The sequence below is a fragment of the Arthrobacter sp. H-02-3 genome (assembly GCF_003097355.1).
Taxonomy (GTDB): Bacteria; Actinomycetota; Actinomycetes; order Actinomycetales; family Micrococcaceae; genus Arthrobacter; species Arthrobacter humicola.
Genome location: NZ_PYUI01000016.1, coordinates 57,672 through 105,450, shown reverse-complemented (window position 1 = coordinate 105,450; position 47,779 = coordinate 57,672). Strand labels below are relative to the sequence as shown.

At 67.2% G+C, this 47,779-nt stretch carries 41 protein-coding genes and 1 pseudogene; 15 read left to right on the top strand and 27 right to left on the bottom strand.

The window, feature by feature from the left end; translation table 11 throughout:
• Positions 1–233: 233 nt before the first annotated feature.
• Positions 234–1,295 (bottom strand): anthranilate phosphoribosyltransferase, encoded by a 1,062-nt coding sequence (gene trpD / locus C9424_RS15310; protein ID WP_116767724.1) that lies wholly within the window; start codon positions 1,293–1,295, stop codon positions 234–236.
• 148 nt (positions 1,296–1,443) lie between these two features.
• Between trpD and ctaE the strand changes: the two genes are divergently transcribed.
• From ctaE to qcrB, 4 genes are all read left to right on the top strand, one after another.
• Positions 1,444–2,082, top strand: a complete 639-nt coding sequence (gene ctaE, locus C9424_RS15305; RefSeq protein WP_202615894.1) for an aa3-type cytochrome oxidase subunit III — start codon at positions 1,444–1,446, stop codon at positions 2,080–2,082.
• 87 nt (positions 2,083–2,169) lie between these two features.
• Positions 2,170–2,958 carry a cytochrome bc1 complex diheme cytochrome c subunit gene (gene qcrC / locus C9424_RS15300; protein WP_116767720.1) on the top strand — a complete coding sequence of 263 codons (789 nt, stop codon included), beginning with the start codon at positions 2,170–2,172 and terminating at the stop codon, positions 2,956–2,958.
• Between the two features lie 100 nt (positions 2,959–3,058).
• Entirely contained in the window at positions 3,059–4,132 is a 1,074-nt protein-coding gene (qcrA, locus tag C9424_RS15295; RefSeq protein WP_116767718.1) for a cytochrome bc1 complex Rieske iron-sulfur subunit, read from the top strand.
• Positions 4,110–5,789: a cytochrome bc1 complex cytochrome b subunit gene (qcrB, locus tag C9424_RS15290; RefSeq protein WP_116767716.1), complete on the top strand. Its 1,680-nt coding sequence runs from the start codon at positions 4,110–4,112 to the stop codon at positions 5,787–5,789. Before qcrA ends, qcrB begins: the two co-directional genes overlap by 23 nt.
• Positions 5,790–5,867: 78 nt before the next feature.
• On the opposite strand, the gene C9424_RS15285 is transcribed toward qcrB, so the two are convergent.
• Complete coding sequence (locus C9424_RS15285) at positions 5,868–6,659, bottom strand: GntR family transcriptional regulator (RefSeq protein WP_116767714.1); 792 nt, start codon at positions 6,657–6,659, stop codon at positions 5,868–5,870.
• 247 nt (positions 6,660–6,906) lie between these two features.
• Here C9424_RS15285 and C9424_RS15280 point away from each other — a divergent pair, with 247 nt between their 5' ends.
• Complete coding sequence (locus tag C9424_RS15280) at positions 6,907–7,200, top strand: HPr family phosphocarrier protein (protein WP_116767712.1); 294 nt, start codon at positions 6,907–6,909, stop codon at positions 7,198–7,200.
• A gap of 166 nt (positions 7,201–7,366) precedes the next feature.
• On the opposite strand, the gene C9424_RS15275 is transcribed toward C9424_RS15280, so the two are convergent.
• The 5 genes from C9424_RS15275 to C9424_RS15255 all read right to left on the bottom strand — a co-directional run bounded on the left by C9424_RS15275 (position 7,367) and on the right by C9424_RS15255 (position 12,556).
• Positions 7,367–7,768, bottom strand: coding sequence for a cytochrome c oxidase subunit 4 (locus tag C9424_RS15275; RefSeq protein WP_116767710.1), 402 nt, complete (start codon positions 7,766–7,768; stop codon positions 7,367–7,369).
• Complete coding sequence (gene ctaD / locus C9424_RS15270; protein WP_116767708.1) at positions 7,765–9,486, bottom strand: aa3-type cytochrome oxidase subunit I; 1,722 nt, start codon at positions 9,484–9,486, stop codon at positions 7,765–7,767. Before ctaD ends, C9424_RS15275 begins: the two co-directional genes overlap by 4 nt.
• A gap of 10 nt (positions 9,487–9,496) precedes the next feature.
• Positions 9,497–10,369, bottom strand: coding sequence for an aa3-type cytochrome oxidase subunit II (ctaC, locus tag C9424_RS15265; protein WP_116767707.1), 873 nt, complete (start codon positions 10,367–10,369; stop codon positions 9,497–9,499).
• Positions 10,370–10,576: 207 nt separating this feature from the next.
• A complete protein-coding gene (locus tag C9424_RS15260) occupies positions 10,577–10,966 on the bottom strand; it encodes a HesB/IscA family protein (protein WP_091251656.1) in 390 nt (129 codons plus the stop codon).
• 159 nt (positions 10,967–11,125) lie between these two features.
• Positions 11,126–12,556 carry a dipeptidase gene (locus C9424_RS15255; protein WP_202615893.1) on the bottom strand — a complete coding sequence of 477 codons (1,431 nt, stop codon included), beginning with the start codon at positions 12,554–12,556 and terminating at the stop codon, positions 11,126–11,128.
• A 105-nt stretch (positions 12,557–12,661) separates the two neighbouring features.
• Here C9424_RS15255 and C9424_RS15250 point away from each other — a divergent pair, with 105 nt between their 5' ends.
• Positions 12,662–13,261 (top strand): DUF3043 domain-containing protein, encoded by a 600-nt coding sequence (locus tag C9424_RS15250; RefSeq protein WP_116767703.1) that lies wholly within the window; start codon positions 12,662–12,664, stop codon positions 13,259–13,261.
• Between the two features lie 96 nt (positions 13,262–13,357).
• Here C9424_RS15250 and C9424_RS15245 read toward each other — a convergent pair whose 3' ends face one another.
• Positions 13,358–14,431: a quinone-dependent dihydroorotate dehydrogenase gene (locus tag C9424_RS15245; protein ID WP_116767701.1), complete on the bottom strand. Its 1,074-nt coding sequence runs from the start codon at positions 14,429–14,431 to the stop codon at positions 13,358–13,360.
• A gap of 149 nt (positions 14,432–14,580) precedes the next feature.
• Here C9424_RS15245 and C9424_RS15240 point away from each other — a divergent pair, with 149 nt between their 5' ends.
• Together C9424_RS15240 and C9424_RS15235 are read left to right on the top strand one after the other, a co-directional pair.
• Positions 14,581–16,275 carry an FAD-binding dehydrogenase gene (locus C9424_RS15240; protein ID WP_116767699.1) on the top strand — a complete coding sequence of 565 codons (1,695 nt, stop codon included), beginning with the start codon at positions 14,581–14,583 and terminating at the stop codon, positions 16,273–16,275.
• Positions 16,276–16,310: 35 nt separating this feature from the next.
• Complete coding sequence (locus C9424_RS15235) at positions 16,311–17,303, top strand: alpha/beta hydrolase (protein ID WP_116767697.1); 993 nt, start codon at positions 16,311–16,313, stop codon at positions 17,301–17,303.
• 3 nt (positions 17,304–17,306) lie between these two features.
• Here C9424_RS15235 and C9424_RS15230 read toward each other — a convergent pair whose 3' ends face one another.
• The 3 genes from C9424_RS15230 to leuA form a co-directional block, all read right to left on the bottom strand.
• Complete coding sequence (locus C9424_RS15230; RefSeq protein ID WP_116767695.1) at positions 17,307–18,158, bottom strand: isoprenyl transferase; 852 nt, start codon at positions 18,156–18,158, stop codon at positions 17,307–17,309.
• 20 nt (positions 18,159–18,178) lie between these two features.
• On the bottom strand, positions 18,179–18,931 hold the full coding sequence (gene recO, locus C9424_RS15225; protein ID WP_116767693.1) for a DNA repair protein RecO: 753 nt from the start codon (positions 18,929–18,931) through the stop codon (positions 18,179–18,181).
• Between the two features lie 127 nt (positions 18,932–19,058).
• Positions 19,059–20,798 carry a 2-isopropylmalate synthase gene (gene leuA / locus C9424_RS15220; RefSeq protein ID WP_116767691.1) on the bottom strand — a complete coding sequence of 580 codons (1,740 nt, stop codon included), beginning with the start codon at positions 20,796–20,798 and terminating at the stop codon, positions 19,059–19,061.
• 253 nt (positions 20,799–21,051) lie between these two features.
• Here leuA and C9424_RS15215 point away from each other — a divergent pair, with 253 nt between their 5' ends.
• Positions 21,052–23,004 carry a M13 family metallopeptidase gene (locus C9424_RS15215; RefSeq protein ID WP_116767689.1) on the top strand — a complete coding sequence of 651 codons (1,953 nt, stop codon included), beginning with the start codon at positions 21,052–21,054 and terminating at the stop codon, positions 23,002–23,004.
• Positions 23,005–23,077: 73 nt separating this feature from the next.
• Positions 23,078–23,845 carry an SDR family NAD(P)-dependent oxidoreductase gene (locus C9424_RS15210; RefSeq protein WP_116767687.1) on the top strand — a complete coding sequence of 256 codons (768 nt, stop codon included), beginning with the start codon at positions 23,078–23,080 and terminating at the stop codon, positions 23,843–23,845.
• 59 nt (positions 23,846–23,904) lie between these two features.
• Here C9424_RS15210 and C9424_RS15205 read toward each other — a convergent pair whose 3' ends face one another.
• The 7 genes from C9424_RS15205 to C9424_RS15175 form a co-directional block, all read right to left on the bottom strand.
• Positions 23,905–25,467: an LCP family protein gene (locus C9424_RS15205; protein WP_116767685.1), complete on the bottom strand. Its 1,563-nt coding sequence runs from the start codon at positions 25,465–25,467 to the stop codon at positions 23,905–23,907.
• A 156-nt stretch (positions 25,468–25,623) separates the two neighbouring features.
• The gene (gene era, locus C9424_RS15200) at positions 25,624–26,583 is read right to left on the bottom strand and encodes a GTPase Era (protein ID WP_116767683.1); all 960 of its coding nucleotides are present in this window, start codon (positions 26,581–26,583) and stop codon (positions 25,624–25,626) included.
• Positions 26,567–27,898 carry a hemolysin family protein gene (locus C9424_RS15195; RefSeq protein ID WP_116767681.1) on the bottom strand — a complete coding sequence of 444 codons (1,332 nt, stop codon included), beginning with the start codon at positions 27,896–27,898 and terminating at the stop codon, positions 26,567–26,569. The genes era and C9424_RS15195 overlap by 17 nt, the downstream gene beginning before the upstream one ends.
• Complete coding sequence (gene ybeY, locus C9424_RS15190) at positions 27,895–28,368, bottom strand: rRNA maturation RNase YbeY (RefSeq protein WP_091251681.1); 474 nt, start codon at positions 28,366–28,368, stop codon at positions 27,895–27,897. The genes C9424_RS15195 and ybeY overlap by 4 nt, the downstream gene beginning before the upstream one ends.
• On the bottom strand, positions 28,365–29,453 hold the full coding sequence (locus tag C9424_RS15185; RefSeq protein ID WP_116767679.1) for a PhoH family protein: 1,089 nt from the start codon (positions 29,451–29,453) through the stop codon (positions 28,365–28,367). Before C9424_RS15185 ends, ybeY begins: the two co-directional genes overlap by 4 nt.
• Before the next feature lie 198 nt (positions 29,454–29,651).
• Complete coding sequence (locus tag C9424_RS15180; protein WP_116767677.1) at positions 29,652–29,855, bottom strand: hypothetical protein; 204 nt, start codon at positions 29,853–29,855, stop codon at positions 29,652–29,654.
• Positions 29,856–30,040: 185 nt separating this feature from the next.
• Complete coding sequence (locus C9424_RS15175) at positions 30,041–30,556, bottom strand: flavin reductase family protein (RefSeq protein ID WP_116767675.1); 516 nt, start codon at positions 30,554–30,556, stop codon at positions 30,041–30,043.
• Between the two features lie 627 nt (positions 30,557–31,183).
• Here C9424_RS15175 and C9424_RS15170 point away from each other — a divergent pair.
• Positions 31,184–32,077 carry a GerMN domain-containing protein gene (locus C9424_RS15170; RefSeq protein ID WP_237563483.1) on the top strand — a complete coding sequence of 298 codons (894 nt, stop codon included), beginning with the start codon at positions 31,184–31,186 and terminating at the stop codon, positions 32,075–32,077.
• 28 nt (positions 32,078–32,105) lie between these two features.
• On the opposite strand, the gene C9424_RS15165 is transcribed toward C9424_RS15170, so the two are convergent.
• The 3 genes from C9424_RS15165 to hrcA all read right to left on the bottom strand — a co-directional run bounded on the left by C9424_RS15165 (position 32,106) and on the right by hrcA (position 35,131).
• On the bottom strand, positions 32,106–32,906 hold the full coding sequence (locus C9424_RS15165; RefSeq protein ID WP_116767673.1) for a 16S rRNA (uracil(1498)-N(3))-methyltransferase: 801 nt from the start codon (positions 32,904–32,906) through the stop codon (positions 32,106–32,108).
• Between the two features lie 2 nt (positions 32,907–32,908).
• Complete coding sequence (gene dnaJ / locus C9424_RS15160) at positions 32,909–34,039, bottom strand: molecular chaperone DnaJ (protein ID WP_116767672.1); 1,131 nt, start codon at positions 34,037–34,039, stop codon at positions 32,909–32,911.
• A gap of 78 nt (positions 34,040–34,117) precedes the next feature.
• Complete coding sequence (hrcA, locus tag C9424_RS15155) at positions 34,118–35,131, bottom strand: heat-inducible transcriptional repressor HrcA (RefSeq protein WP_116767670.1); 1,014 nt, start codon at positions 35,129–35,131, stop codon at positions 34,118–34,120.
• A 330-nt stretch (positions 35,132–35,461) separates the two neighbouring features.
• On the opposite strand from hrcA, the gene C9424_RS15150 reads away from it, so the two are divergent.
• Positions 35,462–36,310: a DUF3097 domain-containing protein gene (locus C9424_RS15150; RefSeq protein WP_116767668.1), complete on the top strand. Its 849-nt coding sequence runs from the start codon at positions 35,462–35,464 to the stop codon at positions 36,308–36,310.
• Between the two features lie 144 nt (positions 36,311–36,454).
• A complete protein-coding gene (locus C9424_RS15145; RefSeq protein ID WP_091251696.1) occupies positions 36,455–36,874 on the top strand; it encodes a DUF4870 domain-containing protein in 420 nt (139 codons plus the stop codon).
• Between the two features lie 60 nt (positions 36,875–36,934).
• On the opposite strand, the pseudogene hemW reads toward C9424_RS15145, so the two are convergent.
• Together hemW and lepA are read right to left on the bottom strand one after the other, a co-directional pair.
• Positions 36,935–38,137 (bottom strand): annotated as a pseudogene (hemW, locus tag C9424_RS15140) (radical SAM family heme chaperone HemW); the annotation flags it as partial.
• 45 nt (positions 38,138–38,182) lie between these two features.
• Entirely contained in the window at positions 38,183–40,036 is a 1,854-nt protein-coding gene (gene lepA / locus C9424_RS15135) for a translation elongation factor 4 (protein WP_202615892.1), read from the bottom strand.
• Positions 40,037–40,216: 180 nt separating this feature from the next.
• Here lepA and C9424_RS15130 point away from each other — a divergent pair, with 180 nt between their 5' ends.
• Positions 40,217–40,831 (top strand): type II toxin-antitoxin system PemK/MazF family toxin, encoded by a 615-nt coding sequence (locus tag C9424_RS15130; RefSeq protein ID WP_116767665.1) that lies wholly within the window; start codon positions 40,217–40,219, stop codon positions 40,829–40,831.
• Between the two features lie 203 nt (positions 40,832–41,034).
• A complete protein-coding gene (gene rpsT / locus C9424_RS15125; protein WP_091251700.1) occupies positions 41,035–41,295 on the top strand; it encodes a 30S ribosomal protein S20 in 261 nt (86 codons plus the stop codon).
• Positions 41,296–41,359: 64 nt separating this feature from the next.
• On the opposite strand, the gene C9424_RS15120 is transcribed toward rpsT, so the two are convergent.
• From C9424_RS15120 to C9424_RS15105, 4 genes are all read right to left on the bottom strand, one after another.
• Entirely contained in the window at positions 41,360–42,172 is an 813-nt protein-coding gene (locus tag C9424_RS15120) for a hypothetical protein (RefSeq protein ID WP_237563482.1), read from the bottom strand.
• A gap of 1,194 nt (positions 42,173–43,366) precedes the next feature.
• On the bottom strand, positions 43,367–44,383 hold the full coding sequence (gene holA / locus C9424_RS15115; protein WP_116767660.1) for a DNA polymerase III subunit delta: 1,017 nt from the start codon (positions 44,381–44,383) through the stop codon (positions 43,367–43,369).
• Positions 44,317–45,876, bottom strand: coding sequence for a ComEC/Rec2 family competence protein (locus C9424_RS15110; RefSeq protein WP_237563486.1), 1,560 nt, complete (start codon positions 45,874–45,876; stop codon positions 44,317–44,319). The genes holA and C9424_RS15110 overlap by 67 nt, the downstream gene beginning before the upstream one ends.
• Before the next feature lie 559 nt (positions 45,877–46,435).
• A complete protein-coding gene (locus C9424_RS15105) occupies positions 46,436–47,374 on the bottom strand; it encodes a ComEA family DNA-binding protein (RefSeq protein ID WP_202615891.1) in 939 nt (312 codons plus the stop codon).
• Positions 47,375–47,779 lie beyond the last annotated feature (405 nt).

Sequence of the window (47,779 nt, the reverse complement as noted above, 5' to 3'; positions counted from 1 at the left end):
GACTCTAAGCGTCCCACGCCCGGACCGGTGCTCCAAGCCGTACCCCGCGCTCTGCCGGGCAGCCTGCCGGGCGGTCTGCCCGGACCGTCGGACGGACCCCGGGGCCCGCATCGTCGGCGGCCCGCCCGCCAGGACGGCGACGGTCCACGCGTGTGCCGCCCGCGCCGCCCGCCCCCCCGGCGGGGGCGGGGCGCCCCGACTGCGGCCCCCCCCCCGCCCCGGACGTTTGCGGCTCAGGCAGCCTGCGACAACGCGACCCACCGGTCCAGCACCGCGGAGGCCGCCCCGGACTCAATGGATTCCTCGGCCCGCTTCAGCGCAGCCGCCATGCGCTCCGCGAGAGGACCGGCGGCGTCGAGGTCGAATGCCACGAGGCCGGCGGCGGCGTTGAGCAGCGCCGCATCGCGGGCCGGCCCGGGCGCGCCGGCGAGGACAGCACGGACGACGGCGGCATTGGCCGCAGCGTCGCCGCCGCGCAGCTCCTCCAGCGTCGCCTGCCGGATACCCAGTTCCCGCGGGTCAAACGTCTCTTCCCTAACCTCGCCGTTGCGGATCTCCCACACCCGGGACGGGCCGGTGGTGGTCAGTTCATCCAGGCCGTCATTGCCGCGGAACACCAGGCCCCGGCTCCCCCGCTTGGCCAGCACGCCGGCCACGAGGGGGGCCATCCGTTCATTGGCGACCCCCACGGCCGAAGCCTGGACATGTGCCGGGTTGATCATCGGGCCCAGGAAGTTGAACGCGGTCGGGACACCGAGTTCCCGGCGGGCCACGGCGGCATGCCGCATCGAGGGGTGGAACACCTGGGCGAAGCAGAAGGTGATCCCGGCTTCTTCGGCGTTGAGCGCCACGCGGGCAATCGGCAGATCCAGCCGGACGCCGAGCGCCTCCAGGACATCGGCGGATCCCGACGACGACGACGACGCCCGGTTGCCGTGCTTGACCACCTTCGCGCCGGCGCCGGCACAGATCAGCGCGGCCATCGTCGAGATGTTGACGGTGTTCTGCTGATCGCCGCCGGTGCCGACGATGTCCAGCTTCTCGCCGGCAATGTCAATGGGGTTGGCGTTGGCCACCATGGCTTCCACGAGGCCGGCAACCTCATCAACGGTCTCGCCCTTGGACCGCAGGGCCACGAGGAAACCGGCCACCTGGACCGGCGTGGCCTCGCCCGACATGATCGAGTTCATGGCCCATTCGGTGCTCCCGGCGGTGAGGTCCGCGCCGCCGATGAGTGCGTTGATGAGCCGCGGCCAGGTGTTGCCTGCCGCCTGTGCGGATGCCTGAGAAGTCACCTCCCGATGCTATCGAGGTCGGCCCCGCAAAGACCAATGTGAACCCCTCCGGGAACTTTTCCGCGCGAATTCGCGTCTTTGTAGAAAAAGTCCTCCGAAATGGCGGTTTGCGTTGGGCAGGACGGACTTTTATAGACATAATGTCTATGTGACATCTGCGACCCATGCCCCCAGTACCCCGGCGCACCCGACGCTGAACCGCCCGAACATGGTTTCTGTTGGAACCGTTGTATGGCTGTCCAGTGAGTTGATGTTCTTCGCCGGTCTCTTCGCCATGTACTTCACACTCCGTTCGACCTCCGGACTGATGTGGGCTGAAGAGACAGCCAAGCTCAACTTCCCCTTTGCGCTCGTTAACACGATCGTCCTTGTGGCAAGTTCCTTTACTTGCCAGATGGGCGTCTTCGCTGCGGAGCGGCTCCAGCCGCGCCGGACCGGCGGAGTCTTCAGCTTCACCCGCTGGGGGATGAACGGATGGTTCATCCTCACGTTCCTCATGGGTGCCTTCTTCGTTGCCGGTCAGACGACCGAGTACTCCATGCTCGTTTCCGAGCACGTCTCGCTGTCCTCCAACGCCTACGGTTCCGCCTTCTACATAACGACGGGCTTCCACGGCCTGCACGTCATCGGCGGCCTCATTGCCTTCCTGCTCATCTTGGGCCGCTCCTTCGCCGCGAAGAAGTTCGGCCACTTTGAAGCAACCTCGGCGATTGTCACCTCGTACTACTGGCACTTCGTGGACGTCGTCTGGATTGGCCTCTTCCTGGTCATCTACGTCCTCAAGTAGCCCTGACTTGACTCTTTTTCTACAAGAGGCAGAATTTCAAGAAGCGGCTCCAGGAGCCACCGCAGGATCGAATAAAGGAACCACCACGTGAAGGCACTCTCGCAGAAGCGACGTCACCCACTGGCAGCAATTGCCCTGCTGCTGATGGGCCTCTTGGTCACGGGTGGGCTGTACGCCGTTGCCACCACCGTCAACCAGGCCAAGGCCGACACCAATACCTACAGCGCAAGCGACGTAGAGGAAGGCGGCAAGCTCTTCGCCGCCAACTGCGCCACCTGCCACGGCATGGGTGCCAGCGGCTCTCAGTCCGGACCGTCGCTTGTGGGCGTCGGCGCCGCCGCTGTTGACTTTCAGGTCGGCACCGGCCGCATGCCCATGCAGATGAACGGCCCGCAGGCCCAGAAGAAGCCCAACCAGTTCAACGAGGAACAGACCAAGCAGCTCGCTGCTTACGTTGCCTCGCTGGGCCCCGGCCCGGCCATCCCCGAAGCGGGTGTGCTTGATGAGAAGGGCGACGCAGCCAAGGGTGGGGAACTCTTCCGCACCAACTGCGCCATGTGCCACAACGCCGCCGCCGCCGGCGGTGCCCTGACCCGGGGCAAGTTCGCCCCGGCGCTCTCGGGTGTCTCCGGACAGCACATCTACGAAGCCATGGTCACCGGCCCCCAGAACATGCCGGTCTTCAATGACGCGAACATCTCCCCCGAGGGGAAACGCGACATCATCACCTACCTGAAGCAGATTGAATCCAACGGTTCACCCGGCGGCGCAGATCTTGGAGCTTTGGGACCGGTTTCCGAAGGTCTCTTTGTCTGGATTGCCGGGTTGGGCGTCATCATCGCGTTCACGATCTGGCTCACATCCCGCACCTCCTAAGCGGACCTTGCACCTGTAAGAATTTTCTGCTGACCCGTCAGCAGTTTGAATTGAAACCTAACTCGGCATAGGCCGAGACGAGAGAAGGATGAGGCGAATTATGGGCAACCATAGTGACGGCAGTCCGAACCACTCGGGCACCGTAGCTACGGCTGGTCAGAATGAGGTGGAGAAGTTCCAGGATCCTGGAATTCCCCCGCACCGTTTGCGCCTGGCTGACACGGACCCGAGGGCCGCAAAGAAAGCAGAACGGCAGGTAGCCCTTCTGTTCGGCACCTCGGTCGTTGGCACCCTGATATTCCTGGTGTCGTACTTCGCGATCGATCTGGGGAACGATTCCTCGATCGCCACGATCCGACTCCAGAATGCCTTGCTGGGCATCGGCACCGCGTTCGCGATGCTGGGCATCGGCACCGGCATCGTCCACTGGGCCAAGGCCTTGATGCCGGACCACGAGGTCTCGGAAGAGCGCCACGCGATCCGCACCGAGGAAGACCGCCAGGCTGCCGTCCGCATCGTTGATGACATTGTCGAAGAAACCGGCATCAAGCGCCGGCCGTTGATCCGCAATACCCTGCTCGGCGCGGTTGCACTCGCACCCCTGCCGGCATTGGCCATCTTCGGTGACCTCGGCCCCCGGCCGGACTTCGCACTGGCGCACACTCTGTGGGCTCCGGCCCCGGACGGCAAGCTGAAGCGCCTTGCTCGCGACCCCGATGGCACTCCCATCAAGGCCGCGGACGTCACCATCGGCTCTGCCTTCCACGTCATCCCGGAAGGGCTGAACGAACTGAGCGAAGGCAGACTGAACGAAAAGGCCAAGGCCGTCGTTCTGCTCATGCGCCTGGACCCGAACGAGCTCCACCCTTCCCCCGGCCGTGAAAGCTGGGCCTACAACGGGATTGTGGCTTACTCCAAGATCTGCACCCACGTTGGTTGCCCTGTTGCCTTGTACGAGCAGCAGACCCACCACCTGCTGTGCCCGTGCCACCAGTCAACCTTCGACCTGACCCAACAGTGCAAGGTTATCTTCGGCCCGGCCAGCCGTCCTCTCCCCCAACTGCCTATCGCAGTCGACGCCGAGGGCTACCTGGTCGCCACGAGCGACTTCCATGAACCCGTTGGACCGAGCTACTGGGAGCGTGAGCAGCATGTCCTCATCCCTAACTCCTGATGCCCCCGTCTTCGTCGCCAAGACCACAGGCGGCCGCATCACCGACTTCGTCGACCAGCGTGTTGGCGGCTCCGGAATCCTCCGCGAATTCGGCCGGAAGGTCTTCCCTGACCACTGGTCATTCATGTTTGGCGAAGTGGCACTGTACTCCTTCGTCATCCTGCTCCTCTCGGGCACGTTCCTGACGTTCTTCTTCGATCCGTCCATGGCGGAGACGCACTACGCGGGCTCGTACACGCCGCTGAAGAACGTTGAAATGTCCGTGGCGTACAGCTCCTCCCTGAACATCTCCTTCGATGTCCGCGGCGGTCTGTTCATGCGCCAGGTACACCACTGGTCCGCACTGCTGTTCGTCGCCTCCGTGTCTGTGCACATGCTCCGCGTCTTCTTCACCGGCGCTTTCCGCAAGCCCCGCGAGCTGAACTGGGTGGTGGGCGGCGTCCTGCTCATCCTGTCCATGGCTGCAGGCTTCACCGGCTACTCGCTCCCCGATGACCTGCTCTCCGGCAACGGCCTGCGCATCATCGACGGCGTCATCAAGTCCATTCCGGTCATCGGCACCTACACCTCGTTCTTCCTCTTCGGCGGCGAGTTCCCCGGCACCATGATCATTAGCCGCCTGTACATGCTGCACATCCTCCTGGTTCCCGCGCTCATCCTGCTGATGATCGTGATGCACCTCTTCATGGTGGTTGTGCACAAGCACACGCAGTACCCCGGCCCCGGCCGTAACGACGGCAACGTCGTCGGCTACCCCCTGGGCCCGGTTTACGCGGCGAAGGCCGGCGGCTTCTTCTTCATCGTGTTCGGTGTGGTCGCCCTCATGGCGGCGTTCTTCACCATCAACCCGATCTGGAACTACGGCCCGTACGACCCTTCACCGGTGTCGGCAGGCACGCAGCCTGACTGGTACATCGGGTTCGTTGACGGCGCCCTGCGCCTGATGCCGGGCACGATCGGCGACTGGAAGGTCGAGCAGGTGTGGTTTGGCCACGTCTTCACCTTCAACGTCCTTCTGCCGGCGCTCGTCCCGGCCGGCATCCTGTTCACCGTGATGTTCACCTACCCGTGGATCGAACGCTGGATCACGAAGGACAACCGCGAGCACCACGTCCTGGACCGTCCCCGCAATGCTCCTACCCGTACGGCCATCGGCATGGCCGGCTTCGTCTGGTACTGCGTGATGTGGGCCGCCGCAGGCTCGGACCTCATCGCCACGCACTTCAACGTTGCCCTGAACGATGTGACCTACTGGCTGCGCGCACTGTTCTTCGTCGGCCCGGTGATCGCGTTCGTCGTGACTAAGCGCGTCGCCCTGGCGCTCCAGCGCAAGGACCGTGAGATCGCCCTGCACGGCCGTGAAACCGGACGCATCGTGCGCCTGCCGCACGGTGAGTTCATCGAGGTTCACGCCCCGCTGGACGAGTACAAGCGCTACAAGCTGGTCGGCTTCGAGTCACCGGCCCCGCTGCCCGCGGTGCCGAACGAACACGGCGTCGTGGACCGCAAGGAAAACCGTCGCGCCAAGCTCTCCCGCTGGTTCTTCGAGGACCGGGTTGCCCCGGTCACTCCCGCCGAGCTGGAAGCCGCACACGGCCACCACGGCAGCCACGAGGCCGTCGAGGCAGCAGCTTCGCAGAAGACGCTGAGCCACTAGGCAGCACCGAGCAGCACTAGCAGAAAGGCCCGGTCCCCCTTGGGACCGGGCCTTTCTGCATCTGGCTGGCTGCTGTGGCTACGGGCGGTAGCCCGAGGCGTAGTTGCGGGTGGGCCGGACCCCGGGGCGTTGCAGGGGCACCCAAAGCTTGTACCGGTCGGCCCGGTAGTAGGACACGGAGTAGTCCACCATCGCGCGGGCCACAAAAGCATGGCGCTGGATCTTCAGCAGCGGCGTGCCGACCTCCACGTTCAGGAGCCTGGCCGTTGACGGCGAGGCGGCCGTCGCCTCGATCATGTCCTCGCCCCATTCCATGACCAGCCCGTAGCGTTCGCTCAGCACGTTGTAGAGGGACGTGGGCGGTGCCTCATCCAGCAGGCCCGGCACCCGGTGGGCCGGGATGAAGTTCTCGTCCACGCTCATGGGCTCGTTGTCGGCCAGCAGCAGCCGCCGGAACCGGACCAGAGGCGTGCCCTCCTCCAGTTGCAGCTCGCGGGCCAGGAAGGCGCTGGCGCCGATCTGTTCGAAGCTCAGGACCTTGGCCGCCGGGACCATGCCGCGGCGCTGCATCTCCTCACTGTACGAGGTCAGTTTGACCTGGAGGTCGAGTTTGGGCTTGCGCACGAACGTGCCAAGCCCCACGACGCGTTCAATCACTTCCTCGCCCACGAGCGCATCGATGGCCTGGCGGACGGTCATCCGGGCGAGTCCGAACCGCTCGGCGAGGTCGCGCTCAGACGGCAGCGCCGAACCCGGCGGGCAGGCCGCAGCGATGTGCGCACGGAGGATTTCACGCAGCTGGACGTAAATGGGGATGCCGCTCTGCCGATCAATGTCGCCAACCATCGCGGACGCGTTAGAAGACGGCATGATGCAGCCTCGCAGCGGGTCCCGGCGTGGGAAAAACAGTCATGTATCAAGGGTAAACCCGCAGCCCCGCAGGTCTAGACCACCCGGCCGTCGCAGTTCGTCCCGTCCGCTCCCCCGCGACTACCCTTGAAGATGCGGACCGGCACCAGGTGACCTGATCCTGTCGCTCCGGACTGGTTCCCCGTCCGGATGCGCGCGTCCGCCAGACCATCATGAGCAGAACCTGCACCAGCACAAAGGAGTCCCGTTGCCAGTTCGCAAGGCAATCGTCACGGCCGCCATCGGCCTTCACGCCCGCCCGGCGGCGGTATTTGTCCGCGCCGTCACCGCCACCGGGCTTCCGGTGACCATCAGCAAGGACGGCAGACCGGGCGTGGACGCCCGCTCGCTGCTGGAGGTCATGACCGAGGACTTCGCATGTGGCTGTGAAGTGGAGCTTGCCGTCGCGGCGGACGCCCTCCCGGGCCGTTTCACCCTGGCGCAGGCAGAGAACGCACTCGAGGAGCTTAGGATCCTCCTCGAATCGGCGGCCGCCGCCTGAGGCCCCTGGGCGGCGCTCCCGGTTCGCGGTGCGGACTCGGATTACCGCCCCGCCTGCGGACCGCTCTCTGGACTTCCCCAGCCTTAAGCACGCATACGACGGCGGGCCCCACCTTTGTGGTGGGGCCCGCCGTCGTATGCGTTATGGAGATTTGTCTGTGTGGACGCTAGTGAGCGTGGTCACCGCGGCTGTACTCGTAGACCCAGCCGACCAGCGCGACGACCGCGAGGCCGCCCGCGATGAAGACAATCCAGAATCCGACGGCCATGCCGAGGAATCCGGTAGCGCAGGCGATGCCGAGAACCAGCGGCCACCAGCTCCAGGGGCTGAAGTGGCCCTGTTCGCCGGCACCTTCGTGGATTTCGGCGTCGTTGCGGTCCTCGGGTCGCATACCCACGCGCCGGCCGGTGAAGCCGAGGTAGGCACCGATCATGCCGGCAAGGCCACCGACCAACAGGATGGCAAGTGCTCCCACCCATTCGGTCCAGTTCGTCAGGTACCCGTAAATGAACGCCACCGGGACAAAGAAGAAGACGCCGAGGCCAAAGATCCTTGATTCGATTTTCACTTGCCGGAGTCCTTCTGGTCGGCGTTACCGAGCGCTGCTGCTGCCGGAGCAGGAGAATCGACGGTGTAGTTCTGGGAGAGCTCCGGGTGGTGCAGGTCCAGCGCGGGACGTTCGGAGCGGATGCGGGGCAGGGACGTGAAGTTGTGGCGCGGCGGCGGGCAGGACGTGGCCCACTCGAGCGAGGCACCGAAGCCCCACGGGTCATCAACTTCCACGCGGTCGTTGCTGCGCCAGGTGATGTAGATGTTCCAGAAGAACGGGATCAGCGAGGCGCCCAGGACGAAGGAGGAGATGGTGGAGAACTGGTTCATCCACGTGAAGTTGTCCTGCGGCAGGTAGTCGGCGTAGCGGCGCGGCATACCCTCGACACCCAGCCAGTGCTGGATCAGGAAGGTGCCGTGGAAGCCCAGGAACAGCATCCAGAAGTGGATCTTGCCGAGACGCTCGTTGAGCATCTTGCCGGTCCACTTGGGCCACCAGAAGTAGAAGCCCGCGAACATGGCGAACACGACCGTACCGAAGACCACGTAGTGGAAGTGCGCCACGACGAAGTAGGAGTCCGAGACGTGGAAGTCCAGCGGCGGCGAGGCCAGGATGATGCCGGTCAGGCCACCGAAGAGGAAGGTCGCCAGGAAGCCGATGCTCCACAGCATGGGGGTTTCAAAGGTGATGGAACCCCGCCACATGGTGCCGATCCAGTTGAAGAACTTCACACCGGTCGGAACGGCGATCAGCATCGTCATGAAGGAGAAGAACGGCAGCAGGACCGAGCCGGTGACGTACATGTGGTGTGCCCACACGGTCACGGACAGTGCGGCGATGGAGATGGTCGCGTAGACCAGGCCCTTGTAGCCGAAGATCGGCTTGCGGCTGAAGACCGGGAAGATCTCCGAGACGATGCCGAAGAACGGCAGGGCGATGATGTACACCTCAGGGTGGCCGAAGAACCAGAACAGGTGCTGCCAGAGGACGGCACCGCCGTTCGCGGGGTCGAAGATGTGAGCGCCAAAGCGGCGGTCGGCACCGAGCGCAAACAGTGCGGCGGCCAGCGGCGGGAAGGCCATCAGGACCAGGATGGACGTCACGAGTGCGTTCCAGGTGAAGATCGGCATGCGCCACATGGTCATGCCGGGGGCACGCATGCAGATGATCGTGGTGATGAAGTTGACGGCGCCGAGGATGGTGCCGAAGCCGGAGAGCGCCAGGCCGAAGACCCAGAGGTCACCGCCCACGCCGGGGCTGAACGTCGTGTCAGACAGCGGCGCGTAGGCGAACCAGCCGAAGGACGCGGCGCCCTGCGGGGTGATGAAGCCGGACACCGCAATGGTGGAACCGAAGAGGAAGAACCAGAAGGCCAGTGCGTTCAGTCGCGGGAACGCGACGTCGGGTGCACCGATCTGCAGGGGCATGATGACGTTGGTGAAGCCGGCGAAGAGCGGCGTCGCGAACATCAGGAGCATCACTGTGCCGTGCATGGTGAAGAGCTGGTTGTACTGCTCTTTGGTCTGCAGGATCTGCATGCCCGGCTCGAAGAGCTCGGCACGGATCAGCAGCGCCATGATGCCGCCGAAGCAGAAGAAGATGAACGACGCGATCAGGTACATGTACCCGATCGTCTTGTGGTCGGTCGAGGTGATCCAGTTGACGACGATGCGCCCCTTGGATTTGGGTACTACGGGAGCCTCGAGGATCCCGGCGGATTGAGTGTAAGTTGCCACGTCGCTCCCCTTACTTGGTTTCGGTCGGGACCGGGTTGCGGTCGTACTCGTCACCGAGCAGGCCGGTGTTCCCGTCCTGGCGCAACTGGTTCATGTGCGCCTGGAACTCCGAGTCGGAGACAACCTTCACGCGGAACAGCATTTCGGAGTGGTACTCGCCACAAAGTTCGGCACACTTGCCGTCGTAGGTTCCCTCCTTGGTGGGAGTGAACCGGATGTAGTTGGTCTTGCCGGGGATCATGTCGCGCTTCTGCAGGAAGGCAGGCACCCAGAAGGAGTGGATGACGTCGCGGGAATTCAGTTCGAGGTCAACCGACTTGTTGACCGGCAGGTAAAGGGTGGGCAGCTTTTCCTTGTCCACGTCGTTACCGGTCAGGTGGGCCTGGACGCCGGCTTCGTGGACGTCGTCGGTGATGACGTCGCCCTTCTTGTAGTTGAAGTCCCATGCCCACTGCTTGCCGCGGACGTCGACGACGACGTCGGCCGGCTTGGAGCGGTCATCGATCTGCTGCTGGTCGCGGTCGGTGAAGTAGAAGAACACCAGGACCATGAAGAGCGGGATCGTCAGGTAGAACACTTCCAGGGGAAGGTTGAAGCTGTTCTGACGGGGGAAGCCCACCGTGCCCTTGCGGCGGCGGTAAGCAACGATGCACCAGATCATCAGGCCCCAAGTGATGATGCCGACGACCAGCGCGGCAATCCATGAGTTGACCCAGAGGTCCATGATGCGGTCAGTATTACTGGTGGTGCCACGTTCGGTGGGCAACCAGCCCCTCTGTACCTCTGGTGAACATCCAGTCAAAGCCAACGCGCCGGCTAGTGCCAAGCCAGTGATCGTAGTGATCTGTTTGCGTCGGCTGCCGGTTCGGTTCTGCGAACTCACAGACGGCCCTTCCTACTTGTTGCTGTTGCCCCGCGAATTACGGGCAGGGCAAACGAAAAGTTTTACTACTCGGTGTAGAGCTTACCGCTCCCCGGGAGTTTTCGCCCACATGTCCGCGCCGTGCGTCGGGACCTTTTTCCGGGTCCCGCTCGTTGAGGCCGGGGCGGCACTAAGGCCGGGCAATATGCCCGGCCTTAGTGGAAGGAATTAGTGGAAAGAATCCCCGCAGGCGCAGGAGCCGCCGGCATTCGGATTGTCGATCGTGAAGCCCTGCTTCGAGATGGTGTCCTCGAAGTCGATGCTGGCACCGCTGAGATAAGGAACGCTCATCTTGTCGACGACGACTTCCACGCCGTCGTAGTCGCGCACAGCGTCTCCGTCGAGCAGGCGCTCGTCGAAGTAGAGCTGGTAGATCAGGCCGGAGCAACCGCCGGGCTGCACGGCAACGCGCAGGCGCAGATCAGTGCGGCCTTCCTGCTCGAGGAGGCTGCGGACCTTGCCGGCCGCGACGTCAGTCAGCATGACTTCGTGCGTGGCCAGCTCGCCGGCCTCGGGGGCCGTGGCGTCGGCGCTGTTTTCATTGGTTGTAGTGCTCATGGCCTACCTTCTTGCAACGGTGGTGGCGGCCCCGCTTGCGCGGTGCCCGCCCCTACTTAAACGGTATGGGCTATAGCTACATGCTACGTCGATCAGCCCTGTAGCTCTAACTCCTGACGTAACCGTCCCAGCACGCTGGATGTTCCCCGGGAACGGAGGTTAGAGCGCCCCTTCCTCGTTGAGGCGCGCCAGCAGCAGCGCCTCGGCGATGATCGCGTTCCGGAAGTCGCCCAGGTGGAGGGATTCATTGGCGCTGTGCGCGCGGGAATCCGGATCCTCGACGCCGGTCACCAGGATCTGCACGTCCGGGTACAGCTCGGTCAAGTCCGCGATGAACGGGATGGACCCGCCGATCCCCATCTCCACCGCCGGTACGCCCCAGGCTTCGCCGAGGGCCCACATGGCCACGCCCGCGGCCTTGGAGGCCGTGTCCGTCAAGAAGGAGTTGCCGCTCTCCCCCGGCGTGAACACCACCTGCGCGCCGAACGGCGCATTGGCTTCGACGTGCTTGCGGACGGCTTCCATGGCGGCTGCCGGATCCTGCCCGGGAGCCAGCCGCAGGCTGAACTTGGCCCGGGCGCGGGGCAGCAGGGTGTTGGAGGCGACGTCGACGGCCGGAGCGTCAAAACCGATGATCGACAGGGCCGGCTTGGTCCACATGCGTGAGGCAATGCTCCCGGTCCCGGCGAGCTTGACGCCGTCGAGCACGGAAGCGTCCGCCCGGTATTCCTCTTCGGTCAGGTCCACGGTGACGTCGTCACGGCTCACGAGGCCCTCGATCGCGACGCTGCCATCGGCGTCGTGAAGGGTCGCGATCAGACGGGACAGCAGGGTCGGCGCGTCAAGCACCGGACCGCCGAACATGCCCGAATGCACCGCGTGGTCGAGCACCTTGACTTCGATGGTGCCGTCCACCAGGCCGCGCAGGCTCGTGGTCAGGGCCGGGATGCCGACCTTCCAGTTGCTGGAGTCGGCCACGACGATCACGTCAGCGCGCAGCAGTTCGCGGTGGGTCTCGAGGAATGTCCGGAACGTCGGTGAACCGGCCTCTTCTTCCCCTTCGAAGAAGAATGTCACGCCGAGGCCAAGCTCGTCACCGAGCACGCGCGTCACGGCGGAGTAGGCGGCGACATGGGCGAGGATGCCCGCTTTGTCATCCGCGGCGCCGCGGCCGAAGAGCCGCCCGTCGCGTTCGACGGCGGTAAAGGGGTCGGTTTCCCACAGCGCGAGGTCGCCGGTGGGCTGGACGTCGTGGTGGGCGTAGAGCAGAACGGTGGGCTTGCCGGCGGCGGCCGGGCGGCGGGCGACGACGGCGGGGCCGCCTGGCGTTCCGTCTTCCTTGTCGCAGCGGAGGATCCGGACGTCCTCGAAGCCGCTGGCGCGCACGAGGCCGGCGACGGCGTCTGCGCTGCGGTTCAGCGGAGCCGGGTCAAAGCTGGGCCAGGCGATGCCCGGAATGGCGACAAGGTCCTTCAGCCGGCTGATCGTTTCATCGAACGATTCCGTCACGGCCTGGCGGAGGGCCTCGGCATCGATGGTGCCGGCGTGGTCCATGGTGGTTTGCGGGTTCCCCGCAGTTGATGAAGTCATGGCGAAAACACTACCGTGTGCTGGATCACGGCAAACAGCGTGAGGGCGTGGCTGACCGCGTGTGTGCTGGGTCTCGCGCCGGGATCTGCGGGGTATTCTTTAGGGGTGTTTGGACGAAAAAAGGAAGCGCCCGCGGCGCAGAACGTAGTTGACCAGCAGGCGGCCGAGGCGGCAGCCCGGGGCACCGTGACCGGCAAGGGCGCGCCCACGCCCAAGCGGAGCGCCCAGGAGGCCGCCCGCAAGCGGCCGCTCGTGCCGGAAGACCGCAAGGCTTCCAAGGCGGCCGAGCGCGCCGCCGTCACGGAACAGCGGCTCAAGATGCGGCAGGCCATGGACAGCGGTGACGAGAAGTTCCTGCCGGTGCGCGACAAAGGTCCGCAGAAGCGTTTCACCCGTGACTACGTCGATGCCCGCTTCAGCCTGGGCGAGTACCTCATGTTCGGGGCACTCCTGTTCGTCGTCATCTCGCTGCTGGTGCCGGCTTCCAGCCAGCAGATGATCTACGTCCTGGGCGCCTTCTGGGTTATGTTCCTGGCCGTCTTCGTGGATGTCTTCATCCTCTCCCGCAAGCTCAAGAAGCGGCTCAGCGAGAAGTTCGGCGAGGTGGAACGCGGCACCGTCTGGTACGGCTCGATGCGCTCCCTGCAGTTCCGCCGGCTGCGCCTGCCCAAGCCCCAGGTCAGCCGCGGAGAGTTCCCCGCCTGATCATTTGTCCCTAGGATTTCCAACCACGAAGCCCCCGGCAGTTCAATACTGCCGGGGGCTTCGTCGCGCGGGGCAGGTGGCCCGGCCAGCGGCGGCTTAGCGCCGGCTCGGGTGCGTGGCCAGCAGCCGGTTGATGCGGGCGGCCCAGAACGGGCCTTCGTACAGAAACGCCGTGTAGCCCTGGACGAGGGTGGCGCCGGCGTCCAGCCGCGCCTGCACATCCTGGGCGGTTTCGACGCCGCCCACGGAGACGAGGGTCAATGCGCCGCCCGTAACGGACTTAAGCCGGGCCAGGACCTCCAGCGCCCGCTTCTTCAGGGGCGCCCCGGAGAGTCCCCCGGCCCCGCAGGCCTCGACCTTCTCCGGGCTGGCCGAGAGTCCGGTGCGGGCGATGGTGGTGTTGGTCGCGATGATGCCGTCCAGCTTCAGGTCCAGCGCCAGGCGCGCGACGTCGTCGATGTCCTCGTCGCTGAGGTCGGGTGCGATCTTGACCAGGAGCGGAACGTGGCGGCCCGCCGCTTTGTCCGCTTCCTCGCCGACGGCGGTCAACAACGGGCGCAGGGTCTCGACGTCCTGCAGCAGCCGCAGGCCGGGCGTGTTGGGCGAGCTGACATTGACCACCAGGTAGTCGGCGGCCGGGGCGAGGCTGCGTGCGCTGATCAGATAGTCGGAGACTGCATCCTCGAGTCCCACCACCTTGCTCTTGCCGATGTTGACCCCGATTACGGGCCGCACGCCGGGGTAATGCCGCTGCAGGGCGGCCCGGGCGGACTTCAGACGCGGAGCCACCGCCGCGGCGCCGTCGTTGTTGAACCCCATCCGGTTGATGACGGCCCGGTCCTCCACGAGGCGGAAGAGCCGGGGTGCCGGGTTGCCGGGCTGGGCCTGGCCGGTGATGGTGCCGACTTCCACGTGGCCGAAGCCGAGCTCGGTGAGCGCCTCGATGCCGTGGCCCTCCTTGTCGAAGCCGGCCGCGAGGCCGAACGGCGACGGGAAGGTCAGGCCAAACGCCTCGGTCTGCAGGGACGCCGCCGGGGCGGTGAACTTCTGCAGCACCCGGCCGGCGCCGCAGCTGTGGGCCAGCCGGATGGCCTTGAACCCGATCTTATGGGCGCGTTCGGCGTCCATCCATGAGAAGGCCAGCCGGAAGAATGTGGGATATACGCGCATGCCTCTAGTTTTCCGGTTCGGGCCGTCCAGACCAAACCAGCGCGCTACGGGCAACCGTTATGACTGCCGGTATGACGGCCGTTGCAACTGCGGTGCTGCGTGCCGTGGATGCGGCGCCCAAGAACCCCGGGGCGCGTTAGCATGAAGCCATGACCAGCAATGATGGTGTCGGGACGGGCAGCCGTGGGGTGCCGGGGCGCGGGATCGAGGCCGATGTCGTGGTCGTCGGCGCGGGCCTGGCCGGGCTCGTGGCCGCGGCGCAGGCGTATGCTGCCGGCCGGCGGGTGGCGCTGCTGGATCAGGAGCCGGAGGCATCCGTCGGCGGCCAGGCACACTGGTCCTTTGGCGGCCTCTTCCTGGTCAACTCCCCCGAACAGCGCCGGCTCGGCGTGCGGGACAGTGAAGAGCTGGCCCTCGCCGACTGGCACGCGTCCGCAGGATTCGACCGGCCCGAGGATGCGCTGGCGAAGGAGTGGGCGGCGGCGTACGTGAACTTCGCGGCCGGGGAAAAGCGCGCCTGGCTCGCCGCGCTGGGCGTCGGGCTGTTTCCCCTGGTGCAGTGGGCCGAACGCGGCGGCTACGGCCCGGACGGCCACGGCAACACGGTCCCGCGCTTCCACGTCGTATGGGGCACGGGACCCGCCCTGCTGGCGCCCTTCCTGGCAAAACTCCGTGAAGGCGTTGACGCCGGACGCGTGAGCTTCCATTTCCGGCACCGCGCCACCGGGCTCATCAAGACTGCGGGCCGGATCAGCGGCGTCCGCGGCGAGCTGCTCGAGTCCAGCGCTGCGGGGCGGGGCGAAAAATCCTCCAGGCACCGGGCCGGCAACTTCGAGGCAGCGGCAGCAGCTGTCGTGGTCACGACCGGCGGGATCGGCGGGAACCACGAGTCGGTCCGCAGACAGTGGCCGGGAGGCGGAGCGCCGGAAACGATGCTGAGCGGTGTGCCCGCCTCGGTGGACGGAGACTTTCTGCCGGCCGTGAGCCAGGCCGGCGGGAACCTCATTAACGGCGACCGGATGTGGCACTACCCGGAGGGCATCCATAACCATTCCCCGGTCTGGCCGCGGCACGGCATCCGGATCCTGCCCGGGCCTTCGGCCCTGTGGCTGGATGCGGCGGGGCGGATGCTCCCCCCTCCCCTGTTTCCCGGCTTCGACTCCCTCGGGGCGCTGCGCCACATTCTGACCACCGGACATGCCCATTCGTGGTTCGTCCTTAACAGGACGATTGCCCTGAAGGAGTTCGCACTTTCCGGCTCCGAGCAAAACCCCGATCTCACGGGCAAGGACGTCCGGCTGCTGGCCTCGCGGCTGCGGCCGGGCAGCGACACGCCGCTCCAGCGCTTCCTGGACCGCGGGGTCGACTTCCTGCAGGCCAAGACTCCCGCCGGGCTGGCCGGAAAGATGAACGACCTCACCGGCGCCGGGCTCATTGATGCCACGGAACTGGAGCGGCTGGTCCGTGCCCGCGACCGGCAGTTTTCGAGCGGGTTGGGCAAGGATCCGCAGCTGGCCGCCATCCGGGCCGCCCGCCGCTTCGCCACGGACAAGATCATGCGGGTGGCGCCACCGCACCGGCTCACGGATCCGCGGCACGGGCCGCTGCTTGCCGTCCGGCTCTCCGTCCTGACGCGCAAGAGCCTTGGCGGCCTCCACACGGATCTGCAGTCGCGGGTGCTGGACGCCGCCGGTCAGCCCGTACCGGGACTGTTCGCGGCCGGTGAAGCCGCCGGGTTCGGCGGCGGCGGAATCCACGGCTACCGCGCGCTCGAGGGGACCTTCCTGGGCGGATGCCTCTTCTCCGGACGCTCAGCGGGCCGCGCCGCGGCGCTGGCCGTCTAGTCAGCAGCACAGTCAGAAGCATGGGAGGAATGTCGATGCAGTGGCAGACCGACATCCTGGGGGACGATTTCCAGGCGTGTGCCTTCGAGGCGGCCGGCCCCGACGGCGTACTGCGCACCGCCACCCTGGTCCGTCACACCCCCGCCGGCCCCGAGGGCGCCGCCTCAGCCGGGACGGGAACAGCGCTGCCGGCGCGGGCGGTCCTGTTCCTGCACGGGTGGAGTGACTACTTCTTCAACGAGGAACTTGCGGAGTTCTGGACCGGCAAGGGCTTTGAGTTCTTCGCCCTGGACATGCACAACCACGGCCGCAGCCTCCGGCCAGGAACCCACGGCGGCTACGTCGCGGACCTGGACAACTACGATGCCGAGATCACGGCGGCGATCGGCATCATCGCCTCGCTCCGGCCGGCCGGCGCGGCGCCACAGCTGGCGCTCATGGGCCACTCCACCGGCGGGCTGATCGCGGCGCTGTGGGCGGACCGGCATCCGGGAGTGGCGTCGCAGCTGATCCTGGACAGTCCGTGGCTGGAAGTCCATGGCAGCCCGGCGTTGCGCCGCGCCGCGCGGACCATGGTGGAGCCCTTCGCCCGGTTCTGGCCCGAGTCGGTGATCCGGCTGCCGGAGCGGGCCTTCTACTGGCGCAGCATCAGCAGCGCGGCGGAGGGCGAATGGGCATTGGACGACGCCTACCGTCCGCCCCATGCCTTTCCGGTCCGTGCCGGCTGGCTCAGCGCCGTGCTCTCCGGACAGTCCAAAGTGGCCCGCGGACTGACCATCGACGTACCCATCCTCGTGCTCATCTCAGCGGCCAGCGCCAACGGGATGTTCTGGAAGGAGTCCATGCGCCGCACCGACGCGGTCCTGGACGTCAACACAATCGCCCTGCGCGCCCTGAGCCTGGGCCGCACCGTCACGCTGGAGCGGATCGACGGCGCGCTGCACGACGTCTTCCTCTCGGCGCCGCGGGTCCGCGCGGACGCTTATTCCCGGCTGTCCCGCTGGATGAGGGCCTACGTGTTTGATTGAGGCTCAGGCGCCTTGGCTGCCTGTGGCGGGAGCGGCGTCGACGGCTCCGCCGTACCGCCGGTCGCGCTGGGCATAGATCTCGACGGCGTCCCAGAGCGTCCGCCGGTCCACGTCCGGCCACAGGGTGTCCAGGAACACGAATTCGGCGTAGGCGGACTGCCACAGCATGAAGTTGGAGAGCCGTTGCTCGCCGGAGCTGCGCAGGAACAGGTCAACATCCGGCAGGTCGGGCTCGTCCAGGAACTTCTGGATGGTCCGTTCGGTGATGGCCCCCGGCTTGAGCCGGCCCTGCGCCACTTCCTCCGCGATCGCGGCGACGGCATCGGCGATCTCGGCGCGTCCGCCGTAGTTGATACACATGTTCAGGGTGCAGGTGCTGTTGCCGCGGGTGTAGTCCTCGGCCTCTTCGAGTTCGCGGATCACCGAGCCCCACAGTTTCGGGCGCCGCCCGGACCAGCGGATGCGGACCCCCCACTCATCGAGCTGGTTCCGCTGCCGGCGCAGCACGTCCTTGTTGAATCCCATGAGGAAGCGCACCTCCTCCGGGGACCGGCGCCAGTTCTCGGTGGAGAAGGCGTACACGCTGACGTGCTCGATCCCCAGTTCGATCGCGCCGGCCATGACGTCCAGGAGGGCAGGCTCCCCCGCCTTGTGGCCCTCGATCCTTGGCAGGCCGCGCTGGTTGGCCCAGCGGCCGTTGCCGTCCATGACGATCGCGACGTGCCGCGGAATGAACTCCGCGGGGATGGCGGGCGGAACAGCCCCGGACGGGTGCGGGTAGGGGGCCACCACCGGGGCTGTCCGGCGCCGGACCGCCCCCTGCTTTGCCTGGCTCTTCTCCAGGTTCCTTCCCAAGCTTCTTCCCAATGCCACTTCTACGTTCGCTCCACATGTTTGAGGGATTTCAGGACTCTCTCCAGGTGCCACTGGAGGTAACTTGCCACCAGGCCGGCCGCTTCCCGCCGGTGAACGGACGCCGAGGCATCCGCCGTCGTCCAGTTCCCGGTGAGCAGGGCACCCAGCAGGAGCACCGTCTCCGCGGCCGGCGCCGGGGAACCCGGCGGCCGGCACTCGGGGCAGACCATGCCGCCCAGCGGTGCGGAAAAGGCGGTGTGCGGGCCGGGTGCACCGCACCTGGCGCAGTCGGTGAAGCTGGGCGCCCAGCCGCCGGTCGCGAGGGCGCGCAGCAGGTACGAGTCGAGGATGAGCTCGGGGGCGTGGTCGCCCCTGCTCAGCGACGCCAGCGCTCCGACCAGCAGGTTGTATTGCGCGGTGCCGGCCTCGCCGTCGACGTCGGTGAGCCTCTCCGCCGTCTCGGTCATGGCCGCGGCCACCGTGTAGCGGCCGTAGTCGGCGGCGATGTTGCCGCCGTAGGCGCCCTTGGCCACGGCCTGCGTCACGACGTCCAGCGTGCGGCCGGAAATCAGTTGGAGATCGGCCACCATGAACGGCTCCAGCCGGGCGCCGAAACGGCTGCTGGTGCGGCGGACACCCTTCGCCACCGCACGGACCTGGCCGTGGTGCTTTGTCAGCAACGTGATGATCCGGTCCGCCTCGCCCAGCTTGTGGGTGCGCAGCACGACGGCGTCATCACGGTAGGCGCGCGCTGCAAAGGATTGTTGGACCACAGTTAATCTTCGCACTCTCTGTGCGGAAACACGGCACGGGCAACGCCCTGTTGGCGCAAAGAAGACTGCGCCGCCGGAAGGTTCCGGCGGCGCAGTGCGCTGTGCCTCAGCTGCGTCAAGGGCCGAATCAGGCGCGGGCGTCCCGGATGGCCCGGTTCACGGCCGAGATGACTGCCTTGAGCGAGGCCGTAATGGTGTTCGCGTCGATCCCGACACCCCACAGCACCCGCTCGCCCACGGCGCATTCGACATACGCGGCGGCCAGGGCGCTGCCGCCCTCGGACAGGGCGTGCTCGCTGTAGTCCAGCACGCGGACGTCAACGCCGTCCTCGCGCAGGATGCTCAGCAGGGCCGCGATGGGGCCGTTGCCGGTGCCGGTGCGGCGGACCTGGGCGCCGTCGATCTTCAGCGACGCGGTCAGGGTCATCGCCCCGGCCTCGTCCGTTTCGGTGCCAATCGCCCCGAGCGCGTAGCGTCCCCACTGGGTGTCGGCGGCCGTGGACGGCAGGTATTCGTCCTGGAAGACCTGCCAGAGCTGGGCACCGCTGACCTCGCCGCCCACGGTGTCGGTCTGCTTCTGGATGACGCCGGAGAACTCGATCTGGGCGCGGCGAGGCAGGTCCAGGTTGTGCTCGTTTTTCAGCAGGTAGGCGACGCCACCCTTGCCGGACTGCGAGTTGACGCGGATGACGGCCTCGTAGCTGCGGCCGAGGTCCTTCGGGTCGACCGGCAGGTACGGAACCTGCCAGGTGTAGTCGGCGACGTCCTTGCCGGCGGCGGCGGCGTCCTTTTCGAGGGCTTCCAGACCCTTCTTGATGGCGTCCTGGTGCGAGCCGGAGAACGCGGTGAAGACGAGGTCCCCGCCGTACGGCACGCGCTCGGCGACCGGCAGCTGGTTGCAGTACTCCACCGTGCGGCGGATTTCGTCGATGTTGGAGAAGTCGATCATGGGATCGATGCCCTGTACGAACATGTTCAGCCCCAGGGTCACCAGGTCCACGTTGCCGGTCCGCTCGCCGTTGCCGAAGAGGCAGCCTTCGATCCGGTCTGCGCCGGCCAGGTAGCCGAGCTCGGCAGCGGCGACGCCGGTGCCGCGGTCGTTGTGCGGGTGCAGGGACAGGATGATGCCTTCGCGCGGGTGCAGGTTCCGGCTCATCCATTCGATGGAGTCGGCGTACACATTCGGGGTGGCCATCTCGACCGTGGCGGGCAGGTTGATGATGACCTGGCGGTCCGCCGATGCCTCGAAGACGTCGGCGATCGCGTTGCAGACGCGCACGGCGTAGTCCAGCTCGGTTCCGGTGAAGGATTCGGGCGAGTATTCGTAGGTGATGTGGGTGTCGACGAGGGTTTCCTCGTACTTCTTGCACAGCCGGGCGCCCTGCAGGGCGATGTCCAGGATGCCGTCTTCGTCCTGGTTGAACACGACGCGGCGCTGCAGGACGGACGTGGAGTTGTAGAGGTGGACGATGGCCTGCTTCGCGCCGACCAGGGACTCGTAGGTCCGCTCGATCAGGTGTTCACGGGCCTGGGTCAGCACCTGGATCGTGACGTCGTCGGGGATGTGGTTGCCCTCGATCAGCTGCCGGACGAAGTCGAAGTCCGTCTGCGACGCCGAGGGGAAGCCGACCTCGATCTCCTTGTAGCCCATCCGGACCAGCAGGTCGAACATCTTCAGCTTGCGGGCCGGGCTCATGGGATCGATGAGGGCCTGGTTGCCGTCGCGCAGGTCCACGGCGCACCAGCGCGGGGCCTTCGTGATGCGCTTGTCCGGCCAGGTGCGATCCGGCAGTTCAACGGTGATCTGGTCCTGGAATGGGACGTAACGGTGGACCGGCATTCCTGAGGGCTTCTGTGCGTTTCGCATTACTATCGGGGCCTTTTCTGTGATTCTTGGTGAAAGGGTGGCCGGGCAACACAAACTCCGCAGCGAGGGTTGGCCTTGCGCTAGATCGCGTCTGAGGCCTCGCCGCGGCAGCTAAGGAGAAGCAGTTCTGCGCGCACCTTTTCACAGTAACACGGGTGCGTAAGATGAAGGAGCCAGACCACCGCAACGTCCACTATGCAGACCGTGCACCGACACAAGCTCCGGTGCCGGCCTGCCTCTCAAAGGAGCATCCGTGCCACTTTCGGGGATCGACCTGTCCACCATCGATGCCGGTGTCCGTCCGCAGGATGACCTGTACCAGTACGTGAACGGCGGCTGGCTCACGAGCACGGTCATTCCGGACGACCGGCCGCTGGAGGGCACGTTTACGGCCCTGAGGGACGCGTCGGAGCTTGCCGTGAAGGAGATCATCGAGCAGGCGGCCGCCCGCGGCGCAGAGGCCACCGGCATCGAGCGGAAGATCGGGGACCTCTACAACAGCTTCATGGACGAGGCCGCGGCCGAGGCGAAGGGCCTGGATCCGCTCCGGGCCCGGCTGGCGGAGGTGTTCGCCACGACGTCGGTTCCCGAACTCGTGGCGCTGGCCGGACGGCTGTTCCGCGCCGACGTGGGCGGCCTTTTCTACATCTACCCCGCGCCGGACGCCGGCAACCCGGACCGGATCCTGCTCTACACCGGCCAGGGCGGCCTCGGCCTTCCGGACGAGTCGTACTACCGCGAAGAGAAGTTCGCGGCCATGGTCCAGGCCTACCAGGAGCACGTCGAGGCCATGCTTGCCCTGGCCGGCGTTGCCGATCCCGATGGCGCGGGCGGGCGGGTCGTCGCGCTGGAAACCGCACTGGCCTCGCACCACTGGGACAACGTGACGCTGCGGAATCCGCAGAAGACGTACAACCTGAAGTCCGCCGCCGAGGCAGCGGAACTCTTCCCGCTCCTGGCCGACTGGTTCGACGCGGCCGGCATCGCCCCGGAAAAGCGCACCGAACTCGTGATGAGCACTCCCGACTTCTTCTCGGGCGCCGCCTCCTTGCTGGACAGCGAACCGCTGGCCACGTGGCAGGAATGGCTCGCCATGCGCGTCGTCAGCGCCGCTGCCCCATACCTGTCCTCCGCGTTCGTGGACGCGAACTTCGCCTTCTACGGCACGACCTTGAGCGGGACGCCGCGGATCAAGGACCGCTGGAAGCGCGGCGTCGCGGTAGTCGAGGCGGCCCTCGGCGAGGCCGTAGGCCAGATCTACGTTGCCCGGCACTTCCCGGAAGGCAATAAGGCACGTATGCAGGGCCTCGTGGCCAACCTGATCGAGGCGTACCGGGAGTCCATCACGGGGCTGGAGTGGATGGGCGCGGAAACCAAGCTCGAGGCGCTCAAGAAGCTGGACTCCTTCCGCGCCAAGATCGGCTACCCGGACAAGTGGATCGACTACTCCGCCGTCGAGGTCGATCCCGCGGATCTGCTGGGGAACGTGGAGCGCGCGCACAGCGCCGACGTCGACCGTCACCTTGACGAGGTCGGCAAACCTGTGGACCGGGAGAAGTGGCTCATGACCCCGCAGACGGTCAACGCCTACTACCACCCGCTGCTCAACGAGATCGTGTTTCCCGCCGCCATACTGCAGCCTCCCTTCTTCACCGCCGACGCCGACGACGCCGTCAACTACGGCGGCATCGGCGCGGTGATCGGGCACGAAATCGGCCACGGCTTCGATGACCAGGGCTCGCAGTATGACGGCAGCGGCCTGCTCCGGAACTGGTGGACCCAGGACGACCGCACCGCCTTCGAGGCCCTGACCTCCAAGCTGGTGGCGCAATTCGACGCCCTCTCCCCCACGGCCGCGCCCGGCCATAACGTCAACGGCAAGCTCACCCTGGGCGAAAACATCGGCGACCTCGGGGGCCTCACCATCGCCTACAAGGCCTACCTGATCAGCCTCGACGGGCAGGAGCCGCCGGTGCTCGACGGGATGACGGGGTTCCAGCGGTTCTTCGCGTCTTGGGCCGCGGGGTGGCGGCAGGTCATCCGGACGGAGGAAGCCGTCCGCCGGCTGGCGACAGACCCGCACTCCCCCAACGAATTCCGCACCAATGCGATCGCCAAGAACCTGGACGCCTTCCACGAAGCGTTCGGCGTCACCGAGCAGGACGGCATGTGGATGCCGCCGCAGGAGCGCGTCAGCATCTGGTGATGCCGGTCGCCGGCCCGGCACCGGCACCAGCACCGGCACCAGCACCAGCACCAGACGACGGAAGGGACCACCCATGGCCCGCGTTTTCATCACCGGTTCGACCGACGGGCTCGGACTCGCCAGCGCCCGGACGCTGTTGGACGAAGGCCATGAGGTCCTGCTCCACGCCCGCTCCAGGGAGCGCGCGGCTTCCCTCGCTCAGCTCGCTCCACAGGCGGCCGGCATCGTGATCGGGGACCTCAGCAGCGCCGCCGAAATCCGGGACCTCGCCGGGCAGGTCAACGGGCACGGGCGGATGGACGCCGTCATCCACAATGCCGGCGTCTACGTTTCGCCCACGCGCGTCGCGACCCCGGAGGGGCACTCCCTCACGTTGGCGGTCAATGTGCTCGCGCCCTACGTGCTCACCGCGCTGATCGAGCGGCCCGGCCGCCTGGTCTACATCAGCAGCGGCATGCACCTCGTGGTGAACGGCAATCTCCGGGACATCGACTGGACCGAGCGGCGCTGGAGTGCCAGCACCGCCTACTCGGAGAGCAAGCTCTGCGTTTCCGCGCTCTCGGCTTCTGTCGCGCGGCACTGGCCCGCAGTGCTCAGCAACTCCGTGGACCCCGGCTGGGTGCCCACCAGGATGGGCGGCCCCGGCGCGCCGGACGACCTTGCCTTGGGCCAGGACACCCAAAGCTGGCTCGCCGTCAGCAACGACCCCGGCGCCCTGGTCTCCGGCAAGTACTGGCACCACCGCCGGCAGCGGACAGCCGCACCGGAGGTCACGGATCCCGGCTTCCAGGACAAGCTCACCGACAGGCTCGCCGAACTGACCGGCGTCGCACTGTTCTAAGTCATGCTGGTCCCAAGAAACGCTTTTCCAACGCAGCGAAACCGGACGGCCCCTGACGATCAGCGGGTGATCAGGGCCGGGTTCGCCTGCTGGCAGACGGTGTCGCCGGCCGTCTGGTTGACGATGTCCGCGGGCAGTTGCGGCGTCGCGGCGGCCGTCGGTGTTCCGTTGGCGAAATCGGCGCCCAGGTACACCTGGACTCCGACGACACCGGCCGCCGGGAGCACCTGGCCCGGCGCCACGCCGAGGAGGGCCGCGACATCGGCGGCCACGTCAGCGTAGTCCGCACCGTAGTAGACGGCAGTGGTCGCGACGGGCCGGGCCGTCAGCTGGCCCACCTTGGTGAAGCCCGCGCCCTTGATGGCCTGGATGATCTCCTGGGCCCGCGTGGGCACCCCTGAACCGTTGGCAACGGTGACCGGCTGCAGCGTCTTGTCGTAGGCCGGTGCCGGGGCGCTAGGGGCCGGCGTGGCACTGGCAGCCGGGGCGGCGCTCGGCGTCGCGGTCGGATCCGTCAGGTCAACGTCGTTGCGCATGGCGGCAAAAAGCTGCGACGCCGCGGGTTCGGCCAGCTGCAGCCGGTTGGGGTCCGATTCGGCCGGAACGGTGGGCGTGGCCACGAAGGCCACCTTGCCGACGTCGATGTTCTTGAGCCGGTTGCCCACGGTCAGCAGCGTCGGCACCGACGCCAGGCCGTCGTCGATGGTGAGGTTCTTGGTGATCGCGTCGGCGATACCGAGCATCCGTGCCGGGTTGGTGAGGGTGCCGTCGCTCTTGATCTTCCGGGTGAGGGATGACAGGAAGCCCTGCTGGGCCTTGATGCGGCCAAGGTCACCGCCGTCACCGAAGGCGTGCCGCGTGCGGACGAAGGACAGCGCCTGCTCCCCCTGCACGGTGGACGTGCCCTTGGGCAGCCGGAGCTTGGAGTCGGGGTCGTAGACGGCGTCACTGACGCACACCTCCACACCGCCGACGGCGTTGGAGAGTTCCTTGACGGCGTTGAAGTCCGCCATCATGAAGTGGTCGATCTGGAGTCCGGTGAGCTTGTTGACGGTGTCCACGGCGCAGCCGATCCCGGCCTCGGACATTGCCGAGTTGATCATGACGCCCTTCTGGGCCGGGTAGACCTTGTTGGTCTTCGGATCCGTGCACTGGGGGATATCGACCAGGAGGTCGCGCGGGAAACTGACGACGTTGACGCGCTTGTTGTCCGCGGAGATGTCCATGAGCATCATGACGTCCGAGTGCCCGTAGCCGGTGGAATCAGCGCTGGAGCCGTACTGGGCATTCTTCCCGTCGCGCGTGTCCGAGCCGAGGATCAGGATCTGCATCCGGTCCGTCGAGTCGTTCACGGAGTTCTCGGACTTGACGCTGCCGGCGCTCAGCGGGGCCTTGGTGATGTTGCCCTGGAGCCGGATCACCCAGTAGGCGCCAAACGCGATCACGCCGACCAGGAGGACCGCGAGGACGCCCGTGGTGACTTTCAGCCAGGTGGGAGTCCGCCGGACGGCGCCGAGGTGGCGGGCCGGCCCGACGGCGGTTTCGCCGGTGTGGCGGGCAGCAGCGGACGACCGAACCGGCGGGGCGGATCCGTCGGCGCGGTTATCACGGGGTCGAGCCACTTGTTGAGCCTTCCTTCACGAACGGGGAGTTTGCCCATTTTAGTGTCCGAAACTGAGAAAATGCCGATGGGCCCGCTCTTGGGAGCGGCGGGGCGAACCCGCGCCCGGTCACAGCCCAACTACCGGCCCCGTTAGAGGCCTTACTAAAGGTACGGCTCAGAAGCCGAGTTTGACGAGCTGCTTCGGATCGCGCTGCCAGTCCTTGGCCACCTTGACGTGCAGGTCGAGATAGATGCGGGCACCGAGCAGCGCCTCAATCGCCTTGCGCGCGTTGGTGCCGACCTCGCGGAGCCGGGCGCCGCCTTTGCCGATGATGATGGCTTTCTGGGACGGGCGTTCCACGTACAGGTTGACGCGGACGTCGAGGAACGGCCGGTCTTCGGGACGCCCTTCCCGCGGCACGATTTCATCGACCACGACGGCCAGGGAGTGCGGCAGTTCATCGCGAACGCCTTCAAGGGCAGCTTCCCGGATGAGTTCGGCGATCATGACAGCTTCGGGCTCGTCCGTCAGGTGCCCGTCCGGGTACAGCGGCGGCGAGGCCGGCATGTGGCTGATCAGGACGTCGGCCACGGTGTCGACCTGGAAGCCGTCGGTGGCGGAGACCGGGACGATGTCGTTCCAGCCGTCCTCGCCGCGGACCTCGCGGCCCAGGGCGGCGACGGCGAGCAGCTGCTCAGTGAGGGCCTGGCGGTCCACGGTATCGGCCTTCGTCACGATTGCGATGATGGGCTTGTTGCCGACGGCGGCCAGCTGGGCGGCGATGAACTTGTCGCCCGGGCCGATCTTTTCGTTGGCAGGAAGGCAGAATCCGATCGCGTCGACCTCGGCGAGGGTGTCCGCGACGAGTTCGTTCAGCCGCTTTCCCAGCAGGGTGCGCGGGCGGTGTAGGCCCGGGGTGTCAACGAGGATCAGCTGGGCGTCGTCCCGGTGAACGATGCCCCGGATGGTGTGGCGCGTCGTCTGCGGCTTGGCCGAAGTGATCGCCACTTTCTGGCCGACAAGGGCGTTGGTGAGGGTGGACTTGCCCGCGTTGGGGCGCCCTACCAGCACCGAGAAACCGGCGCGGTAGCCGCCGTGGGCTGCTTCGCCGTCGGACTTATTCTGCTTGCTCACGTGAGACTCCCTGTTGAATTGGTGCGGCCTCGTCGAGAAGGTCTTCAAGGTCAGTTTCTTCTTTTGCTACGGTGGCCGCAATGATGTGGCTGACGCGGTTCCGCCGGCCCTCGAGCCGGTCGGCGCGGAGGGACAGCCCGTGGACCTGGACGGTGCTGCCGACGATCGGCACCCGCCCGAGGGCCTTGGCGAGCAGGCCGCCCACGGTGTCCACTTCGTCGTCGTCGAGCTCCAGGTCGAAGAGCTCGCCGAGGTCATCGATGCTCATGCGGGCGCTAACCCGGTAGCTCCCGTCACCGAGTGCCACGGCCTCGGCGCTTTCGGTGTCGTATTCGTCAACGATCTCACCGACGATCTCCTCGATGAGGTCCTCGAGCGTGACCAGCCCTGCTGTTCCGCCGTATTCGTCGATGACGATCGCCACGTGCGTCGATTCCTTCTGGAGTTCCCGCAGCAGGTCGCTGACCGGCTTCGAATCCGGCACATAGCGGACCTCCCGGGCGAGTTCGTCGACCACCGGCGGCTCCTCGGCCGGGCCCAGGTTGTGCAGCGCAGCGGCGACGTCCTTGAGGTACACAATGCCCAGGATCTGGTCGGTGTTTTCGCCGATGATCGGGATCCGCGAGTACCCGGAGCGCAGGAAGAGCGACATTGCGCGGTGCAGGCTGGATCCGGAGTCGATGGTGAGGATGTCGGTCCGCGGCACCATGACGGAACGGACCAGGGTGTCCCCGAAGTCGAAGACCGACTGGATCAGCTCGGCCTCGTTGTCCTCGATCACGTCGGACTCGGTGGCGCGGTCCACGAGTTCGCGGAATTCCTCTTCGCTGAAGAAGGCCTCGTTATCCGCCGGCGCGCCGGGGGCGACTGCGCTGCCCAGGCTGACCAGCCAGCCCGGAATCGGGCCGAGCACGGCATAAAGGAATCGAACGAGCGGCGCGCTGAAGCGGACCAGGGCGGCGGAGTGCACCCGGCCAAGCTGCCGGGGAGAGACGCCGACGATCACGAAACCGATCACTGCCATGATGCCGGTGGCGGCCAGGCCGGCGAGCCACACGTTGTCCAGCAGGCTGTGCAGGAGGACGGTCACGGCGACGGCGGAGGCCATCTCGAACCAGATCCGCCAGAACCGGAGGGCGCGCATGTGTCCCACGGGCTGCGCCAGGATCCGCTTCAGCGACGTGCCCCGGCTGTTCAGGACCGCCTGTTCGGCGTCGTGCCGGGGCAGGAAGTTGAAGGCGGACTCGGCAGCGGTCAGCACCGCGGCAAAGCTAAGGAACACCAGCGCCATGCCGGCAAGAATCAGTGGGGTCACTGAATCGTCTCTGACGGGGCCTCTTTGCCGGTGAACGCGGTCAGGAGTTCGCGCTGCAGCCCGAACATCTCTTCCTTTTCCTCCGGCTCGGCGTGGTCATAACCCAACAGGTGCAGGATGCCGTGCGTGGTGAGAAGCAGCATCTCGTCCTGGGTGGAGTGGCCGGCGTTCCGGGCCTGGACCTCGGCCACCTGGGGGCAGATGGCGATATCGCCGAGCATGCCCTGCGGGGTCGGCTTGTCCGGCGTGCCCGGGGTCAGTTCGTCCATCGGCACCGAGAGGACATCGGTGGAGCCGGGCTCGTCCATCAGTTCGATGTGCAGCTTTTCCATGGCCGGTTCGTCCACCAGCAGGATGGACAGTTCCGCCTGCGGGTGGATGTAGAGGCGTTCGAAGATGAAACGCGACAGGGCCACGAGCTCGGACTCGTCGACCGCCACACCGGATTCGTTGTTGACCTCAATGCTCATGCGTGTTCTCCCCGCGTCTCCCGGGCAACGGAATGCTTGACCCGGTTCCTCTGGACTTCGTCCCAGATGCTGTAGGCGTTGACGATGTCCCCCACCAGGCGGTGCCGGACGACGTCGGAGGCATCCAGCACGGAGAAGTTGACGTCCTCGATCCCCTGCAGGATTTCCTCGACGATCCGCAGCCCCGAACGGGTGCCGAAGGGAAGGTCCACCTGGGTGATGTCGCCGGTGACCACCATCTTGGAGCCGAAGCCCAGGCGGGTCAGGAACATCTTCATCTGCTCCGGCGTGGTGTTCTGGGCCTCGTCGAGGATGATGAAGGCGTCGTTGAGCGTGCGGCCGCGCATGTAAGCCAGCGGGGCCACCTCGATGGTGCCGGCGGCCATGAGCCGCGGAATGGACTCGGGGTCCATCATGTCGTGCAGGGCGTCGTACAGCGGCCGCAGGTAGGGGTCGATCTTGTCACTCAGGGTGCCCGGCAGGAAGCCCAGGCGCTCCCCCGCCTCGACGGCAGGACGGGTCAGGATGATCCGGCTGACTTCCTTCTGTTGCAGGGCCTGGACCGCCTTGGCCATCGCCAGGTACGTCTTGCCGGTACCGGCCGGCCCGATCCCGAAGATCACCGTGTTGGCGTCGATCGCGTCCACGTAGTTCTTCTGGTTCAGCGTCTTGGCCCGGATGGTCTTGCCGCGGGTGGAAAGGATGTTGGTGGTCAGCACTTCCACGGGGTTCTGCAGTGACTGGCTGCGGAGCATGGACACAAGCTGCTGCAGGACGGCAGGGGTGATGACGGTGCCCCGGGCCACCAGCCCGCGCACTTCGTTGAGCAGGCGCATGATGCGCGGCACGTCGGCGGCCGGACCGCTGATCGCGAGCTCGTTCCCCCGGACATGGAAGTCAACGGCAGGGTACTGGTTTTCGATGAACCGGAGGGCTTCGTCATGGCTGCCCAGCGACTGGACCATCTGCTCTGAGTCGTCGAACAAGACCACCTCCGTCCGCAACCCTGGTAGGGAGTGGGGGAATTCCCCTGCGGTGCGCTCTCCGGCGCTGAACCGGGCCTTGCCGTTCGCTGCTTCAGTCATGGTGTTGGCCCGCGGGCCTCTGGTCCCCTCCAGTATGAATATGGTTGGTCCCCGTGATCCCTGCCGACGGCGGTTCGCACCGCCCGCGGCCGGGGTCACCGGGTCCTTCCATCTTACGCCAGCACGGCGCGCCCGACGCCGGTCAGGGTCCGGCGCCGCCCGCGTGCCGGGCCGCTGAGGCCCACCAGGACGTCGCCGTTAGTTGTAGGTGTTCCCGAAGATAACGTAACCATCAAGCCAGTGGGCCCCTGTGCGCGGGAAGGACGTGTCGGCGCTATCCGGCTCCGGAGCGTCCTCCTGGACCGGCCGGGCGGGCGCCTCCGTCATCAGGGACCAGGCCGCCCAGACGCCGCCGGCCGCCAGCCCGAGACCGCACGCCACCACGATCCACACGGCGCTCATGCCGTGCCCCCGGGGATGATGCGCAGCAGACGGATGCCGTCGCGATGTCCGTACATCCGGCGTCCATGGCACCCTGCACTGACGGCCCGGACGACTGCTGAGTCGGGCGTCTTGGAATCGATGCGACCCACGTAGGAGTGGTGAGCCGAGATGACCCCCGCGGCGCGATGGCGACCTCAGCATGGTCATCCCACGCTCTCCAGCACCGCTGCCCGGGATTGGACGCCAACATAGCTGCCCCGGTAGAAGAGCAGCGGCTCGGCGTCGGCGCGGGCACTCAGTGCACGGACCGCGGCGACAACAATCGTGTGGTCCCCGCCGTCGTACTCCTGGTGCAGTTCGCAGTCCACCCAGGCCAGCGCATAGTCGAGGACAGGGTTCCCCAGCGGCGACGGCGAGTGGTCAACGCCGGCGAATTTGTCCGCCCCGGACCGGGCGAACTGCGCCGCCAGGTGCTGATGTTCGGCCGGGAGGATGTTCACGGTGAACCGGCCCGCCTCGCGCAGCAGAGGCCAGGTGCTTGAGGTCCGCGCAGGACTGAAGGACACGAGGGCAGGTTCCAGCGACAGAGAGGAAAAGGACTGGCACGTAAAGCCGGCGGGACCGTCCTTCGTTGCCGCGGTGATCACGGTCAGGCCGGTAGCGAAGTGGCCCAGGATGGTCCGGAGCCGGCGCGGGCTGAGGTCAGAATGTTCCGTCATGGCGGGTCCTTTCGAAATCTGTGCCCTCAATCAACCACCCTGGACGCCGCTTCCCAACCCCGGCTGAAACGCACAGTCGCGCTGCGACGCAACGCGTCACGGACGGAAGCATGACGTAAAGAATCTGTCGCAGCGCCGGCATACGGTATTCACATGCTCAATATTCGTGAAGGGCGCCCGGGAATCGTCCCTGTGGGTCTATCCGGGAAACGCTGACGTGCTGCCCGAATTCCGGAGCACCGGAATAGGCTGAGGCAGTCCCTTCACTGCTGAAGTGCATCGCCACCGGGGCCGGACCTCTCGTGGCAGCCGCTGCCCGGCGGGACATGGTTCCCGACATTATGTATCAACTTTGCATCGGCCTCATATCGTTCCCGTTGCAGTTCCGCCGGGCGCCCCCAAACCGGGCTTTCGCCCCGGGCCCGTGTGCCATGCTGGAATTCGGCTGTCCTCCAGGGCTCCGGGCCGGGCGCCCGGCAGGCCAAGGATAGGCAGCCACCGGCGGTCCATGCCGCCGACAAAACGGATCATTCCCGCCCGGCGCGGCGTGGTACACGAAGGGACAGCAGCATCAGGCAGCGTGAGGGTCAACAGTCAGCCGCGGGACGTGTCCGTCGCGTCGCGCTGGTGCTCGTGCTGCCCGCCGCCCTCCTTCTGTCCGGCTGCGTGGCGACCCCTCAGGGCGGCATCACCAATTCCAGCAGCCCGTCGGAGCTAATTCCGGACGCGGCGTCGGGCGCCCCCACCACCAGCGCTCCGCTGGAGACCGCGCAGACCTCCAACAAGGCCCCGGTGTACTGGATCGGGCGGAGCAACGACAACGCGTTCCTGTACCGCGAGTTCCGTGACGTCCCGGATCAGGACAACCCGGTCACGCGCGCCCTGCGGGTGATGATGTCCCAGAAGCCGCTCGACCCGGACTTCTTCACGCCGTGGCAGAATCCGAAGAAGCTGTCGACGTCGATTTCCGGCAAGAACGTGATCACGGTGGATGTCTCGGCGGATGCTTTCAACAGCAACGTGGACGCGGCCATGGCCGAGCGCGCCATCCAGCAGCTCGTCTACACCGCGACGGCAGCTGCCGCCAGCGCGGGCCTGATCGATTCCGGACAGCAGGTCCAGGTGGTGGTGCTCGTCGACGGGCATACGGACTATGTCGCCTTCAACCACGTCCGGCTCGGCGCTCCGACGTCGCGCAGTGCCGGGATGGTTGCCCCCGTGTGGATCATTGATCCGCAGGAAGGCATGTCCGTCGCCGACGGGTCCGTCAAGATCAGCGGCCGGAGCACCGTTCAAGGCGGGAAGCTTCGCTGGGAGATCCTCAAGGTGGACGGCGATAACGCCAAATCCGCCTATCTCAACGGCAACGCGACGGCTTCGGCCGATTCCGCGCAGTCCGGGCTCTTCACCCTGTCCGTGAACCTCGGCCCGGGACGCTATGAAGTCCGCGTGTCCCAGGTGGACCCGGCGGACAGCTCCAGGGAAGTGTTCACCGACACCCGCGGCTTCACGGTCAACTAGTCACGGTCAACTAGTCACGGGCAAATAGTCATGCTGCCGGCTGCCAGCGTCCGAGGATGTCGCTGGCCAGCACGGTGGCGGCGGGTCCTGCCGTGGACGAGCGCAGCACATAGTGGCCCAGCAGGGCTGTCACCGCTCCTGCGTCGCACAGCCGGGTGACCTCCCGCGGGCTGATGCCGCCTTCCGGGCCCACGATCAGCAGAACTTCACGGGGCCCGTCGCCGCCGGGCGCCGCCTCGCCCTTAGCAGCACTGTCCAGCCAGGCCTCAAGCACTTGCCGCAGGGGGCGGACGGCGTCTTCGTGCAGGATGACAGCGAGGTCCGCGGCTGCCACGGCCGCCTGCAGCCCGGCACCGTCGACGGCGGCCCGGACTTCCGGGATCCAGGCCCGGCGGGCCTGCTTGGCGGCCGCGGTCACCACCGACTGCCACTTCGCATGCGCCTTCGCGGCACGTTCGGCCTTCCACCGCACGATGGACCGCTCGGCCTGCCAGGGAATGACGGCGTCGATGCCCAGTTCGGTGGCGGTTTCGGCCGCGAGTTCGTCGCGGTCGCCCTTGGCGAGGGCCTGGACCAGAACCAGCCGGATCGCGGGTTGCGGCTCCGCCAGGAGGTCCAGGCACTCGACGGTCAGTTCGCCGGGAGCGACGGCGGCGACGGTGCCCGTCAGGCGCTTGCCGGCGCCGTCGGCGATATCCACGGCCTCCCCGACGGCGAGCCGCTTGACGGTGATGGCGTGGCGGGCTTCGGCGCCTTCGAGGACGAAGGCCGAGCCGGGGACCTGCTGGTCCAGGGTGCCTGGGGCGGTGAAGAAGACCGGGTTACTCACCGCTACAGGTTACCGAGCCGATCCCGCAGTTTGGCGAAGACGCCGCCGCTGGCGGCAAGCTTTCCCGCGGTGAAGTGTTCGCCGCGGTGCTTGGCCAGTTGGCGGAGGAGTTCTTCCTGGGCATGGTCGAGCTTGACCGGCGTTTCGACCTGCAGGTGCACCTTCAGGTCGCCGCGGCCGTGGCCGCGCAGGTGCGTGACCCCGAGGCCGCGCAGGGTGATGATCTCGCCCGACTGGGTGCCGGCCTTGACGTCGATCTCCTGCTCGCCGTCGAAGGTCTCCAGGGTGATTTCGGTGCCGAGCGCGGCAGCCGTCATGGGGATGTTGAGGCTGGCGTGGAGGTCGTCGCCGTCGCGGACGTAGGTAGGGTCATTGTTGACCCGGATCTCCACGTACAGGTCACCGGCCGGGCCGCCGGCGGGGCCCGCCTCGCCCTGCCCGGACAGCTGGATACGGGTGCCGGTGGCAACGCCGGCCGGGACCTTGACGGTCAGGGAACGGCGGCTGCGGATCCGGCCCTGGCCGCTGCACTCGTTGCAGGGGTCCTTGATGACGGTGCCGAAGCCCTCGCAGGAGCCGCAGGGAGCCGACGTCATGACCTGGCCGAGGATGGACCGCACGGCGCGCTGGACCTGGCCGCTGCCGCCACAGATGTCGCAGCGGACCGGGTGGCTGCCCTCGCGGCAGCAGGAGCCCTCGCAGGTGGGGCAGATGACGGCCGTGTCCACTTCGAGCTTCTTGTTGACGCCGAACACGGCGTCGCGGAGGTCGATCCGTACGCTGATCAGCGCGTCCTGGCCGCGGCGGATCCGGGACGCCGGGCCGCCCTGGCCGCCGCCGGCGCCGAAGAAGGTCTCGAAGATGTCCTGGAAGGCGAAGCCCTGGCCGGAGTAGCTGCCGCCGCCGAAACCGTTGTCGGTGCCGTTCTCATTGCCGGTGGTGTCATAGACCCGGCGCTTCTGCGGATCGGAAAGGACCTCGTAGGCGTGGGTGACCGCCTTGAACCGGTCCGAGGCGTCCTCCCCCGGGTTCACGTCAGGGTGCAGGGTCCGGGCCAGTTTCCGGTAGGCCTTCTTGATTTCCTCCCCCGTTGCGTCGCGGGAGACTCCAAGAACGTCATAGTGGCTGCTCAAAGTGTGTATCTCTTCCTTGTTGTTCTGCCTGTGGGGCACTGCCTGTCGGGCAAAAAGTAGCGTTCGGTCCCGGGCCGGTCAGGGCCCGAGGATCCTCGAAAGGTAGCGGGCCACCGCGCGGACGGCGGCCATGGTGGTGGGATAGTCCATCCGGGTGGGCCCGAGGACTCCGACCTTGGCCGTGGCGTCCGGCCCGTAGGCGGTGGCCACCACCGAGGCCTCGGCGAGGCCGTCGTAGGGGTTCTCCCGTCCGATGCTGACCGTGACACCGCGCGGGTCTTCGGCCATTTCGCTGAGCAGGCGCAACATGACCACCTGCTCCTCGAGGGCCTCCAGCACGGGGCCGATGCTGAGCGGGAAGTCCACGTTGGAGCGGGCCAGGTTGGCGGTGCCGGCCATGACCATGCGCTCCTCGCGGCTGCTCGTGGCCAGGGCCTCGAGGCCGCGGGCCAGGGCCTGGGCTGCGCCGCGGCGCGCCGGCGGGCCGCTCGCCACGACGGCGGGCAGCAGTTGCGGCATCAGGCTCAGCGGAGTTCCGGAGAGGCTGGCCAGGAAACGGGTGCGCAACTCCGCCAGTGCGTCGTCGGCAATCTCCTGGCCGACGTCGATCACGCGCTGCTCCACCTTCCCGGTGTCCGCGATCAGGACCGCCAGGACCTTCCGGGGCGCCAGCAGCACGAATTCGATGTGCCGCACCCGGGCGCGGCTGAGCAGCGGGTACTGCACGACGGCGACCTGGTTAGTCAGCTGGGACAGGAGCCGCACGGTGCGGTCGAGGACGTCGTCGAGGTCCTCTGATCCTTCCAGCAGCGCCTGGATGGCCCGGCGCTCGGCCGGAGACAACGGCTTGACGGCCGAGATCTGGTCGACGAAGAGCCGGTAGCCCTTGTCCGTCGGAATCCGGCCGGCACTCGTGTGCGGTGCCGTGATGAGGCCTTCGTCTTCCAGTGCGGCCATGTCATTGCGGATCGTGGCACTGGAGACACCAAGATGGTGCCGTTCAACCAGCGCCTTGGACCCGACTGGCTCGCGGGAATGGACGTAGTCCTCCACGATGGCGCGCAGCACTTCGAGTTTGCGTGGTTCGCTCACGCTCCACCTCCAATCGACGGTCCCGCAGCCGGTGCCGCCCCAGGACCGTTCGGTTCGCGTCCCCGCGTGGTGCGGGGGCGGTCCGTGACCGGACAGGGGTTAGCACTCGACATGCCTAAGTGCTAACCAGTCTAATATGAGTCGCCGCGTTGTTAGCATTGGATTCGCTCCGGGCGTTGCCTGCGGGATCACGGGGATCCGTCACGACGGCGCGGGAACCGCGGCAACCGCTACCGTCGCCGCGCCCCTGTGGTCCGGTTCGGGCCCCCTCGGGCCCCGGAGAGTTCCACCGACCGCCGTACATTCCGAGTGCAAAGTAAGCGTGTAGAGATGTCGTACCAGAACTGGGGGCCCCAGGACCTGTCCGCCCCCGCCAAGACGCAGTTGCCGGAAGTCCCGGTGGAACGCGGGATGGTCCTCGAGGAGGTCCAGTCCGGCTGGGTGGGCGCCGTGACCCGGGTGGAGAAGTCCGGCGGCATGCACGTGGTGGCGCTGGAGGACCGGCGGGGCAAGTCCCGGTCCTTCCGCCTCGGCTTTGGCTTCCTTTTGGAGGGGCAGCCGATCCGGCTGATGCCTCCGGCGCCGAAGGCGGCGCCGGCCGCCGGTCCCGGCCGCACGGCGTCGGGCTCGGTCCGGGTGGCGGGACAGCGCGCACAGGTGGCCAAGGCCAGCCGGATCTGGGTGGAAGGCAAGCACGACGCCGAGCTCGTGGAGAAGGTCTGGGGCGATGACCTCCGGGTGGAGGGAATCGTCGTCGAGCCGCTGCACGGCATTGACGACCTCGCGGCCGCGGTGGCGGAGTTCCGCCCGGGTCCGGGACGCCGGCTGGGCGTGCTGGTTGACCACCTGGTGCCCGATTCCAAGGAGTCGCGGATCGCCGACGCCGTCATGGCTTCGCCGGGTGCCGCCGGCAACGTCCTGATTGTGGGCCACCCCTACGTGGACGTGTGGCAGGCCATCCGGCCCGCGGTCCTGGGGATTGAGCGGTGGCCGGTGATCCCCCGGGGCGTGGACTGGAAAACCGGCATCCTGACGGCGTTCGGGTGGCCCCACTCCACCAAGGAGGACATCGGCCTCGGCTGGCAGAAGCTCCTCGGCGCGGTCCGCAGCTACGCCGACCTGGAGGCGTCCCTGCTGGGCCGCGTCGAAGAGGTCATTGACTTCCTGACCGTGCCGTAGCGCGCCGCGGCGGCCGCTCCATGATCTCCATTTACGCGACCAAGCAAGTATTCTTGAAACGGCGGCCGCGCTCCCAGCGCGGTCCCGGCTATTCCAGGCACAACCCAGGCAGCAACGCATCACCGCAATCCGAAGGGCTTCACCGTGGCAGATAACGCACGCGAACACACGGGCAACCAGGCCGGCCATGGCCAGCCCCCGTACCATGGCGTTCCGGCAAATGCGCTGCCGCTGACGGCCGGCGAGGACCGGCAGTGGGCCACGCTGGCGCACTTCGGCGGCATCCTGGGCTGCGTGCCGTCGCTGCTGATCTACTTGATCTTCAAGGACCGTGGCCCGTTCACGGCCCAGGAGTCCAAGGAAGCCCTCAACTTCACCCTGCCGCCGACCATCGCGGCCGTGCTCGCCAATCTGCTGGTCTTCATTCCGGTGGTGGGCAACCTCTTTGCCGTGCTCGCCACGGTGATCTGGATCGCCGTGACCTGTTTCTCGGTGGCGGCGGGTATCCATGTCAACCGCGGCCAGCCGCACCGCTACGAGTTCAACCTGCGCTGGATCAAATAGACCGGGATCAAGCAACCCGGCGCTAGGCCGGCCCGGCCCCAAACCTCCGGTCCGGAACAGAATGAGCCGGCCCTTGAGCGTGAGGACCAGCCGCCCCTTGAAGGCGGCGGCGGGGTCCACCAGGCCGTCGGCGATCAGCCCGGCGATCGCGTGCCTGCCGGTGTCCCCCAGGCCGCCGAGGCTCGGGATGTCCAGCCCGGAGTTCAGTCGGGCCTCGAGCATGACCCGCTCCACGTTGCGGGTCTCGGTGTCCAGCGTTTCCCGCCCGGCGGCCGGCGACGCGCCGGTGCCGAGACGGTTGGCGTAGGCGGTGGGGTGTTTGACGTTCCACCAGCGGACGCCCCCGACGTGCGAGTGCGCCCCGGGGCCGATGCCCCACCAGTCGTCCCCCCGCCAGTAGGCGAGGTTGTGCCGGCAGGCCTGTTCGGGGGTGCGGGACCAGTTGCTGACCTCGTACCAGGCGAGCCCGGCCGCGGAAATCAGTTCGTCGGCGAGTTCGTATTTGGCGGCGTGGTCGTCGTCGTCGATTTCCGGCACCTCGCCGCGGCGGATCTGCGCCGCAAGCTTGGTGCCGTCTTCCACAATCAGTGCGTAGGCGCTGATGTGGTCGGGACCGTAGGACAGGGCGGTCTCGAGCGAGTAGCGCCAGTCAGCCAAGGATTCCCCCGGCGTTCCGTAGATCAGGTCAAGGCTGACCGCGAGCCCCGCCTGCCGTGCCCACTGCACCACCTCGGGCACCCGGCTGGGCGTGTGGGTGCGGTCCAGGACCTTCAGGACGTGCGGCACGGCCGACTGCATGCCGAAGGAGACGCGGGTGAACCCGGCATCGGCCAGCAGCTGCAGAGATTCCGGCGTGACGGAATCCGGATTGGCTTCCGTGGTCACTTCAGCGCCGGGGTGCAGGCCCCAGGCCCCGATCGCAGCCGTGAGAATGCGCGCCAGGTCCTCCGCCGGCAGGAGCGTGGGCGTGCCGCCGCCGAAGAAGACGGTGCTGAGCGGGCGTTCGGGCACGCCGGAATTGTTCAGGACGCGGGCGGCGAACTCCACCTCGGCGATCGCGGTGGCGGCGTAGGCGTCTTGGGAGGCCCCGCCGCCGAGCTCGGTCGCGGTGTAGGTGTTGAAGTCGCAGTACCCGCAGCGCACCGCGCAGAACGGGATGTGCACGTATAGCCCGAAGGCGCGGTGAGCAGCGCCGTCGGCCGCCTGGGCGGGCAGGAGCCCGTCCGACGGCGCCGGGTCGCCGAGGGGAAGGACGCTAGGCACAGGCCCGGCCTGCCGGCACGGCAGCAACAGTCATGGCAAGCACCGCTACTTCTTGGCCTTGTCCTTGGACTCGTCCGTGGTGAGGGCGGCGATGAAGGCTTCCTGCGGGACCTCGACACGGCCCACCATCTTCATGCGCTTCTTGCCTTCCTTCTGCTTCTCCAGCAGTTTGCGCTTTCGGGTGATGTCACCGCCGTAGCACTTGGCGAGCACATCCTTGCGTATGGCGCGGATGCTTTCGCGGGCGATGATCCGCGAGCCGATGGCGGCCTGGATGGGCACCTCGAACTGCTGCCGCGGGATGAGTTCGCGCAGCTTGCCGGTCATCATCACGCCGTACGCGTAGGCCTTGTCACGGTGCGTGATCGCGGAGAACGCGTCCACCTGCTCGCCCTGGAGCATGATGTCCACCTTGACGAGGTCTGCGACCTGGTCGCCGTCGGCCTTCCAGTCCAGCGAGCCGTAGCCGCGGGTCTTGGACTTGAGGATGTCGAAGAAATCGAAGACGATTTCGGCCAGCGGCAGGCGGTAACGGATTTCCACCCGGTCCTCGGAAAGGTAGTCCATGCCGCCCATGACGCCGCGCCTGCTCTGGCACAGCTCCATGATCGCGCCGACGAACTCGTTCGGTGCCAGGATCGTTGCAGCCACCATCGGTTCGCGGACTTCAGCGACCTTGCCGGTGGGGTACTCGCTGGGATTGGTGACGTGGACGACCTTTTTGTCCTCCAGCGTCACCTCGTACTCCACGTTCGGGGCGGTGGAGATCAGGTCCAGGTTGTACTCGCGCTCGAGCCGCTCGCGGGTGATTTCCAGGTGCAGCAGGCCCAGGAAGCCGACGCGGAATCCGAAGCCCAGCGCGGCGGACGTCTCAGGCTCGTACACGAGCGCGGCGTCGTTGAGCATCAGCTTCTCCAGCGCGTCGCGGAGCACCGGATAGTCCGTGCCGTCCAGCGGATACAGGCCGGAGAAGACCATCGGTTTGGCATCGGCGTAGCCGGGCAGGGATTCGCTGGCCGGCTTGGCGAGGTTGGTGACGGTGTCGCCCACCTTGGACTGGCGGACGTCCTTCACGCCGGTGATGAGGTAACCCACTTCGCCGACGCCAAGGCCCTTGGACGGTGTGGGCTCCGGGGAGCTGACGCCGATTTCCAGGAGTTCGTGGGTGGCGCGGGTGGACATCATCTGGATGCGTTCGCGCGGGTGCAGCATGCCGTCGACCACGCGGACGTAGGTGACGACGCCGCGGTAGGTGTCGTAGACCGAGTCGAAGATCATGGCCCGTGCCGGGGCGTTCGGATCGCCGACCGGGGCGGGAAGGTCGCGGATGATTTTGTCCAGCAGGACTTCCACGCCGGCGCCGGTCTTGCCGGAGACGCGCAGGACGTCGTCGGGGTCGCCGCCGATCAGGTTGGCGAGTTCGGCCGCGTACTTCTCCGGCTGGGCCGCCGGGAGATCGATCTTGTTCAGGACCGGAATGATCGTGAGGTTGTTTTCCATCGCCAGGTAGAGGTTGGCGAGGGTCTGCGCCTCGATGCCCTGGGCCGCGTCCACGAGCAGCACCGCGCCTTCGCAGGCCGCGAGTGAGCGCGAGACCTCATAGGTGAAGTCAACGTGGCCGGGAGTGTCGATCATGTTCAGCGCGTAGCTGACGCCGTCGAGCTCCCAGGGCATGCGGACTGCCTGGGACTTGATGGTGATGCCGCGTTCGCGCTCAATGTCCATGCGGTCCAGGTACTGGGCCTTCATGTCACGGGACTGGACAACGCCGGTGTACTGGAGCATCCGGTCGGCCAGTGTGGACTTGCCGTGGTCAATGTGCGCAATGATGCAGAAGTTCCGGATGATGGCCGGATCTGTTGCGGCGGGCACCGGGGCGGTGCGGGCCATGGGAGACACGCAGGGTCCTTACTGTTGGCATTTCTGGTGGCTTGTCCACGGGTCGGCGCGGATGCTGGTTCCCCATCCTGCGACGTGGCGCATTTGTCGTTCCTATAGTCTCCCACGTCCGGGCCCGTGGCAGTGCATCCCTGCATTCCGTTGCGGACTCTGCCACGAGCCTCCCGGTATGGTTTCCCCATGGCTTGGAACTTACGCTCGATCGGCACCGCGGTCCGCGACGCACTGCGCTTCTTAGACAAACTTGGCGGCTCCGCGCCGGGCACCACCCGCGGACCCGCCGCAAAGCCGACACGCACACCGGCCGGGAAGCCGACAGCGAAGCGGCGGCCGGCGCAGGCCCGGCCGGGAGCTTCGACCCGGACGGGCGGCGCCCCTGCCGCCGGACTGACCGGGACCTACCCCGGCGATTTCCGGGGACGCGCGGCCGTCCGCTACGCCCCATCACCGAACGGCCTGCCCGAGCCCGGCGAAATCGTGTGGACCTGGGTGCCCTATGAAGAGGACCACTCCCAGGGCAAGGACCGTCCGGTGCTGCTGGTCGGCACCACCGGCCGCTACCTGCTGGGCCTGATGCTGACGAGCAAGGACCACGACGGCGACGCCCGCCGCGCGGACGACTACGTGGACATCGGCACGGGACCCTGGGACCGCCAATGGCGGCCGAGCGAAGCGAAGCTGGACCGGGTTCTGCAGATCAACGCGAAGGATATCCGGCGCGAAGGAGCGGTCCTGGACGCGGGCCGCTTCAACCTCATCGCCTCGGCCCTGCGGAACCGCTACGGCTGGAGCTGACCCGCCTGGCGCCGGGACGCACCGCCGGATCGCCGCCGCACTCGTGCCTGCAGCGGCATCTCTGCTATTATTTACAGCTGTGTGTCCGTGCAGGTCGACGGCCACAGATGGTTGGTCGCCATAGGTATCCCCACGCCGCTCAGTCAATGGCCAATCTGAAAGCCCTCTAGACCATTTTCCGCATTGAAAAAGAGAGTTCACACGTGGCTAATATCAAGTCCCAGAAGAAGCGCATCCTGACCAACGAAAAGGCTCGCCTGCGCAACAACGCAGTCAAGTCCGAGCTGAAGACTGCCATCCGCGCCGTCAACACCGCCGTTGAGTCCACCGACAAGGATGCCGCGTCTGCTGCTCTGGTAACTGCCAGCCGTAAGCTGGACAAGGCTGTCAGCAAGGGCGTTCTTCACAAGAACAACGCTGCAAACCGCAAGTCCGCGATCTCCAAGAAGGTCAACGCACTCTAAGGTTTTCCAGTTCACCTGAACTGATGATTGTGGCCGGCACCCCGTGGGTGCCGGCCACATCCAGTTAAGCTTTCGGGCGCACTTCAGTCCAACGGTCGCCGTGCGAGGCGCGGTGCCACGCCTGCCGCGGGAAATCCGATGCGCGCGCGACATCTGTGAGCCAGATCGTGCTGTCCGGGGCCCATCCGGCAATGACCGTGGCCGTTTCGGCGTCGACCTTCAGCGCGCGCGAAGCGCCGGAAAGGTAACCCAGGACTGAGAGGTGCACGGCGTCCCACTCGCCTGCCACTTGTTCCCAATCCGGGATGACCCATCGGCCATGGCGTCCGGTCGCGCGGAACCAGTCGTGTCGCCGCGACGCAGTGACTTCAAACGGGAACCTGCGGCACAGCGATATCCAGTCATCTGGGGTACCGACCTCAAGAGTCCGGCCCGTTCCCCGAACCGGAACCGCGGTCGCATGCTCCCACCCCAGCGAATCTTCCACGAGGCCCAGCGCGGCCGGGACCTGCCCAACGGTGTGGACCAGCCCGTGCGGGATCGACCACCAGGTTCCTGACCAGTTGGCACGAGGATCGCTCGGGCGTTCGTGCGCAGCCCGTATTTCCTCGGCGCGTTCCTTGCGTCCCCAATCTGTCAGTGTTTGCCGCGGATTTTTCGGCAGCGGCGCCGGGCCGTGTGAGGACCGCCAGTCGATGGCCCACTGCTCATCCCGGCGGGGCTGCCAGTACCACTGGATGTCCGGTAGGGCCATGACCTGCTCCGCGACGGAGGTCAAAGCCGCAGTAATGACCGGGAGTCCCGCGAGCACATCTTCTGAATCGGGCTCCTGCCAGTACCTTGCCGTGTCGACTGACCGCTCCAGGGCCGCCTGCATCAGTTCACTGTCGAGGCCGTCAAAGTCCAGGGAAGCGAGTCTCGCCGCCAGCTCCTCTGGTGACGGAGCTGAGGGCGGAGTCGCAAGGTGACCGGAAGAGGAAGCGGTCAGCAGCACCCGCGAGGTTCCCGGGCCACTCCCAAGTTCGTAACCCAACCAGAAGGCCGCAGCTTTCACCTCCGGATCCAGCTGCTTTGCCAGCTCAAGACACAAACGACGCCCTCGAGGTCCCTGCAAAAGTAGATCCCTACTTGGCGTCATCAGATTATCCTCGCAGCACTGAAGGCACGCCGACCGGTTCCCCCGCTGTTCCAGGCTTCGATGGCGGGCGGCAACGCGGCGAGGACACGTCTACCGGCGGTGGCCCGTATTGTCCAGGCCCACGACATGCGACTGGCCCAGAGTCTGCCCCCGGTGAAAATCACGAAGCTGCCGCTCCGACGCCGGGTCAGTGCCTGCAGGCGGCCGAACCGACCGCCTGGATATATCGCGCCAGATGGACATGACAACAATGACCAGTGCACCGATGCCCAAAACAATCCACTCCATATTTCCCCCTAAACCGGCAGTCTATCCACCCCACGACCGGGCAGGAAGAACGCGGGCGCGGGGTGAGCACGTTAGCGGCAACACCAGGGTGCCCAGATTCGCTGGCGACGGCGTTGCCAGGTGGCTCCCGAACAGCGACGGATGCAAGACACATTTGCACGGGCCCCTGAGGATCGCGAGCCCCGACCGCATCGGCCATGACCCCTGTGGGTCGGCACGATGCAGAGCCTTACGGGTCCGCGGGCACTCCAGGTCAGACGATGGCTGGAGGACGTGCTGGCTGGGAGACTTCGACCGGCCGGCGTGAGGCCAGCACGCCAAAGGAAGAGGCCGCAGCGACCATCAGCGTTGCAGGAACTGACGCATTGATTGCGAGCGAGAGTTCCATTTGGAATGGCAGGAGCAGGCGCAGAGGCTGATGACAAGATTGGCGACGGACACCGCCGAAGGCCTTCTACTGTGGCCCGCCGGACGTTTGTTCATAGCTTCCCCCGTCTTGTCTCGGTGACTGCAGTTGCAGCCGCTGGCGGTGCGCGCGCCAAGTACCGCTTCGACCCACACCGTCGTGCCGTGGCTAAACCGGCCCGCGTCTGGTCGGACACGCCGGGTCCGCCGGTTGGCGGGCCGGCGGCGCGCACCCGGGCGTCAGGACCTCCGGACCGACGTCGCAATCACCGTGACGGCGTGTTCCACGGCGTAGACGGGATCGCGGGACAGGCCTTTGACCTGCGCGTCAGCCTCGGCGGTGACCTGGATGGAGCGGACCAGCCCCTCGGGCGTCCAGCGCCGGACCTCCCGCTGTGCCTGTTCAACGAGCCAAGGCTGCATCCCCAACTGTTTGGCAATCTGCGAGGACGAGCCCTGCGCGCCGGCCACCTTTGCCAGGGAGCGCAGTTTGGATGCGAGGGCCGCCACGATCGGTACCGGGTCCGCGCCGGTGTCCAGGGCGTGGCGGAGCGTGGAGAGGGCGAGAGGGCCGTTCCCGGCCATCGCGGCATCGGCGACCTTGAAGGCCGTTGCTTCGACCCGGCCGCCGTAGTACCTGTCCACCATGGCGGCATCCACGGCCGTGGTGGCGTCAGCGATCAGCTGGCTGCAGGCGGCCGCGAGTTCCGCGAGCTGCGCGCCAACCGCGTTGACGAGTGCGTGCACGGCGTCGGGTTCGATGCGCCGGGAGGCCGCCTTGAACTCGGTCGTGACAAACGCGATCTTCTCGGCGTCTTTCTTGAGGGGCTGGCAGTCAACGACCGGCCAGCCGCCAGCCTTGATCGTATCCAGTAGCTTCTTGCCGCGGACTCCCCCGCCATGACGGAGCACCAGGACGGCATCCGGCTCCGGCTGTGCCACATACTTCAGGGCATCGGCGAGGAACGCATCGTTCATCGCCTCGAGTCCGTCGATCTCGATGAGCTTCTGCTCGCCGAAGAGTGACGGGCTGACGTTCATGGCCAGCGACCCGGCCGAGTAGCTCGCGGCGTTAAGCCGGGTGACTTCGACGTCGGGTGCCGCCTCGCGGACCTGCCCGCGGATACGGTCCATGGCACGCGCGCCCAAGTAGTCCTCCGGCCCGCCCACCAGGACGACAGCCGCAGGTGTCACATCGCGCCAGGTGGCGCTCTTCGTCGCCGAGGTCCTGGGTCGTGGGGTCTGGGCAGCAGCCACTCGTGATTCCTCCCGGAAGTTGGTTTGCAGACTCTAAGCGTCCCACGCCCGGACCGGTGCTCCAAGCCGTACCCCGCGCTCTGCCGGGCAGCCTGCCGGGCGGTCTGCCCGGACCGTCGGACGGACCCCGGGGCCCGCATCGTCGGCGGCCAGCCCGCCAGGACGGCGACGGTCCACGCGTGTGCCGCCAGCGACGACCGAACCACCGCGGCGGGATGCAGGGCCAGCCACACCATGCCGAGCACGGTCGCGGAAAAGATGCCCATGGTGGCCGCACCAAAGCCTCCCTCCGGCCACGGCAGGGCGGCGCCCGGGAGGGCCGCGAAGAAGCGCGCGATCCCCGCCACTGCGCCGGCCAAGGCGGCAGCCGGGGCCATCAAGAGCTCGGCGGCGGCAGGGACTACGGGAAGAAGGGCCGCGGCTGCGGTCCCTAGCAGCGTTACGGGTGCCACGAGCGCCGCGGCGGCCACGTTGGCGGGCACCGCGTAGGCGCCGAACTGCGGTTGCAGCAAGACGATCACGGGACCGCAGAAGAGTTGGGCGGACAGCGGTACGGCCACGCCGCCCGCGGCCCAGCGCGGCACCGGCGCCGGAATCCAGTCCATGATGCGGCGTCCCGCAATCACAATTCCCAGCGTGGCCAGGACCGAGAGCACAAAGCCGAAGCTTGTCGCCAGGACCGGCTGTACCAGCAGCAGGCCTATGACGGCAACGCACAGGAGGCTGAGTCCACGCCCTGCCCGGCCAGACGCTATTGATGCGACACCGATGCCGCCCATGAGCGCGGCCCGCAGCACGCTGGGCTCCGGCCCGACCATGAGGACGAACAGCCCGAGCCCGGCGAGGCTGGCCGCTGCGGCGGCCACGCGTGGCAGACGCAGCGTGCGGGCCGTGAGCAGCAGCGTCCCCAGGATCAGGCTGCAGTTCGCGCCGCTGACGGCGGTCAGGTGCGTCATCCCGACTGTCTTCATGGCGTCTTCCAGTTCCGCGTTCAGGGCACTGGTGTCGCCGGTGACCATCCCGGGCAGCAGCCCGCCGGCGTCGCCCCCGAACCGGGCAGCGGCGGCGGTGAAACTCCGGCGCAGCCCGCCGGGAGCTTGCTGCCAGAACCCGGGGCCGCGCAGCACCGTGGGCGCGGACGAGGCTGAAAGGATTCCCGCGTCGGGCTCCCCCGGCGCAGCGGCGCGCAGTCTTCCAGTGGTGCGCAGCTGCTGGCCCGGAACTGCGTGTTCCCACGCCGTTCCTCCCATGACGACGAACCGGGCGTCACCGGCGATCCTTCGGCCGTCGAAGGTCACGACCTTTAGCGTCACGGGGACCGCCCAGCGGCCTGCCAGGCCGCTCGCTCCGGGAGTCCTGAGCCGCCGCGGCGCGCCCGCAACCTCCACTTCCGCGACCACGGCTGCCCGGGCAGCCACGGCCTCAGCAATCGCGCCGTCATGCCGCCGGGATGACTCGACGGCGGCATGGGCGCCCGCCGCGACGGACAACATCAAGGCCGCGGCCAGGGTGGCGCGGAAGCTACGCGGGGCCGCCGGCCCATGACGCGGGTCATACCGCAAGATTCCACGGCCGGGCCCGGCACGCCCCACAGTGCGCCGCCCAACGTGGGAGTGACCAACGTGGGAGCAACCCGCCACGACCAGCAGCATTGCCCCGGCCGCCGCCATGCCGCCGCAGAGAAGTGCCAGCTCCGCCGGATTCAACCAGTTGCCGGCGACGGCGGTCCCCCACACCAGAAGGGCCGGCGGCACGAGGCGCATATCCGTCCGCCGTTGCCGTTCCCTTGGGCGCCGTTCCGCCGGGCGCCCGCGCCCGGCATCCGGCTGCAGCCCGTGATTCCGTAACAGCGATGTCCGGGGCCCTCGAACCCCGGCGCCGGCCTCCGGGCCGCCGGCTTCCCAGAGTGCCGGCGAGCGGACGGCCGCGTCGGCATACCGCTGCCAGAGGTTGCGTCCGCCGGGCACAGGACCCCGCCCCGTGTTCGTCTCCACGCCTCGCCGCTGCGCATCAGCTTCATTCCGGGGCACGTCAGTGTCGCTCCGGGCCATATCAGACGCTCACTAACTGCAGCAGGGCCTCGAGCAACTTCGGGCCTATGCCGTCCACCGCATCGAGTTCCTGCACGGTCTTGAACCGCCCGTGCTGCGTCCGCCAGTCCACGATCCGCTGTGCCAGGACCGGCCCGACGCGCGGGAGGGTTCCCAGTTCCTCGAGCCCGGCAGTGTTGAGGTTGATCTTTCCGCCGCCGCCTTGGCTCGTGCCGGCCGCGCCGGAACCCGGCGGCGAAGCGCCCCCGCCGTCGGACGCACCGGCCTGATCGGGTTCGCCGCGTATCGGCACGAGGACCTTCTGTCCGTCCTCCAGCACGGCTGCAAGATTAAGCCGGTCCGGCTCCGCGGTATCCGTAGCCCCGCCCGCAGCCGCGATCGCTTCGTAAAGCCGACTCCCTGCCGGCAACTGAACCACCCCGGCTCTGGCCACGGCACCGGCGACATGGACCGTGATCGTTCCTACCCCAGCGCCGGCATCGTCTCCCGGCGGCGCACTGGCCACCGCGGCCGACTGGGCCGGGGGCGCCTCCGTCGCGGAGGCGGACTCGCTGAGCGGGGCCATCCGGGGGCCTCCGGTGCCCGCCTGCCACCAGAAACAGCCGCCCAGCACCGCGGCCAGGACGCCCAGCAAAGCCGCAGCCCTCACACCTGTCCTGGCCCGCAGCCGCGCGGAAAGCGGGGGCCGTCCGTCCCGCCGGTGCCCGGCGAGTCCATCCAAGTGGCCTGCGGGGAGACCATGCGGGGGCGTCTGGACGTCCAGCAAGCCCGGGGAGGGCGCCGCCGCCCTGCCAGCATCCGACGCTGAGCCCGGGTACTCGGCGTCGTGGGCATGACGGCGGTTCCCGGCGTCCCCGGAACTTCCTAGCGTCGCTGCCAGGCGTTCCCGGGCAACGCTGGCGCCTGCGGCGGATTCGGCTCCCGGGTCCCGGCGTGACATGGGAACGACTCTAGGAAACCCGCAGCGCCACCGACATCCCGGACCGGGCGTATGTGGAAATACCTGCGTAAAACACGTATTGGAGCGCCAGCAGGCAAGTATTCCCTACGCTGGTGCCCGCCAGGACCCGGTGGTAACGTCTGGATCCTCATCGAGAAACCTTGCCGGCTGGGGGCAATCTTGATCGTCTGGCTGTGTCCGCCAGACGTCGAAAGCTGGTGTGCAATGAAGTGGTTGTCTGGGCCTGCGTCGGTTGCGGCCCTTGGCGTCGCAGCAGTGCTGGCACCTCCTGCGGCGGCAGACACAACGCAAGCTACCTCGACCCAGGTCGTGAACTTCGCGGTTGACGGCAGTTACTGCCCGCAGCACGGCCTGTACGGCATAGCGCACGTGACGGTTGACGGC

Coding starts and splice junctions, on each gene's coding strand:
- C9424_RS15110 (WP_237563486.1), bottom strand. CDS start 45,876: ATGTTGTCCGTCGCGGCGGGCGCCCATGCCGCCGTCGAGTCATCCCGG.
- C9424_RS15180 (WP_116767677.1), bottom strand. CDS start 29,855: ATGAGCGCCGTGTGGATCGTGGTGGCGTGCGGTCTCGGGCTGGCGGCC.
- qcrA (WP_116767718.1), top strand. CDS start 3,059: ATGGGCAACCATAGTGACGGCAGTCCGAACCACTCGGGCACCGTAGCT.
- C9424_RS15210 (WP_116767687.1), top strand. CDS start 23,078: ATGGCCCGCGTTTTCATCACCGGTTCGACCGACGGGCTCGGACTCGCC.
- C9424_RS15175 (WP_116767675.1), bottom strand. CDS start 30,556: ATGACGGAACATTCTGACCTCAGCCCGCGCCGGCTCCGGACCATCCTG.
- C9424_RS15240 (WP_116767699.1), top strand. CDS start 14,581: ATGACCAGCAATGATGGTGTCGGGACGGGCAGCCGTGGGGTGCCGGGG.
- C9424_RS15130 (WP_116767665.1), top strand. CDS start 40,217: ATGGCTTGGAACTTACGCTCGATCGGCACCGCGGTCCGCGACGCACTG.
- C9424_RS15185 (WP_116767679.1), bottom strand. CDS start 29,453: ATGACTGAAGCAGCGAACGGCAAGGCCCGGTTCAGCGCCGGAGAGCGC.
- C9424_RS15105 (WP_202615891.1), bottom strand. CDS start 47,374: ATGTCACGCCGGGACCCGGGAGCCGAATCCGCCGCAGGCGCCAGCGTT.
- ybeY (WP_091251681.1), bottom strand. CDS start 28,368: ATGAGCATTGAGGTCAACAACGAATCCGGTGTGGCGGTCGACGAGTCC.
- qcrB (WP_116767716.1), top strand. CDS start 4,110: ATGTCCTCATCCCTAACTCCTGATGCCCCCGTCTTCGTCGCCAAGACC.
- C9424_RS15260 (WP_091251656.1), bottom strand. CDS start 10,966: ATGAGCACTACAACCAATGAAAACAGCGCCGACGCCACGGCCCCCGAG.
- C9424_RS15235 (WP_116767697.1), top strand. CDS start 16,311: ATGCAGTGGCAGACCGACATCCTGGGGGACGATTTCCAGGCGTGTGCC.
- C9424_RS15150 (WP_116767668.1), top strand. CDS start 35,462: ATGTCGTACCAGAACTGGGGGCCCCAGGACCTGTCCGCCCCCGCCAAG.
- leuA (WP_116767691.1), bottom strand. CDS start 20,798: ATGCGAAACGCACAGAAGCCCTCAGGAATGCCGGTCCACCGTTACGTC.
- C9424_RS15120 (WP_237563482.1), bottom strand. CDS start 42,172: ATGCAGGCGGCCCTGGAGCGGTCAGTCGACACGGCAAGGTACTGGCAG.
- C9424_RS15245 (WP_116767701.1), bottom strand. CDS start 14,431: ATGCGCGTATATCCCACATTCTTCCGGCTGGCCTTCTCATGGATGGAC.
- C9424_RS15255 (WP_202615893.1), bottom strand. CDS start 12,556: ATGACTTCATCAACTGCGGGGAACCCGCAAACCACCATGGACCACGCC.
- C9424_RS15285 (WP_116767714.1), bottom strand. CDS start 6,659: ATGCCGTCTTCTAACGCGTCCGCGATGGTTGGCGACATTGATCGGCAG.